This is a genomic window from Nonomuraea sp. SBT364, assembly GCF_001083785.1.
Lineage (GTDB): Bacteria > Actinomycetota > Actinomycetes > Streptosporangiales > Streptosporangiaceae > Nonomuraea.
The window spans coordinates 1-53,276 of record NZ_LAVL01000037.1 but is presented as its reverse complement, the minus strand read 5'-3'; the positions used below and the strand labels follow the sequence as shown (position 1 = coordinate 53,276).

The window sequence follows — 53,276 nt, the reverse complement described above, 5'->3', positions numbered from 1 at the left end:
CGGGCATGCTCTTCCGCAGAGCGGTATGGCCCTCTACGCCATCGAGTTCTTCGGTTTGACCACCAGTCCGGCCGACACCACGCCACCGACCACGCCCGGCACGCCGGTCGCGTCCAACGTGACCGCCGCCAGTGCCACGCTGACCTGGACCGCGTCCACCGACCAGGGCGGCTCCGGCTTGGCCGGCTACGACGTCTACCGGGAGCAGGGCGCCACCGACCCGCAGCTCGGCCAGTCCACCACCACCACGATCACCCTGACCGGGCTGAGTGCCAGCACCCAATACCAGGTGTACGTACGGGCGCGTGACGGCGCGGGCAACCTGTCGGGCAACTCCGCGCCGGCCACCTTCACCACGGCCGCCACCGGAGGCGACACCATGCCGCCGACCGCCCCGGCCGGGCTCACCGCCTCGGGCACCACCACAACCGGCACCAGCCTGACCTGGACGGCCTCCACTGACGACACCGGTGTGACCGGCTATGAGATCCTGCGCGCTCCCGGCGCGATGGGCGGCACGTTCACCCAGGTCGGCACCTCGGCCACGACCTCGTTCACCGACACGGGCCTGTCCCCGGACACCACCTACCGCTACCAGGTCCGGGCGCGGGATGCCGCCGGTAACGCCTCGCCGGTCTCCAACACCGTCCAGATCACCACTCAGGGAGGTACGACCGGTGCCTGCTCGGCCATTCCGACCGTGCAGTCCCAGTGGGGGAACGGGTATGTGATCCAGCCGCTGACCATCACCAACACCAGCACCTCGACGATCACCAGCTGGACCGTCACCTTTACCCTGCCGGCCGGGCACACCCTGACCGGCTCGTGGAACGCCACCATCACCACCAGCGGCCAGAGCGTCACGGTCAGAAGCGTCAGCCACAACGGCACGCTCGCGCCGGGAGCCGGCACCACCAGCTTCGGCTTCCAAGCGAGCAGGCCCAACGGCGACACCGCCCTGCCGTCCGGCTACACCTGCGCCTGACCTCGTGGCGGCCCTGCGTGACGAAGGGCCGGTCGAGGCGAAGGTCGGCGCCCGTACGGCGGACAGCGGCCGGGCGAGCCGAGAGGAGCGGTCGCCCGGTCCGGCTGTGCTGTCGGCGGCGCGGCAGACCGGCGTCCCCAAGGGCTCGCTGAACCGCAAGCACGTCCTGCGGACCGCCATCACGATCGCCGACGCCGAAGCGCTCGGCGCGGTGTCCATGCATCGGCACGCGACGGGCAGGGACGAGGTGGGCCAGGGTTCGGGTCTGTTCCGACCAGGATTCCGCATGGGCGCTTAGTTGTATCGTGCAACAAGATGGTTGTAGGGTCGAACCATGGCGGATGAACGCGAGCTCCAGGAGGCGGTGGCGGGCTTTGTGCGAGCCTTCGGTCTGCACCGGCCCGACCGGACGCCTTGCGGCCAGCCCATCCCGGTGTCGGAGGCCCACGCGCTGGGCGAGCTGGCCAGGGACGGCGCGCTGCGGCAGTGCGATCTGGCGCAGCGGCTCCGCCTGGAAAAGAGCAGCACCAGCCGCCTGGTCACCCAGCTCATCAACCGCGGCTGGGCCGAACGTGCCCAGGCCCCGGACGACGGGCGCGGTGTGCTGGTCCAGCTCACCCCCGCGGGCACCCACGCCGCGGCGCGGCTGGCCGCGGCCAGGGCGGCACGCTTCGCGGCGGTGCTGGACCGGGTCCCCGCCGGCGAACACGCCAACGTGCTGCGCGCCCTTGAGCTCCTCACGGAGGCGATGGATGAAGATTGAGAATCGACGTGTCCTGCTGGTCATCGCCGCGCTCGCGGTCGTCGCCGCCGCTGTCGGCGGCTACGCTCTCATCGGCCGGAACGGGCAACCCGCCCTGGCCGAGCGGCAGGCGGAGATCGCGGACAAGGGCCAGCAGGTGATGCCGTTCGACCTTGAGCGCACCACCCACCGCTTCACCAAGACCGCCACCGGCGGCGTGCAAACCGTCACCGCGGACGACCCGGCCGACGCACAGCAGGTCAAGCTCGTCCGCGAGCACCTCGCCATGGAAGCCGCCAACTTCAGGCAAGGCGACTACGGCGACCCTGCTTCCATCCACGGCACCGAGATGCCGGGCCTGCGCGAACTTGAACAAGGACACAGCCGGATCGACATCCGCGACACGCCGATCACCGCGGGCTCCCAGGTCACCTACACCACCTCCGACCCGCTCCTGATCAAGGCACTGCACGCCTGGTTCGACGCCCAGGTCACCGACCACGGGCGGCACGCCGAACACGGATAACCCAGCTCGGACGCGCCGTTTTCCGCTCAACATCCATGTACCCGAGATACCTAGCCCGGGTAGGGTTCAATCGCGTCGATACGTAACGGGGGTATCGTACGTCGCCGATCATTCGGTCAGCTCGCCGACTCGAAGGAGCGGCTCGGGCCGGCCGCGCAGGTGCTCGGCTACCCGATGCTCCCCCAGGTCGGCAGCATCGCCGCCACGGCACCGCCGTCGCCGGACCCCTACCTGCAACCCATCGTGAAAGGACTCCGATGATCTCGATTCGCCGCGCCACCTCCGCGGACGCCGCCACCGTGCACGCCCTCATCTGCGAGCTGGCCGAACACCAGGACCAGGCATGGGGCATCACCGTAAGCGTCCCTGACCTGCGGCAGATGCTGGCCCGCCCGGAGATCACCTACCTGATCGCCGAACGGGACGGCCAGCCCGTCGGCTACGTCTCCTGGCTGGAGCGGATCAGCTTCTGGTCCGGCGAGAACTATCTCCATCTGGACGACCTCTATGTCGCCGCCACCGAACGCGGCCACGGAGTGGGAGAGCAACTGATGCGCGCGGCGGCCGAGGCCGCCGACGGCAAGGTGATCCGCTGGGAGGTCGCCGAGGCCAACGAGGCGGCGCAGCGGTTCTACACGCGCATCGGCGCCACCCTCCTCTCCAAGAAGATCGGCCGCTGGCAGCCGAGGTAACCCCCCGCGCGGTTCCACTGGGCCAGTGCGATCAACAGGCCAACGGCCCTGGACGACAGCCCGGCCGCTCGCCTTGATCGCGCCGGCCCACATCTACCTGCCCGCCGGCGAAGGGGCCGGTCAGGCGATCCTCGCCGAGCACGGCCCAGCTCTGGGGCCGGGTACGTCCGGCCTCCGAGCCCGGCCGGGGCGCCTTCGGGGTCAGCGTCGGGGAGAGGGCCATGGGATGCGCTTCGACGAGATGGTCGCCCCCATCGAGCGAGCGGCGCCGCCCCAGGACCCGGTCATGTTCACGCGCCGGGAATCGAACCGCCGGAACAAGCGGGTGGACGCTCGACCTCGGCCAAGCGGGGGTCAGCCGGCGACCAGCTCGTAGCCGACCTCTTCCATGACGTCTGCGGCAGACCTGCTGGAACGCGGCGCGGCGCGGGTGCCCCTGGCCCTGATCGGCTGTGCGCCGGACTGCGGTCACGTGGACTTCACCAGCCGCTCCGCCATCCGGTCGATGCCCGCGGAACGCGTCGGCCCGATCCCTGTCTGAGGGCCGAACGGCCTACGCCTCCTGTGCCGCCGGCTCAAGTCCCGCAACGAGGTTGAACGTCCCCGTGAGCTGGTTGAGCGCGACGAGCCCGGGCAGTTCCGCGATGACCCGGTCACTCCAGCCGTGGGTACGCAGTTCCGCAACGTCCTCATCGGTGATCGACGACGGCTCGGCCAGAATGCGGACGGCCATCGCGATCAGGGCTGCCTCGCGGGCGTCGGCCGAGGTACCCTGGCGCGCGAGCGCGATGTCGCTCTCGCTCACCCCCGCCTCACGGGCCCCCTCAGCGTGCGCTTCCAGGCAGTACGCGCAGCCGATCCATTCCTGCACGGCCAGCGAGATCTTCTCGCTCAGCGCCCTGGGCAGCTTCGCCCGTTTCATCGCCCGCGACAGCTCCAGGTAACCCTGCAACAGGGCGGGCGAATGGGCCATGGTGGCGACCATGGGGCCGACACCACCCCTGCGGCTGACTATGTCCTCCAGCAGCTCGCGCGACTTTCCAGGCGCTTCGGCGGGTTCCAGTTCGGCAAGGCGTCGCATGAGGTCCTCCGAGGATCGGTAAATGTACTATACCCCCCTACCGTATAAGAGCCGGCCACCACGACGCCAGAGACAGACGGCCACCGACATGCCCGAGCACCCCAAAGGGGAAGATTTGACCGTTTTATACCGATTTGCTAGGTTAGCGGGCTACGGTAGCGGCCTGCCTCATGCGGTCGTTGTCATCCTTTGCCCGGACCGCGCCTTCGCGCGGCCGCCTAATCCGCCATCACGCGGAGCCGGGGACCCACTCTCTTCTCGGGGTGAATCGGCGCCGAACCCAGCGCCGTAGGGCACTTCCACGCCCGAACCCGTCAGCTAACCCGGTAGGCGGTATGGAAGCTAGGAGCAATCCCTTCATGCGCCTCACCCATCGACTCAGCCATGCCCTGCTCGGACTCGCCGTCACCGCCGGCGGCATGACCGTCGGTGCCGGTACCGCCCAGGCCGCCACCTCGCCCGCCACCGCTTCCCAGACCCAGCATCCCGTCCACGCTCCCACCGTGCTCAGCCCAGCCGCGTACCTGATGGACGCGGAGAGCGGCGAGGTGCACTTCAGCAAGGGAGCCGACTCACGCAGGCCGGTCGCCAGCATCACCAAGGCGATGACCGCCTACACCGTGCTCAAGCAGGCCAAGCCGACCGACACGGTCAAGATCACCGCCGAGGACGTGGAGTACGCCGGCCAGGGCGGGGCATCGGTGGCCGGTCTGCGTGCCGGCGACACCCTCACCGTCGAGGACCTGCTGTACGGGCTGATGCTCCCCTCCGGCGCGGACGCCGCGCACACGCTCGCCCGCGCCTACGGTCCGAGCGTGCCGAAGTTCGTCGCCGAGATGAACGCCACCGCACGTCAGCTCGGCATGAACGACACCCGATACGTCAACGCTGACGGCATGCCGTACCAGGGCGGCGGCTACTCCACCGCCCGTGACCAGGCAGTGCTGGCGAAGGCCGTGCTGAACAACGAGACCCTCAAGAAGGTCACCTCGACCCGCTACCACTCCGTCGAGGCGACGCCGGAGCACGGCTCGTACGCCTGGAAGAACACCAACCGCCTGCTCGCCGACCCCGGAGCCCTCGGCGTGAAGACCGGCTACACCCGGGCCGCGGGCTACACGCTCGCCTTCGGGGCGGAGCGCGACGGCGACCGCCTGGTCGGCGTGATCCTCGGCGCGACCGACTCCGGCTCCCGGTTCGACACCGCGCAGGCCCTGCTGGACTGGGCGGCTGCCCGGTAGCGGGTGAGCCGCGACGGTCCGGGGTCAGGAACGGACGAGCCGAGCAACGGCCTCGGAGGCTTCTTTGACCTTGGCCTCGGCCTCGGGACCACCCTTGCGCGTCGCTTCGGCGACGCAGTGGGCCAGGTGCTCCTCCAGGAGGGACAGGGCGAACGACTGCAGGGCACTGGTGGCCGCCGACACCTGGGTGAGGATGTCGATGCAGTACTTGTCCTCGTCGATCATCCGCTGCAGGCCGCGCACCTGCCCCTCGATCCGGCGCAGCCGTCGCTGATGCCCCTGTTTGCTGTCGCTGTAGCCCGCCACGGGCATCTCCTCCACGCCTGTCCGGGCATCCCGGGAACCGGTCACCAGCCTAGGGGCGCGGCCTTCGACCATCATCGCGGCGGTCCCCTCAGGCAGAGGACGAACGCCGAGCGGCGCCGGGGTTTACACACGGGCTGCGAAAATGCGTCCACGGCGTCTTCTTCTTGCCGGACATGGACGCCTCCGTCGCCCGCCTGACCGGCCTGCTCCGGCCCGGTGGGAAGCTGGTCGTCACCGCGTGGGCGCAGGGGGCGGTGGAGGGCTTCGGCCGGCTGCTGGCCGAGGCGGTCGCACGGGTGCGCGAGGCCCCGGCGCCTCCGCCCTCCAGCAAGCAGGCGGCATCCCGGCTCGACTCGGAGGAGCGACTGGCCGCCTGGCTGATCGCCCGCGGGCTGACAGAGGTGAAGGTGACCCGCGCGCCTCTGCGCCTCCCCCTGGACGCCGCGCTCGCCTGGCAGGTGGCGCTGGGCAGCGGCTTTCGCGGCATGCTCGCCGGTCTGGAGGAGCCCGTCGTCGAACGGGTGCGCACGACCCTCGCCCAGCTTCTCGACGAGCGGAAGATGGCCGAGTTGGACGCCACCTCCCTCGTCGGGGCGGGCATGCGCCCATGACCGGCGGGTCGTCGGCGAGGTGACCGCGAGTTACGACTGGTGGGTCCTCGACGAACGACAGCTCACGGCGGAACTAGCCCGGCACGGCCTCGAGCCCGTGCGCACCGGCCCCGCCGAACTCGGCAGGTACCTCGTCGGCAGCGGAGACGCGTGATGCACGAAGTGATCGCCCCCACGCCTGGCTTGTCCTCATCGGGTGCGATTTCACGGTCGCGCTGCGAACAGATGTGACAACCTCTCGCCGAGCTGGTCGTAGGTGCCTTCGGCCGCGACGCGGCCCTCCTCCAGCAACACGATGTGGTCCGCTTGCCGGATGGTGGACAGCCGGTGCGCGATGACCAGCGTGGCCCGGCCCGCGGCGGCTCGCTGGAGCTCCTCGGTGAGGCGGGCCTCGTTGTCGGGATCGAGGTTGGCCACCGCCTCGTCCAGGACGAGCACCGGCGCCCGCGTGGCCAGCGCCCGGGCGACTGCCACTCTGGCGCGCTGGCCGCCGGAGAGGGTGACGCCTCGTTCCCCGACGGGTAGCTCCGGGTCGATGGTGAGCTGGGCGGTACGCAGTGCGCCGGCCACGTCAGCGCCGGGCGCGCCAAGTCGCACGTTCTGGCCGATCGTGCCGGCGAACAGGTGTACGTCCTGTGGCACCACGGTGACGTGCCGGTGCAGCTCGGCGATGTCCGGCAGTGGCACGCCGCCCACCAGGACGCGCCCGTCGTCCGGATCCCAGTGGCGCAGCAGCAGTGACACGCAGGTGGACTTGCCCGCTCCAGAGGCGCCGACCAGGGCGACGGTCCTGCCGTACGGAATGCGGAAGGACACCCCGCGCAGCACTTCGGGCCCGTCCGGGGTGTAGCGGAAACGTACATCCTCGAAGACCACGTCCGGCTGGGCTGCCACCTCGCGGGGCTCTCGCGGCGGGGGCACGTTGGCGGGCGCGGTGACCAGCGTGTGCACCCGGTCGGCGGCGGCGCGCAGTGTGCCGTACTCCTTGAGCAGCAGCGCCACCTGGGCCGCCGGGCCCAGCGAGCTGGCGGCCAGCACCATGGCCACGGGGGCGTCGGCAGGGGTCCGGATGACCGTGACGACCAGGAGCAGGGTCCCTGCCGCGGCCACGGCGAGGAGCAGGTCGGTGAGGGCCGCCTCCAGCCCGCCGCGGGCGGCGTTCGCCGCCTGGGCGCGGGCCAGCCTGCGGGTCTTGCGCGCGAGCAGGTCCCGGCGGCGTCCGAGTGCGCGGAAGGCGGTGAGCTCGCGCATGCCCTGGACGGTGTCGACCACGTCGGCGGTCAGTTCGGCGGTGGCGGCCCGCAGTTCATCACCGTGCCGCCGCGACGCCTTCCGCAGCCACAGCGGCACGGCCAGCACACATGCGGCCAGCGGGAGCGAGACGGTCAGCAACAGGGGGTCGATCATCGCCGCGGCCACGCTCCCGGCCGTCAGCACGGTGCCCGCCGTGATGAGCTGTGCCAGGGTGTGCGCGAACAGCCATTCCAGGGTCTCGATGTCCGACAGCGCGGCCGCCGACAGGTCGCCGCTGCGGCGGCCCAGCAGGCGGGCCGGAGTGATCCTGGCGACCGCGTCGTACACCTGCCCTCTGAGCCTGGCCAGCACCAGGTACGCCAGGTCGTGCGCGACGTAGGTCTCCCACCAGGCGGCCAGCGTGGCCACCACGACCAGCACACCGAGCACGGCGCCGGCCAGGTCGAGGGGCGCGGCGTGGCCGGCGATCGCCCGGCCGGCCAGCCAGGCGCCGGTCACGGCCGCGCCGAGCGCGGCGGCCTGGCCGAGCAGGTTCGCGGCCAGGGTGGAGACGAAGGCCCGGCGGTGCGCGCCGACGGCGCCCGCGAGCCAGCGGATGGACGGGTTCATGCCACGGTCTCCAGGATGGTTCCGTTCTCCAGGGTCACCACGTGGTCGGCCTGCCGGATGGTGTCGGGACGGTGCGCGATCATCAGGCAGGTACGGCCTCGCCGCACCTCGGACAGGGCCTGCTCGGTGCGCGGGTCCACGTGCGAGGTGGCCTCGTCGAGCACCAGGACGGGGGCGTCGGCCAGCAGCGCCCGCGCGATGGCCAGGCGCTGCCGCTGCCCGCCCGAAAGTGTCGCGCCGCGCTCCCCCAGCGGCGTGTCGTAGCCGTCGGGCAGCTCGGTGATGAAGTCGTGGGCGGCGGCCGGGCGGGCGGCGGCGATCAGTTCCTCGTCCGTGGCGTCGGGTCTGGCCAGGCGCAGGTTCTCGGCCACGGTGCCGTGGAAGAGGTAGGTGTCCTGCGCGACGATCGCGACGCCGCCGCGCAGGGCGTCGAGGGTGAGGTCGCGTACGTCGACGCCGCCGATGCTGATCCGCCCCTCGTCGGGGGCGTGGTGGCGCTGCAGGAGAGCTGCCAGCGTGCTCTTGCCCGCGCCCGACGGACCGACCAGGGCCACGGTGCGGCCCGGCTCGACGGTGAAGCTGACGCCGCGGACGGCGGGCCGTTCGGAGCCCGGATAGGCGAAGGTGACGCCCTCGAACGTGATGGCGGGTGGCGCGGGGAAGTCGTGCCGCGTTCCCCGGTCCTCGACGGCAGGGGACGCCGCCAGCAGGACTTCGATGCCGTCGACCGCCGTTATCCCGAGATATCCGGCATGCCAGGCGTCGGAGAGGTTCTTCACGGGGCGGAAGCATTCAACGGCGATCACCAGGACCGCGAACACCTCCCACGCGCTGCCCGAGGTCGTCGCGGCGAGGACGGCCGCGGCGGTGCCCGCCTGCACGAAGAACGCGCTGATCCCGGTCTCGACCAGGGAGATCCTGAGCTGACGCATCGTGGTCAGGTAAAGGTCGTGGGCCCGCCCGGCCAGTCGCGTCCCCAGGGCGCCGACCGCGCCGAAGGCCCGCAGCGTCGCCATGCCCTGCATCGCCTCCAGGTAGTCCGAGGCCAGCGCGGCGAACGCGGCCCACCGGCCACGTCCCCGCCGCAGCAGGGTCGCGTCCCAGAACCTGGGGATGATCAGGACACCGGCTACGGCGGCGGCCAGGACGGCGGCTGCTGCCGCGTTGACCGTGAACAGCCAGCCGACCAGCGCCACCGGCACGCAGAAGGTGACCACGACCTGCGGAAGGTAGCGGCTGAAGTACGGGTCGAGCCCTTCCACGCCATCCACCAGTGTGGTCTGCACATTCCCCGTGCGGGTGCCGGACAGGTGGGCGGGGCCCAGTCGGCCCAGGTGGACGATCAGCCGGTCGCGCAACCTGGCTTTGATCAGCCCGCCCGCCCACACGGTCACCGCCTCCCTGGCCCACAGGAGCGCCGCCCGCACTGCGATCAGCGCGAAGACCCAGGCCAGCAGGTGTACCGCGGCCGGGGCGTCACCGCGTATCAGGGCCGCCAGAGCCGCGGTGAGCAGGACCGCCTGGGTCACATACGCGGCGCTGACCAGCAGGCCAAGGGCCACGCAGGCCACGATCGGCCCCCTCACGCTGCCGGCCAGTTGCAGCAGCCGGCGATGAACGATCACGCGCTGTCCTTCCGAATCCCTGACGCACGATGTGCTGACTTGATGCGAAGCGAGGGTAAATGATAACTATTTTCATCGTCTAGATTCGACAATGATTTTCACTACTGGAGGCTCCATGCGCCGCGGCGCTTTCTCCATCGGCGGCCGCCGCGCCCGGCCTGCGCTGCGCCGATGCCTCGTCGCCCTGATCCCGCTCGTCCTGGTGGCGTCCTGTGGTCAGAGCGCCCCCCAAGCCGGTACCACGGCCACGGCACCTCCACCGGCCGCCACCACGACCGCCGCCCCGGTCTCCCCGGTCAGCGCGGCCCTGACCGTCACCGACCCTCACGGCAGGACGTTCATGCTGAAGAAGAAGCCCGAGCGCGTGGTCTGCCTGACCGGGCTGTGCGACGACGCCCTCGTCGAGCTGGGCCTGACCCCGGTGGCCACGACCACGCCCGGCCTGCTCTCCCGCTCCGACTACCTGGGCGCGAAGGGCGCCGACATCCCGGTCATCCCCGGCAGTTTCGGCGGCGAGGACGTCGCCAAGATCGCCGAGGCGAAGCCCGACCTGGTGATCGGCCTCGCCGGGGTGCACGACCAGCTCAGGACCGCCGTGGAGAAGTTCGCGCCGCTGTGGGTGGTCCAGGTGAAGTCGTACGACGACTCCATCGGCTACCTGCGCGCGCTCGCCCAGCTCACCGACCGCGGGCAACAGCAGGCCGAGGCCGAGAGCCGGTTCCGCGCCAAGCTCGCCGACGGGGCGGCCCGGTCCAGGGCGGCGGGGCTGGACAGGACGCCGGTCCTGGCGATGTACGGAGGCACCTCCGTGGGCGTCAACACCACCGAGGACGTACTGGGCCACTTCATGTCGCAGTTCTTCGCCTACCCCTGGCCCAGCAAGGGCGGCGGCTTCGAGACCGCGCAGGCTTACAGCATCGAGGAGATCCTGGCCAAGGCCCCTCACATCATCTTCATCCAGTCCTTCGGCACCAAGGTCAGCGACCACTACAAGGACAACCCGGTGTGGAAGCGCGTTCCCGCCGTATCGGCCGGAAAGGTGTTCGAGGTGCCGACCGAGCTGTGGGCGTCCGGCCGGGGCACCAGGGCGTTCGGCATCATCCTCGACGAGGCGCTCGCCAAGGCCCCGGGGTGAGCGCTGCGCTCGGCGGGCGTCCGGCGATCACCGCCGGACGCCCGCTCGCGCCCTGGGCGGCCGGGCTCTGCCTCACCGTCGTGGCACTGGCCGGCCTCTGTCTCGGCACGCCGTTCGTGGCTCCGCAGGACCTCCTCGGGATGTCACCGGAGTCGATCGCGCACCTCGTGGTCTGGGAGCTGCGCGTGCCCCGCGTGCTGATCGGCCTGGCCGGCGGGGCGGCGATCGGCACGGCCGGGCTCCTGCTGCAGGAGTCGCTCAGGAATCCGCTGGCCGTGCCCGAGATGCTCGGAGTCTCCACCGGGGCCGCACTGGCGGTGAGCGTGTGCGTGATCTGGACGCTGCCCGTGCCGCCCTCGCTGTACCCGCTGGCGGGCCTGCTCGGCGCCGCGCTCGGCGGGCTCGTCACGATCGCCGCCACCCGGTCGGGCCGCAGCGCCGGGGGCGTCCTGCTGATCGGCGCCGCCGTCTCGACCGGCATCCAGGCGCTGCTGCTGGCGGTGATGGCCACCGCCGACCGCCTTCAGTACGACATGCTCTTCCGCTATCTCGTCGGCAGCCTGTCCGGCCTGATGTGGGAGCAGGCCTCGGAGACGCTGCCGTGGTTCGCCGTCGCGCTTCCCCTCGTCGTGCTCTGCGTTCCCGCGCTCGGCCTGCTGCGCCTCGGTGACGACGCGGCCGCCTCGCTCGGCAGCCGGGTGAACCTCGCCCGCCTCGGGGTGCTCGGGGTGTCCACGCTGCTGATCGGCGCCGTGACGGGCCCGTGCGGCCCGATCGCGTGGGTGGGTTTCCTGGCGCCGGTGCTGGCCAGGCGGTTGCGCCCGGACGCGGGAGCCCGGGGCTGGCTTCCATGGTCGGCCGCGCTCGGGGCGCTGGTCACCTTGACGGCCGACCTGGCCGCCCGGCTGGCCTTCGATCCGGTGGAGACGCCTCTCGGGGCGTGGACGGCGCCGGCCGGCGTGCTGGCGGGGGCCGCCCTGCTGCGCAGGCGGGCGGCCTCATGACGTCCACGACGAGCCCGGCGCGGGCTGTCGCGGCGGTGACCCTGCTCCTGGCGGTCGCGGCCGCACACCTGCTCGTCTCCGGCCAGCCGCTCGGCGCGATCACCGGGCTGCTCGACGGCGCCGCGGACGGCCAGGCAGAGAAGATCGTGTGGGAGCTGGGCGTGCCGAGGCTGCTCACCGCCCTGCTCACCGGCGCCGCCCTGGGCGTCGCCGGGTACGTGCTGCAGGCCACCCTGCGCAACTCGCTGGCCGCGCCCGAGTTCTCCGGCGTGAACCCCGGCGCGGTGCTCGGCATCCTCGGCGGGCTCACCCTCGGCCTGTTCCCCGCCGACTCCGCGGCGGGGGCACTGCTCGCCGCCCTCGCCGGGGGCGCGCTGGGCGGCGGGCTCACCTGGCTGCTGTCGGCCGGCCGTGACCCGGCCGGCCTGGTGGTGCACGGCCTGCTCGGCAGCGCGCTGCTGGCCGGGCTGACCACGATGCTGCTGGCCTACCAGCCGAGCAGGTTCGGCAACGCGCTGCGCTGGCTGATCGGCTCAGTGGAGGGACGGGTGTGGGAGCACCTGGCCTTCGCCTCCTGGTGGATAGCCGGCGGCATCGCCGTGGCGTGGGCCTGCTCGGGCATGCTGGCCGTCCTGTCGCCCAGCGACGACCATGCCGCCTCGCTCGGCCTGCACCCTGGCCTCGGCCGGGCCATCGCGCTGACCCTGGCGATCGCGCTGACCGCCGGCGCGGCCAGCCTGGCGGGGGCGATCGCCTTCGTCGGCCTGGCCGCTCCGCACGTCGCCCGCAGACTGGGCGGCCGCGTCCGCACCGTCGCCGTCGTCGGCGCCATCGCGCTCGCGGGCGCCGACAGCCTCGCCCAGCTCGCCGGGCAGCTCCTCGACGGCACGCACCGGCTCGGCATCCCGACGGGCGTGATCACCGCGCTGGCCGGCGCCGCCGTCCTCATCCGACTGGGAAGGTCACAATGAGCGTCAAGGTCGAGGACCTGCACTTCTCGTACGCCACCCGGCCCGTCCTGACCGGCATCGACCTCACCGTCGAACCCGGCGAGTTCCTGGCCTTGGTCGGCGTCAACGGCTGCGGCAAGAGCACGCTGCTACGCCTGATCGCCGGCCTGCTCGAACCGTCGTCCGGCAAGATCCTGCTCAGCGGGGCGGACCTGAAGTCGCTGTCGCGCCGGCAGGTGGCGCAGCGGCTGGCGGTCCTGCACCAGAGCCTGCCGCCTGTCCCCGCGCTGACCGTACGCCAGCTCGTCCGCCAGGGCCGATATCCCCATCAGGGGCCGTTCGGCCTGCTGCGGGAGTCGGACTCCATGGACGAGGCGCTGGAGCTGGCCGGAGTCGCCCATCTCGCCGACCGCGTCCTCGACACGCTGTCCGGCGGCGAGCGCCAGCGCGTCCGGCTGGCGCTCGCCGTGGCCCAGAACACCGGCATCCTGCTCCTGGACGAGCCGACCGCGCACCTGGACATCCGCCATCAGCTGGAGGTCCTCGACCTGGTGCGCACCCTGCGCGAGATCCGCGGCCTCACCGTCGTGACCGTCCTGCACGAGCTGGACCACGCGGCCCGCTTCGCCGAACGCATCGTCGCCCTCCATGAGGGACGGGTCTGGGCTGACGGCGAGCCGAAGCACGTGATCACGCCGGAACTCCTGGCTGACGTGTTCGGCGTGGCCGGACGGGTGGTGACGGACGAACTGCACGGGTCGCCCCGCTGCCTGCTCGACGCCGCCCTGTAGCCGCCGCTCGTGAACTCACTGACCACCGGGCCCGCGCTGGTTGTCCCTTGCGCTGCGCAGCGGCCCGGTGGTCGGACGTCCTCTATGCGACCGTGATCAACCCTCGCTGGTAGGCGCGGATGAGACGGCGGGGCACGAGCAGGTCGCGCCCGTTCACGGTGATCGGGACGAGTTCGGGGACGGCGGCCTTCCACTGGCTGCGGCGGTGCCGGGTGTTGCTGCGCGAGGTCCTGCGCTTGGGTACGGCCACGGTCACCAGCTCGCCTTCGTGATGCCGGGCAACTCGCCGCGGTGGGCCATCTCCCGGAAACGCACCCGGGACAGCCCGAACTTCGTCAAATGACCGCGCGGGCGGCCGTCGACGGAGTCGCGGTTGCGCACCCGGGTGGCGCTGGCGTCGCGCGGCCGGCGGGCCAGCTCGCGCACGGCATCGGCCCGTTCCTGCGGCGTGCCGGTGCGGATGACCTCCTTCAGCTCGGCGCGGCGTACGGCATGGCGTGCCACGACGGCCTTGCGCCGCTCGTTGGCAGCGATCTTGCTCTTCTTGGCCATCAGACCTTCCCTCCCCGGGCACGGATCCGCGCGACCGCCGCCTCGACGCCGATCTTGTCGATGGTCCTGATCGCGCGGGCGCTGACGGTGAGCCGGACGAAACGGTCCTCGCCGGGCAGCCAGTAGCGGCGCTGCTGGATGTTGGGGTCCCAGCGGCGGCGGGTGCGCCGGTGGGAGTGGGAGACGTTGTTGCCGAAGACCGGCTTGACGCCGGTGAGCTGGCAGTGCGCGGACATCAGGTCCTTCCGTAACGTTGGTTGAACCGCTCGACGCGGCCCGCGGTGTCCAGGACGCGGTTGCGGCCGGTGTAGAGCGGGTGACTCGCCGAGGAGACGCCCACCACCGGGTACGTCCCGCCGGCCGTCCACTCGGCGGGGTCGCGGAAGACGACCGGCCGGTAGCCGGGGTGGATGCCCTTCTTCATCGCTCCTCCCTGAACAGCACGTGCCGACGGATGGTCGGGTCGTACTTGCGCAGCGTGAGCCGGTCCGGCGTGTTCCGACGGTTCTTCCTGGTCACGTAGGTGTAGCCGGTGCCGGCCGTGGACTTGAGCTTGATCACGGGACGCACCTCATTCCTGGCCAAGCGATTCCTTCCTTCTTGCGGAGCTGTGCCATGATAACGACAACGGTTTTCATTTCTACACCTGGAGGCTGAGTGGCCACCCCCGTCGTCCTCGTCGCGGGCCTGCACGGCACGGCCCGCACCGCCACCGTCGAACGGCTCCTCGCCACGCATCCCGGTTCGCTCGCCATCCACCACGACCTGAGCGAGGTCGCCGACGGGCTGGTCCGGCGCACCGTCCGCGACGTGACCGGCGTGCTGGACACGGTCGACGTACGGCTGGCCCACGGCTGCGTCACCTGCACCGTGCGCGAGGATCTGATCCCCCGGCTCATCCAGCTGGCCCCCGCGTCACCCCTGCTGATCGTGGACCTGTGGGACTCGGTCGAGCCCCGATCGGTGGCCGAGGCCGTCGACTGCGACGAAGCCCACGAGACCTTGCGCCTCACCGCCGTGCTCACCGCGCTGGACCCCGCGGCCCTGCCGGACGACATCACCCGCGGCGAACGCCTGCGCGAGGTCGGCAAGCCCGCCGCCTCCGGCGACCAGCGCTACCTGGCGGAGGTCCTGGCCAGGCAGCTCGAATACCCCACCGCCCTGGTGCTGCACGGCGGCGACGACGAGGATCGGGATCTGTCGCGCGCGGTCCTCTCCCACCTGGCTCCGATCACCCCGATCCACGCCGTCGGCACCCTGCCCTCGGTGACCGGCGCCGCCGTGTGCACCGGCGAGCTGGCCGAACGCGTGGACCCGGCCACCGCCCAGCTGCCCTGCGACGCCGAGACCGACGAGATCGTCACCACCGTCTGGCGCAGCCGCCGCCCGCTGCACCCCGCCCGCCTCTTCGAGGCGGTCGACGACCTCGTCACCGAGTCCGTACGCTCACGCGGCCGCTTCTGGCTGGCCACCCGCCCCAACCAGCTCCTCGCCTGGGACGCCGTCGCCGGCATCGTCTCGGCCGAAGACGCCGGCCCCTGGCTGGCCGCACTCCCCGAAGCCGCCTGGGACCTGGTCTCCCCCGCCCGCCGCCTGACCGCCGCCCTGGACTGGGACAACCAGCACGGCGACCGCGTCCAGCACCTCGTCTTCACCGGCCCCGACCTCGACACCGCCCGCTTCCACGCCCTCCTCGACTCCTGCCTGCTCACCCCGGAGGAAGAAGAAGCCGGCCCGGACGCCTGGTCCCGCTACGACGACCCGTTCGCCCCCATCCTCAACATCAAGGAGACCGCGTGAAGCCCCGCCGCACCCCGCGCAAGAAGACCGACCCGCTGCTGGGCATCGACCGCATCGACTACAAGGACACCGCCCTGCTCCGCAAGTTCATCTCCGACCGGGGCAAGATCCGCAGCCGCCGCGTCACCGGCATCACCGTCCAGCAACAACGCCAGATCGCCAAGGCCGTCAAGAACGCCCGCGAGATGGCCCTGCTCCCCTATTCCTCCCGCGCCAGCTCTTGATCACCGCCGCGGTCGGCGCGGTCGGCGTGATGGAGCCCCTGGGTGAGCAGGCGGCGTACGTACTCGTCGGCGGCGGTGCGGTAGCCGAACGTGCCCTCCCGGCGCCCCTTGACCAGGCCGGCCAGGCGGAGCTTGCCAGGTGCCGGCTGACGGCGGTGGGAGCCGCGTCGGCGAACCGGTCGGGGTGCTCGGCATCACCGAGCGCCTGCGGCCCGACGCCGCCGCCACCGTCGCCGCCATGGGCCCGGCCGGTTCCGACCTCGCCCTGGAGACCGCCGACGCCGTGGTCGTACGGGACGAGCCTGCCGCCGTCCCGGTCTCGGTGGCCCTCTCCCGCCGGGCCGGACGCCTGATCACGCAGAACCTGGTCATCGCCGGGGTGTTCATCACCGGCCTCGTCATCTGGGACCTGACAGGGCGTGACGGCAGGCGCGGACCCCGCGGGGCCCTGCCGGAGGGCACCCCACCCCGCGAACGCGATGCGTCACTACGTGAAAGTACCGATCCAGAATGTGCCTTTTCGGGATCGTCGATGAATGTAATACTGGCGGAAATCAACCGATGAGGGGATGGATGTCCGCACCAATCGGCACAAGATTAACCTACGAAGATGAGTATGTCCGGGTATGGACCCTGGATCTTAACCCCGGCGAGCAGACCCCGGTTCACCAGCACTCCTGCGACTACGTCTACGTCGTGGTGTCGGGCGGTAGCACGGAGACCCACTATTCCGACGGCAGCGTCGAAGCGTGCGACGACCGGCTGGGCGAATCGGTTTATCACGCGGCCGGCCTGCCCCATTCTCTCCGCAACGTCGGCTCCACGGTTTATCGGAACATCATCGTGGAACTCCTCGAAACAGGTCCAGGCAATGGATGAGATCCTGCTTGACTGGTGCGGCAAGGTCCTGGGGCCCTCCTCCCCGGGTTACGCGGTGCTGAGCCGGAGTATCGAGGAGAACCCCAGCCGCATCGGCAACGCCTACCGGGATCTGCTGGCGGGCGAGCAGATCGAACCGCTGTCGCTGCTCAAGCCGGTGGTGCGGATCGAGGACGGTGAGACGCATGGGCTGGTCGAGGTGAAGGACATTCCCTTCGTCTCCATGTGCTCACATCACTTCCTGCCCTTCTTCGGCACGGCGGCAGTTGCGTATCTCCCCGGAAACACGATCATCGGCCTCGGGAAAATCCCCCGGCTGGTCGATTGCCTGGCGCGACGTTTCCAACTGCAGGAAATCCTCACCAAACAGATCGCCGATCTGCTCATGGCGGGGGCGGGCGCGCAAGGGACCTGGGCAAGCCTCACCGCCCAACACCTCTGCATGTCGCACCGCGGCCCCGGTGCCGTCACCTCCTCCACGACCACGTCGTACGGCGTGGGCGTGCTGGCAGGACGCACTTGCTGACGGTGGAGCGGCTCTACCGCGACCTGCTCACCAGCGATGTTCGCATGGTGGTCGCCCTGCCGGATTCGCTCCTCGGCCCCCTGTGCCGCCTCGTCACCGAGAGGGGGGAGATCCGATACGTCCAGACCTGCGATGAGGCGACCGCCGTGGGCATCACGGCCGGGGCCACCCTCGCCGGTGTCAGGACTCTCCTCATCATGGAGAACTCCGGGCTCAGAAGGGCCTGCGAGACCCTTTCCAGATTCCTGTTGTCCCACCGGCTGCATGTAGTGATGCTGATCTCGCATCGCGGCGACTTCGGCGAGCCCAACTGGTGGGGAATCGCGCACAGCGAAACCATGGATGACCATCTGAGAACGCTGAGGATCAGGTCGAAGCGGGTGTCCGGTGCCGACCAGTTCGCCGGCGCACTCGATGACGCCTATGCGATGCTCGGCACCGGCCAGTGCTCCGTGGCGCTTGTCGCCGATCGTGCCCTCCTGGCGGGAGCACAACGGTGAACACCGAAGAGTTGGTGGCGAGCGTTCTGCGGGACGCCCCTCAGCAGTCTGTCATCGTCTGCGCCCCCGGCCGCACCAGTGAGGTCGTTTACCGCGCGCGGCCCGAATGTACGCTGTTCATCGACAGCATGGGCGACGTCATCCCGCTCGCGTTGGGCATCGCGCTCGCGGCGCCGGCTGTTCGGGTCCACGGCTTCGAAACCGATGGCGGGCTGCTGATGAATCTCTCCGTGCTCCCGGTTCTGGCGGCCCAACTGCCGGAGAATCTCAGCGTCGTCATCGTGGACAACGGCATCTACGAGTCATCCGGCGGGCTGCCCAGCCGTACGAGCCCGATCGACTGGGATCGACTGCTCGGCGCCTTCGGCATTCCCCCGGCAGCTCTCAGGGTTGCCGGCGTCACCAACGACGACCCGCTGCCCGCCGCCACCAAGCCGTTGGACGGCGCGCATTCTTCCTATCTGGTCGAGGCGCTGCTGTCCGCCTACCAGGGCAGGGAGCCGCGACTGCCGGCTCGGAAGGTCTAGGAGGCCGTATGCGGTTGACCGCGCTCGAAGTGGACGGTTGCTACACCTACGACAGTGAGGGGCCCGCACGGGTGGTGGTCTGCTCGACCGGGCCCTCACGAACGCTGCTGACCGATCCGACCCTGGTGGGCCCGGCCTACATCGACCTCGTCGCACAAGCCGCGGCCGAGTCCGTGTCGAAGGCGGCGGAGGTGGACCGGAGGCTGGAGACGGCGCTCGCGGGCGATGGCCACGACGTGCTGGTGATCCTCCGCGGCGGACTGACTTTCGCCCTGGACAGGGCTCTTGCCCGGCGTGGCGCCACCCCCACAGTGAGCTTCATCGGCACCGACCGGGGGCCCGAGGGGGAGACCGGCCTGTGTTACCTCCGGCCGGAAGCTCTCGGCGGGCTGATGGCCTTCGGCGACATCGTCGCGACCGGAAAAACCGTCAGCCTGGCTCTCCGGACGATCCGTGAATGGGGTCGACCCCGGCATCTGCTGATCGTGACCATGGCGGCGGCATCCGGGGTGGCGGCCATCCAGCGGGCCCTGGCCGAATCGCATCCGGAGACAGCCGCGACGATCGTCGTCCTGGAAGCGGTGTTCCAGTTGCCGGGCACCGGCCTTCCCGGCCTGCCCCAGCACCATTTCGACTTCCTGCGCACCGGCTATGCGCCCACTTTGGAATTCGAGCGGGCACGACTGAGTAAACTGGACTCTCTTTTCGAGAAATGCGCAATATATGATGGCGGCATGCGGGCGTTCAGTCCCTCTGCCCACCTTGCGCTCAGGCGCACCTGGTGGGCCGGGCTCGCCGAGGACAAGCTGGTCACCCTCGAGCAATTGGCCGCGCATGTCGGCGGCTTGGGAGACTATCTCCTACCGTATGAGGAGTGGCGGGTGCGAGCACCTGTCGAGGCGGACGAGGGAGGGCTGCGGGAAATGCATCGCCTGGGACGCGCAGCCGCCGAGTTCGCCCGCGAGACATCTCTTGATCAGTACGTCACGGGACTGGAGCCGAGTTGAGCCGTACGATCGACAAGGTTGCCTGGGTTCATCTGCGCGAGGGGCGGATCCTCAGCACTCTATCGAAAGGTCGGAGCCGATACTATATTCCGGGCGGGAAGCGCGAGCCCGGCGAGACCGATCTGGAGACTCTTGACCGTGAAATCCGCGAGGAACTCACGGTCGACATCATCAAGCCCTCCGTGTCCTTCCTAGGAGTGTTCGAGGCTCAGGCGGACGCCCATCCGGACGGCGTACAGGTCATTATGCGCTGCTACGAGGCTGAATATTCAGGCGAAATTAAGCCTGCCACCGAGATCGCCAAGGTAGTCTGGCTCGGGTACGAAGACCGCCATCTGTCATCTCCTGTGGACCAGATCATCTTCGAGTGGCTGCACGCTCACGGCCGTCTTTAGGAGCCACCGTGTCAGTGCTGGTGAGCGGCAATATCGCCGTCGATATGGTCGTCGCCATCGACGAGACGCTTGCGAGCTACAGAGGAGTCGAACGCGACTCCGCGGACATGGCCTTCCTCGCTCCGGAGATCCACACGAGTTACGGAGGCTGCGCTGCCAACATCAGTTACGGACTGGCTCTGCTGGGATATGAAGCCTCCCCCGTGGCCGTCGTCGGCTCCGATTTCCCGCCGTATCGGGAACATCTCCTGAAGCTGGGGATCGACCTGAAGCACGTCCGAGTGGACGAGTCCGTCCTGAGCGCTCGATGCGTGATTCTGTCGGACCCTGCCGGAGCCCAGATCACGGCGTTCCATCCCGGGGCAGCGGCCCAGCAGGCCCAACTGAGCGAAGCCGCGACACGTGGAGCCGAGTTGGCCGTCGTAGCGCCGACCTTCCGCCAGGCCATGATCGACCATGTACGGGCGTTGACGGCCGCGGACATACCGACGCTGCTCATACCGGGGCAGGTCGTCACCGAGTTCAGCGGTGAAGACCTGCGCGAACTGATCGCACTGGCGTCCTACCTCGTTGTCAACGAAGAGGAACGCCGCGTGCTGCAACAACGAACGGGATACACCACCACCGAGGTCGCCGATCGGTTGCAGATCTACGTCACGACGAACGGCGCCGCCGGTTCGGTGGTCCATGCCGGAGGCCGGGCTCATCCGGTCGCGGCAGTATCGGTCCCGGGCGGCATGGTCGATCCGACCGGCTGCGGCGACGCCTACACCGCCGGACTGGTGAGCGAGATTCTCGAAGGGAAGCGCTGGTCGGCCATGGGTCAACTCGGCTCCTTCCTCGCCGCGCTCAACGGCGCGGTACGCGGCACGCAGACCTACTCATTCAGCCGCGAGCACTATTACGCCTCTTCCGGTATCGGTTGTCCCCGCCAGCCCTCGATTCAGTAGCCCCCGGACTTCGCGATCTTACGGAGCGAACCCATATCGTTGATCGTGTAGCTCCTGCGTCCTGTGGACAACAGCCCCCGTTCGCGGAACTGCACCAATTCGCGGGCCACGGCGTCGCGTGACGACCAGATGAAGGCGGCGATCTCCTCCTGGGAGAGAACCTGAACAGTGACAGAGCCGTCGGCGTTCTTGGTGCCGTGACGAACCGCCAGTTCCAGCAGCAGACGGGCGAGAGCCTGCCGTACGCCTATGCGCCCGAATTCGCGTGCGTTGCGGTTGGACTGACGCAGGCGGTAGGCCAGCACCTTGTAAAGGGCCAGCCAGGCGTTGGGGTAGTGACCCAGGAAGGAGATGAATCTGGACGGGGGGAGCACCAGCGCGTCGACCGAGTTGTTGAGGAGGGATCTGACGGACGCGGAACGCCCGGAGTCCTCCAGCATGACCTCCATCTCACCGATGATGTCGCCCGGCCCTCTGAGGGCGAGGACCACCTCGCGGCCCTCGGAGTCCTGGCAGGTGACCTTCACCCAGCCACTCATGACGATGAGGACGTGATTGGACGGCTCTTCCTCGTGCAGCAAAGTGGTGTCGGCGGCGAAAGTTCTCTTCCTGCCGAGGTCGAGGAGTGCCTGACGCTCGGCGTCATCGAGATAATCCCAGAAGCCGATCCACCAGCCTGGGATCTCTGCCTCGTCATTCACTCCAGGTCCTTACATCAGCGCCGAAAGCGTAGCGATGATCAGCCACAGCGAGACGCCGGCCTCGCTGATCTTGCGCCACAACTGAGTCCTCGTTCGTATGCTCCTGCCTCTTCCCAGCTTGGCGTAGGCCCACAGCAGCGTCACGACGACAAGTGGCACGCAGAAGAGCGCGGCCAGAATGAGCACCAGCCACAGCGGGATCCCGGGGCCTTCGATCGGCGACACGAGTATGGGGATGATTATAGAAGCAGCCTGTATGGCGGTGTTGGCGAGAGAGAAAACTTCGCCGTCCGACTTCGATGCCTGGTCCCTCTTCTGGGCGATGCGGCGCTTCTTGGGGAGATTTCTCATAACTCAAGGACACAACAGCCGTCGGCGCAGGCGGAGTGCAACCGTCGCGATCCCTGTCTGTGATCAGACGCGCATGAAATGTGTCATCTGCCGCACATCTTCTGTTCATCCTGGTCAATTGGGGCGGATGAGGATCTCCACTTCAGGATAACTCCGGTCGCCGCCGTCGCCACGGGGTCATGATGGCAGGATTCAGCGATCCGCGCGACGGCGCGTCGGTCCGCATCCGACGGTTCCGGTGCTCTTCGACCTCGGCGGCCGGGCGTGCGTGGTCGAAGACGGCTGCGGCTGTCACATCGCCGGAGAGTCAGGCGAGGTCGACGACTTCGTGCATGCGGAGCCGGCGGTTGAACCCGCCGGCGATCCGGGCGACGACGGTGCGCGGCAGCAGGCGGGCGGGCCAGGTCAGCGCCCGGTTGAAAGCCCGGCCGGGGTAGGACACCGGGCGTCGTCCGGCGTAGTCGTCCAGTGTGCGCGCCGCGACGGTGGCCGGCGCGTCGGCGACGCGGGGGTCGATCGTGGCCGAGGTGCCGTCGAAGAAGCCGGTCGCGATCGCGCCGGGGTGCGCGGCCATGACATGGACGCCGGTGCCGCGCAGTTCCTCCGCCAGCGCCTCGGTGAAGGAGAGCACGAAGGCCTTGGTCGCGGCATAGCTGGCCTGGTAGGGCATGGGCTGGAAGGCCGCGGTGGACGAGACGTTGATGATGCCGCCGGAGCCGCGGGCGACCAACTCGGCCCCGATCGCGTGGGTCAGCGCGACCAGGCCGACGACGTTGAGCCCGACGGAGCGCAGTTGCGGTTCGAGCGGGCGGCCGAGGAACGGGCCCGCGCTGCCCGCCCCGGCGTTGTTGAGCAGCAGGTCGACGGTCAGGCCGCGGGCGTGCAGCTCCCGCATGACTCGCTCCGGACCGCCGGGGGCGGCGAGGTCGGCGGTGATGATCTCGGCGTCCGGCCCGCCGTGCCGCTCCCGGATCTCGGCGGCGAGCTCCCGCAGGCTCTCGTCCGAGCGGGCCAGCAGGATCACGCGCGCTCCCCGGCGTGCCAGTTCCCGTGCGTACGCCCGTCCCAGCCCCCTGGACGCGCCTGTGACGAGCGCGGTGACGCCACGGTAGTCGTCGGCCACGGAATCCTCCATTGGTTCGAGTCTCGAAGCAATGACGTTAACACAATACTTCGAGCCTCGAAACGTCGGTAGGATGGCGACATGACCACGCCCGAGCTCGCCACGGTGCTGGCCGCGACGCACGACATCTGGATGCGGACCAACGACCTGCTCGGGCAGGCGCTGGCCGGGCACCACCTGACACCGGCGACGTTCCACGCGCTGTGGGCCATCGACCCGGACGAGTCGCCTCCCTCGATGAAGGTGATGGCCGGGCGCCTCTACTGCAACGCCCCCAACCTGACCTTCATCACCAACCAGCTGGCCGAACGGGGCCTGGTGGAGCGCGCGGTGGACCCGGCCGACCGCCGCTCCCGCGTCCTGGTCCTGACCGCCAAGGGCCGCGAGGTCCGCGACGAACTGGTCCGGACGGCGCTGGAGAAGACCCCGCTGGCGGCGCTGGACCGCGACGAACTGCGGCAGCTCATGGTCCTGCTCGACCGCGCCGTCAGCTCGGGCTGACGGGCCGTACGGGCATGGGGGATTGCCAGGTCATGATCGCGCCACCATGATCGGGGCAAGCCGACACCTCATGGAGGAACACCATGCTGACCGTGATCGGCGCGGGTTTCCCGCGCACCGGTACGAGTTCGATGAAGGCGGCACTGGAAAGGCTGGGGTTCGGGCCCTGCCACCACATGTTCGACGTCGGGTCCGACTCCGACCGCGCCCGGCGGTGGGCGCCTCTGGCCGACGGTGACGTGGTTCCGGAATGGGAGCACGTGCTCGAAGGGTTTCGTTCCGCCGTGGACTGGCCGGCCTCGTTCTTCTGGCGCGAGCTGGCGGCCGCGTACCCGGAGGCCAAGGTGGTCCTCACGGTACGCGATCCGAACGCCTGGTTCGCGAGCATGCGGACGCTCATCAACAACGGCCCGGCGCGGTTACAGAGCGAGAAGCTGGCGCCGGAGATGACGGGTCTCGTGGAGAACATGATGACCACCCGCCCGCTGCTCGAACGCATGATCCGGGAGGGGCTGGGCAGCGACCGGCCCTTCGGCGAGGTCCCCGACGAGAAGGAGACCATCGCGGCGTTCGAGCGGCACACGGCCACGGTGAAGGAGAGCCTGCCGCCCGAGCGGCTGCTGGTGTTCGACGTGCGGGAAGGGTGGGAGCCGCTCTGCCGGTTCCTGGGCGTGGACGTCCCCGCCGGGGAGCCGTTCCCGCACCTGAACGACAGCAAGGTGATGCAGGAGTCGATCGAAAGGCTGATGAAGGGGGAGAAGGTCGGGCTTCCGTTTCACCCCGCGGACTGAGGATCAGCCAGTCATGAGCCGGTCGCCGGGCGCCGAGGCGATTGTCTGAGAGGCGGTCGACCCGGGCGCAGTATGAGCACGCCCGCGGGTCCGCGCCGAGCGCGGGGATGCCAGGACCTCCCCGATCCGCCGGCCCGAACGCAACGCGGGCGTGCTCGCGGTCTTCGGCGCGGGCATCTTCGGTGGTTCTTCCCGTACGTGGGGGCATGCTGTCGTGTTACTTTTTATACATGTATAGAAACTCCTGGGCCGTAGCGGTGCTCGCGTTCGCGGTGGCCGTGGGAACTCTGCAGATGACCGTCGTCGTGCCACTGCTGCCGGGCCTCGAACGGCAACTCCACGCCCCGTCCATCACCGTCTCCTGGACGCTCACCGCCGGATTGCTGTCCGGCGCGATCTCGATACCGCTGCTGTCGCGGCTCGGCGACATGTACGGCCGGCGCACGATGTCCCTGGTCGCCCTGGGACTGCTCGTCGCCGGTTCGGCGCTCAGCGCGGTGGCGGGCACGCTGCCGCTGCTCATCGCCGGCCGAGTGCTGCAGGGCACGGCCGCGCCGCTGCTCCCGCTGGCCATGGGCCTGGTCAGGCAGATGGTGCCCGGTCATCGGCTGCCGAGCGCGATCGGGGTGCTCAGCGCCACCATCGGCGTCGGGAGCGGCGGCGGCATGATCCTCGCCGGGCTGCTGGGCGGGGACCACCGGGCGGTGTTCTGGGCGCTGGCCGGGCTGGCCGCGATGAGCTTCGTCCTGGTGGCGACCGTTGTGCGGGAGGCGCCCACGCGCGCATCAGGACGGCCGGACCTGATCGGGGCGGCGCTGATCGCGGTGTGGCTCGTCTGCCTGCTGCTGGCCATCAGCAAGGGCGCGGCCTGGGGCTGGACCTCGCCGCCGACGCTGGGCCTGGTCGGCATGGCGGTGGCGGTGGCCGCCCTGTGGGTCGCGACCGCGCGCCGTACCGCGTCGCCGCTGATCGAGATCCCCATGCTGTTGCATCGGGGGACGGTGGGGGCGACCGTGGCATCGTTCCTGCTGGGGTTCGCCCTGTTCGCCGCCATCACGACCGTGTCGGCAGTCGCCCAGGGCGCGCTCGGGGCGTCGGTGCTGCAGGTCGGGATCTACCTGCTGCCGACGACGGTGCTGATGCTCGTCGTCTCGGTGCTCGCGGGCCCTCTGATGCGCCGCTTCACCGCGTCCGCGCTCGTGGCGGGCGGCTCTGCGCTGGTGACGGCCGCCGCCCTGTGGCTGGCGGTGTCCAGGTCTTCGGGCGCGGACCTGTACGGGGCGGCGACCCTGCTGGGGCTCGGGGTCGGCCTCGGCTACGCGGCGCTCGGGACGATGGCCGTCGAGCACGTGGAGCCCGCCAAGACCGCGGCGGCCGGCGGGGTGAACGCACTGGTCAGGGTCGTGGGCAGCAGCGTGGCCGGGGCGGTCGGAGCGGCGGTGCTGTCGAGCGGGGGCGCCGGGTGGAGCTTCGGCGTCGCGGCCGGAGCGGCCCTGCTGGCGGCCCTCTTCGCCGCCGCCTATGGAGGGCTCTGGCGGAAGCGCCGCGACGACGCCCACCGGGCGGATGCCCACGCGGCACGCCCGTAGACTCCCGTACGTCCAGCCGCAGGTGGAATGGACGTCTTAGCGCCCAGGAGGGCGTCGCGACGGCTGCGTGACGGCCGCTCAGGTGGTCGGCGTACGGCCGGCCGTCGACGCGACCCAGGCGGTGAGCTCCGGGCGCTTGGCCGTGCGGCCGTCGCCCGAGGAGCGACCGCGCAGGCGGCGGCCGATCCACGGCCCGGCGAACGTGGCCAGCCAGCGCACCTCCGCCGCCGCCGATCGCAGGGCGCCCGGCGCGGGCAGGGGCGGGAACGGCAGCATCCAGGTGTCGTCGCTGCCGGGCAGCCCCAGGCTGTGGGCCATGGCGGCGGCGATGCGGGCGTGGCCGGCCGGGCTGGCGTGCAGGCGGTCGACGCACCACATCCGTGTGTCGGTGACGAACTCCAGCGCGAACGTGTCGACCAGCGTGACCCCGTACCGGGCGGCGGCGTCGCGGATGCGGGCGTTGAGGTCGAGCACCCGGGGCCGGAGCGGGCGGGCCATCGGCGCGATCTTCCCGATGTCGGGGAACGTCACCGTGACCACGTGCGCGCCCGACTCGGTCAGCGCGGCGAACATGGCTTCCAGCTCGCCCACCACCAGCGCGGCGTCGAAGCCGGGGCGGATGATGTCGTTCATCCCGGCCATGACCGTGGCCAGGTCGGGACGCAGCGCCAGCGCGGCCGGCAACTGCTCGGCGCGGATCTGGGCCGCCAGCCGGCCGCGGACGGCGAGGTTGGCGTAGTGCAGCCCGGGGTCGGCGGCGGCCAGCTGCTCGGCGAGGCGGTCGGCCCAGCCGCGGTGGCCGTCGCGGTCGTCGCCGTCGCCGAGGCCCTCGGTCTGGCTGTCCCCGAGCGCGACGTAGCGCGTGTAAGCGGTCATGACATGTCCTTTCCGGCACGGGCCAGGCGCGCGCTGAGCGTCCGCGCGGTTTCCCGGCACCAGTCGCGAGTCTCGCGTTCCAGTCGGCATCCCGCCAGACAGGAAAGGTAGGGGCCCACGTGTTCGCCGTCGCGCAGGAACGCCTCCTCGTCCTGGTCGCCGCGCAGGCTCACCAGGATCTGCTCGAAGACCTCCAGCTTGGCGGCGGCCTCCCGGGCCCGGTCGTGGAGCTGCTCGATCACCGGCTCCGGGTCGAGCAGGTCGACGGCGTGCACCTTGACGGCCAGGTCGTCGCGGATGAGCAGGGGCTTGGCCGGGGTGGCGGCGAAGGCGGCCAGTTCGCCGAGCCCGGCCTCGGTGACCTTGAAGACGCGCTTGTTGGGACGGCCCCGCTGGACCACCTCCCGGCCCGCTACCAGGCCGTCGGCCTCCAGCTTGGTCAGCTCGGCGTAGAGCTGCTGCGGGGCGGCGTACCAGAAGTTGGAGACGCCGATGTCGAAGATCTTGGTGAGCTGGTAGCCGCTGTATTCACCGTTGAGCAGCGCCGCCAGGACCGCGTGTCTGAGTGCCACGGATCACTCGTACTCACGCAATTGAATACTCATGGGCATGACTATAACCCGAGGGCGGCCCGGGAGCGGGCGATCTGGTCGCGCGCGCGGGCCGACCAGACGACCTCGCTGTGCGGGCTGAGCAGGGCCTGACAGGTGGTGAAGTGGGCGAGGGCGGCGCGTTCGTCCCCCTGCCAGCGGCGGAGGTCTCCCAGGGTGTAGACGGTCAGGGCCGCCCCGATGGCGTCGCCGGCGCCCGCGCACATCTCGGCACAGTCGGCGAGCATGCGCTCGGCGCGATGGAAGTGGCCCAGTGCCGCCTCGGCCTCCGCCAGCCGGCGCAGCGCGATCCGCTCGCCGTTGGTCCATCGCAGTTCGCGGCTGAGGTCGAGGCTCGCCCGGTAGTGGCCGACGGCCTCCTCGGTCCGGCCCGTCTCGTAGCAGGCGACACCGAGCGTGCGCAGGAAGCGGGCGCTGTGGACGGCGCTCTCCCCCTCGGTGAAGGTCAGCGCCCGGCGGCAGGTCGTCGCGGCGTCGTCGTGGCGGCCCAGGTAGAGCTGGACCACGGCGACCTCGGTCCACGCGGTCAGCAGGCCGTTCGTGTCGCCGATTGCCCGGAAGTGATCGGCCGCCTTGGTGGCGGCGGTCAGCGCGGCCTCCAGGTCGTCCTCCAGGGTGCCGGCGACGCCGAGCAGGGCGTACGCGGCCGAGTGGCGGTCTCCCCCGCGTTCGCAGCGCGCCAGCAACCGGCGGAACTCTTCGGCGACCGTGTGGGCGCGCCTGCGGTCCGCCTCGGCGTCGGCGCGCACCAGCCGCAGGCGCGTCTCGGCGGAGGCGTCGCCCACCGCCTCGGCCGCCTCGATGGCCGCGTCCAGCATGGCGACGGCGTCGTCGTGGAAGCCGCGTACCACCAGGAACGGCGCCACCGCGTGGGCGAGGTCCGCCGACGCCCGCACCAGGACGGCACGGTCCGCCGGGGCTGAGGTCAGGGCGGCGTGGGCGGTGGCTGTCACCACGGCGACGAGCACGGCGCGCTCGGCCGACAGCCAGGCGGCGTCGGCGGGGGACGGCGGTGTGCGTGCCGGGGTGCCGGGAGGCGGCGGGGCGAAGGCGAGGGGGAGCTCGCGCGCGGCCTCGGTGACCAGGGCGCGCGCCTCGTCGGCGACCCGGCGCAGCGCCGCCGCCCGGCGTCCTTCGCTCTCTTCGGCGGCGAAGAGCTCGGCGGCGAAGCTCCACAGCAGGTCGTGCATGCGATAGCGGGTCTGCGCCGCCGCGTCGACGTCGCTCGCGGTGATCAGGCCGGCGGCGGCGAGCTCCTCCAGGGAGTCGTCGACGTCGCGCACGGTCGTGCCCGCCAGCGCGGCGACGGCCCACGCCGCCACGCTGTCGGCCGCGACCGCGCCGAGCAGCCGGAACGCGCGCCGGGCTGCCGGGGACAGCGTCGCGTAGCTCATCGCGAACGTGGTGCGCACGTCCAGTTGCCCCGCGTGCAGCTCGTTCAGCCGTGCCGAGGTGTCCGCGAGCCGCCTGGCGAACTCGGCCAGCGGCCAGGCGGGACGGGTGACGAGACGCGCCCCGGCGATGCGCAGCGCGAGCGGGAGCCGCCCGCAGGCGCGCAGGATCGCCTCCGCCGACTCGGGGTCGCTGTCCACCCGGTCGGCCCCGGCGACCCCGGCGAGCAGGTCGCGGGCGTCGTCGGGCGGCGGCACGTCCAGGACGAGCGCGACCGTGCCCGGCATCGTGGGCAGCGGCCCCCGGGAGGTGACGACGGCCGCCGACCCGGGCGTACCCGGGATCAGCGCCTGCACCTGGGCCGCGTCGCCCGCGTCGTCGAGCAGCACCAGGACGGCGCGGTCGGCGATCCTGGCCCGGTACATCGCCGCCTGCTCCTCCGTGGAGGCAGGCATGATGCCGGAGTCCACGCCGAGCGCCCGCAGCAGCTCCGCGAGCAGGTCCGACGGGTCGCGGGGGGACGGTGACGCCCCGCCCAGCCGGACGAACAGCTGCCCGCCGGGATACCGCTCCCGCATCAGGTGGGCGACGTGCACGGCAAGCGTGCTCTTGCCGACGCCGGGCGGGCCGGACACCGTGACGATCACCGGAGCGGCAGCGGCCTCGGCCGTGCCGCGCAGCGCCGCGGTCATCGCGCGGGTCTCGGACTCGCGGCCGACGAACCCGGCGATGTCGGCGGGAAGCAGGCAGATTCCCGCCCACGCGGGCTCGGGCAGGATGGCCGCCGGTGCGGGCGGTTCGACGGGGGCGTCGTTCAGGATCGCCGCGTGCGCGTTCCGCAACTCCTGGCCGGGTTCGACGCCCAGCTCGGCGACGAGCACCGAGCGCGCCCGCCGGTACGCCTCCAGCGCCTCGGCGCGGCGGCCGGCCCGGTGCAGCGCCACCATGAGCCGGTGCCACAGGCGTTCGTTGAGCGGGGCGGTCTCCACCAGCGGGGTCAGCTCGCCGACGAGTTCGTCGTGCAGGCCGAGCCGCAGGCGCACGTCGATCCAGCCCAGCCGGGCGCTCTCCCGCCGCTCCTCCAGTTCGGTGATGCGGGCGCTCATCTCGCCGGTCAGCGGCACGTCCTCGGCGGGCCGGCCGCGCCACAGCGGCAGCGCCCGGCCGAACAGGCGGTGGGCCCTGGCCAGTTCGCCACGCGCCGATTCCAGGCGGGCCTGCCGTACGTCCTCGTCGAAGGCGAGCAGGTCGAGCCGGTCGGGACACAGGCGCAGGCGGTAGCCCTGTTCCCGGGTCTCCACGTCGATCGCGGCCTTGCGGAGCACGGAGACGTAGTTCTGCAGGTTGGCCAGGGCGGATCGGGGCGGGTCGTCCCAGACGGAGGCGATCAGCCGGTCGCTGGAGACGACGGTGTTCGGGTGGAGCAGGAAGACGCTGAGCACCGCGCGCGGCTTGCCCACCAGTCGCACCGGTCTTCCCGCTTCGGCGATCCGGACCGGGCCGAGGATCGCGAAGTCCACTTCCGCCTCCCGAGCAATCCCGACGGGGGACCTTTTATAGCGACGATATGGGCATCTTATGGGCGCGAATAGGACCTTGATCGAGGACATCGGAAGGAGGTGGCTCCATGAAGATCGAGGTTCGCAAGGTCGAGGCCGTCAAGGCGACCCAGTTCGTGACCTGAGGCGGCATCGGGGGACGGTCCGGCCGTCCCCCGGTCTTCCCTCAAGAGCCCGACGAGCGTCCGGAGTGGCGATGCGAGTGATGTTGAAGGAATGCGCCTGGGAGTCCCTCGGCGAGGAGCTCATCGTGGTCCACGACCCGCGCGAGGCGTTCACGCTGGCAGACCCGGAGGGCCGGATCGCGGCGCTCCTGGACGAGCTCGCCGGCGGGCCCGCGACGGCGGAGGAGCTGAGCGCCGCGCTGGCCGCGCGGGGGATCGCCGTGACGGCCGAGGACGTCCGGGACGGGCTGGCCGGCCTCGACTCCCTCGGCCTGGTCGAGGACGCCGCCGAACGGTGGCTGGGCGAGCCCGGCGCCGACGAGCGCCATTTCTCCAATCTGACCTTCTTCGGGGCCTTCGCCCGCCTGCACACCTCGCGCGCGGAGTTCGTCCGGCGGCTGCGTGACTCGCACGTCCTCGTGCTCGGCGCCGGCGGAGGCGGCTCCTCGCTCGTGCAGTGCCTGGCCGGGCTCGCCGGCGGCGCGCTGACGCTGGTCGACCGCGACGACATCGCGCCGCGCAACTTCGCCCGCCAGTTCCTGTACCGGCACGCCGACGTCGGCCGGTCGAAGGTGGACCGCGCCGCCGAATGGGTGCGCGAGTACGACCCGGGCATCGAGGTCCGCGCCGTCGACCGGTGGATCTCCGGGCCCGAGGACCTGAAGGACCTGACCGAGGGCGTGCACGTGGTGGCCGGCGGCCTGGACGGCGCGCCGGACGCCAACCTGTGGGTGAACGAGGCGGCGCTGCGCGCGGGCGTCCCCCTGGTCGCCGGCGGGATGACCCGTACGCAGCTCGTCTACTTCTCCGTCGACCCGGGCCGGAGCGCCTGCCTGCGCTGCGACGAGTCGGACCTGCCCGGGGCCGGCGAACGCACCTCGGCGGGGGTGGCCCACCGGCTCACCCGGGGCCTCCAGCTCGCCAACGGGCTCACCGGGCCGATGGCCATGCAGGTCGGGTCGCTGGTCGCGTACGAGGTCATGCGGTATCTGACCGGCATCGAGCCGCCGCGCGCGGCCGGGTGCCGGATCGTCGTCGACCTGCGTGACGGGCTCGTCCCCAGCCGGGAGCCGTTCCCCCGCGATCCGGACTGCCCGGCGTGCGCCCTGGCCCGGCGGTGACGGGATGGGCGGCACCGTCGTTCCGCTGCGGCCGCTGACGCTGGTCGAGGAGGGGGACGAGGTCCTGGTCGGCGATCCTGGCACCGGCACGTTCGTGTCCATGCCGGCCGTGGGCGGGGTGATCGTATCGGCGCTGCTGCGCGGCGCGACCGTCGAGGAGGCCGCGGTCGAGGCCGAGGCGTTCGCCGGGGAGCCCGTCGACCTGCCGGCGTTCGTGGCGACGCTCGCCGAGCTCGGCTTCGTGGACGACAGGCCCGGCGAGGAACGCCCGGCCGTGCGGACCGCGCCCATCCAGATGCGGCGCTGGATGGCCGGGGTGAGCCGGCGGGTGGCCCGCCCCTTCTTCGGCCCGGTGGCCTGGAGCGTCTACGGCGCGCTCGCGCTGTTCTGCCTGGCCGTGTTCGTCGCCGCGCCGTCGCTGTTCCCGAGCCCGGCACGGGACGCGTTCCTGCTGGACGACATCGGGCTGAGCGCTCTGCTGCTCATGCCGTTCGTCATGGTGTCGACGGCTCTGCACGAGTGCGGGCACTGGCTGGCCGCGCGGGCGATCGGCGTCACGTCCCGGTTCGGGGTGGATCGGCGGATCATGCTGCTCGTCTTCGAGACCGACCTCACGCAGGTGTGGACGGTGCCGCGCCGGCAGCGGTACGGGCCGCTGCTGGGCGGCATGGCGGTGGACGTGGTGCTGCTCAGCCTGCTGCTGGGCGCCCGACTGCTGATCCACGAAGGGCTGTGGTCGCCGCCCGCGCCGGTGGACGCGACGCTGGCCGTGTGGGTGTTCGTGAAGCTGGCCGGGCTGCTGTGGCAGTGCATGATCTTCCTGCGTACCGATGTGTACGCGGTGCTGGTCAACGCGCTGGGCTGCCGGGATCTGTGGCGGGTCAAGACGCTGCTGCTGCGGCGCGCGTTCGGCCGCCTCACCCGGGAGGAGGCCGCCGAACTCGCCGGGGCCGCCCCGGCCGACCTGCGGGCCGGGCGCTGGTTCCGGTGGGTGTGGCTGGCCGGGTTCGCCGGGGTGCTGGGCTGGTTCGTCGTGTTCGTGGTCCCCGTGGCGGTGACCGTGCTGCTGTGGGCGGCCGGCGGGCTGCTGCTCGGGCCGTTCAGCCTCCGGTTCTGGTACGCCCTGCTGTGCACGGCGCTGCTGCTCGGGCCGCAGGTCCTGGCCGTCTCGCTGGCCGTCAGGGAGCGGCTGGCGGCCAGAGCCGGTACGTCCGGCTGATCGCGACCGCTTCTCCTCCACGGTCGGGAACGGTATGGTCCCGGGCGGCGGTTTCCACAGGACAGGGGGTGCCGGGATGGGGTTCGCGGTGCTGGCCGTGCACGCGCATCCGGACGACGAGGCGATCTGGACCGGCGGGACGCTGGCCAAGTACGCCGCCGAGGGAGCCGCGACGGCCGTTGTGACGTGCACCTGGGCGGCGGGCACGGTGCGCGCCGGCGAACTGGAGCGGTCGCTGGAGATCCTCGGCGCGGGCGAGCCGCGGCTGCTCGGCTACGCCGACGCCGGCAAGGCCGAGTCCGCGCCCGGCGCGCCGCGTTTCGTGGACGTGCCGCTCGACGAGGCCGTCGGCCGGGTGGTGGCGCACATCAGGGAGTTCCGGCCGGACGTGGTGCTCACCTATGACGGGTACGGGTCCTACGGGCATCCTGATCACGTGCACGCCCACCGGGTGACCTTGGCCGCGGTCGAGGCGGCCGGCTACGACCAGCTCTTCCCGGAGGCGGGTGAGCCGTGGCGGCCGCGCGGGCTCTACCTGGCGACCGTCCCGAGGTCCGTGGTGGCGGCGCAGTGGGAGGCGGTGTTCGGCACGCCGCCGGAGCCCGGCCAGGTGCTCCCGGGCGTCCCGGACGAGGACGTCTCCACGCGGCTCGACGTGGGCCGGTGGGCCGGGCGGAAGTGGGCGGCCATGCACGCGCACGAGTCGGAGGTCGGGCGGGGCGCGTCGATGACGCTGCTCACCTCGCTCCCCGAGCAGGCCCGCGCCCAGATGCTGGCGAACGAGTGGTACCGCCTGGCGAGCGGGCAGCCCGGCGCCCTGTCATAGCGACGCCATCACCCGCCGCATGTCGGCGACCGCCCTTACGGTGCCCCGTACCGTGCCCGTGACCTTGGAGCGCCCTTCCCGCCTCAGGTAGCCGACCTCGACCTCGGACAGGCGCCAGCCCGCCGCGGCGGCCCGCAGCACCGTCTCCAGCGGATAGCCGAACCGGCGGTCGGTGACGCCCAGGCCCAGCAGGGCGGGGGGGGGGGCGGCGCGCATCGGGCCGAGGTCGCGCAGCGGGAAGCCGGTGCGCCGGCGCAGGATCGCGGCCAGGGCGACGTTGCCGAGCCGGGCGTGCCACGGCCAGGCCCCGCCTTCCCGGGGGACGCGGCGGCCCAGCACCAGATGGTCGCGCCCGGCCTCCAGCGCGGAGACGACCGAGGGCAGCTGGCGCGGGTCGAGGGAGGCGTCGGCGTCCATGAAGCAGACGATCTCGGCGGTCGCGGCCAGCAGCCCGGCGTGGCATGCTGCGCCGAACCCGCGCCGGGGCTCGCTCACCACCCGGGCGCCGAGGGAGCGGGCGATCGAGGCGGACCGGTCGGTGGAGCCGTTGTCGACCACGACAGGCGTGTAGCCGGCGGGCATGCGGCCGAGCACCCAGGGCAGCGCGGCCTCCTCGTCCAGGCAGGGCAGGACGACGTCGACGGTCATGACCACGCGAACTCCTTCATCCCGGCGGCGAACCCGATCTCGGGGTGGAAGCCCAGCTCGGCCCGGGCGCGGTCGGGGGCGGCGACGATGTGCCGGACGTCGCCGAGCCGGTGCTCGCCCGTGACGACCGGCGGCGGGCCGCCGCGTTCGGCGGCCAGCGCCGCCGCCATCTCGCCGACCGTGCGCGGGCTGCCGCTGGCGATGTTGTAGGGGGTCAGCGTGCCGGGCCTGGGCGGGGCGAGCGCGGCGAGCAGGTTGGCGCGGGCGACGTCGCGTACGTGGACGAAGTCCCGCATCTGGCGGCCGTCCTCGAACACCCTGGGCGGCCGGCCCGCCTCCAGTTCGGAACGGAAGATCGCGGCGACGCCCGCGTACGGGGTGTCGCGCGGCATCCCCGGCCCGTAGACGTTGTGGTAGCGCAACGCCAGCACGCTGCCGCCGGTCTCCCTGGCCCAGTTCGCCGACAGGTGCTCCTGGGCGAGCTTGCTGGTGGCGTAGGCGTTGCGCGGGTCGGGCGGCGCGTCCTCGCCGACGGCCGCGCGGCGCAGGGGCGCGCCGCACACCGGGCAGGGCGGCTCGAACGCACCGCGCGCCAGGTCGGCGGGCACCCGGGGGCCCGGTCTGACGCGGCCGTGGCCGGCGCAGTCGTAGGCGCCCTCGCCGTACACGACCATCGACGACGCCAGCACCAGCCGCCGCGGCCCGTGCCGCGCCATGGCGGCGAGCAGCACCGCCGTGCCGTATGCGTTGACGGAGACGTAGTCGGGCAGGTCGGCGACGTCCACGCCGAGTCCGACCTTGGCCGCCTGGTGCACCACGAGGTCGATCCCGGGCAGCAGCCGGTCGAGGGCCGCCGGGTCGCGCACGTCGGCGCCGGTGCGCAGGTCGAGCCCGCGCACCTGGTGCCCCGCCTCCTCGAACGCCGCCACCACCTGAGCGCCGATGAACCCGGCCGAGCCGGTGACCAACACCTTCACCGGGCCGACGCTAACCGGCGCCCGCGACGGGCTGAAGGGCGTGCGCGATGACGTTCGCAGGCCGTAAGGAATCGGCGGGGGCGCGTGGGCCACCCTTCCAAGGGTGCGTGTCATGGTGATTCCCGCGGCGCTGGTCACGGTACTCGTCGCGGTGCTGGTCAGGGCGATGCTCGGGCCGCCCGCGACGCTGGCCTGGCAGCTGGTGGCGTGGGCGCTGTTCGCGGCGGCGGTGTGGGCGGCGCGGCGGGTGCCGGGGCGGCCGCTGACGGCGCTGGTGGTGGCCGGGGGGATCGCGGTGACCGCCACCGGGCTCGCGGCTCCGCCCAGCACGAGCTCCGATTCCTACCGCTACGCGTGGGACGGGCGGGTGCAGGCGGCGGGCATCTCGCCGTACGACCACGCGCCCGCCGATCCGGCGCTGGCGCCGCTGCGGGACGCGTGGCTGTTCCCCGGCGGCCATACCCGGATCAACCGGCCGACGGTGCACACGATCTATCCGCCGGTGGCGCAGGTGTACTTCCTGGCCGTCCACCGGGTCTCGCCGGAGGGGTCCAGGCACAAGGTGCTGCAGCTCGGCGGGGCCGTGCTCGCGGTGCTGACGCTGCTCCTGCTGTGCCGGTTCGCGGGGGCGCGCCGGGCGGCGTACTGGGCGTGGTGCCCGGCCGTGCCCGTCGAGGCGGTGAACAACGCGCACGTCGACATGCTGGGCGTGCTGCTGGTGGTGCTCGCGTTCTGCGTGGTGAGGGGGCGGGGCGCGCTGCTCGGGGCGGCGGTCGCGGCCAAGCTGCTGCCCGCGGTCACGCTGCCCGGCGCACTGTCCGGGGTGCTGCGCGACGGGGTGGACGTGCGGCGGGTCCTGCGGATCGTGGTGCCCGCCGGGCTGGTCGCCGGCCTGGCGTACCTGCCGTACGTGCTCGCCTCCCGGGGGTCCGTGGTGGGCTATCTGTTCGGATACGTGGCGGAGGAAGGGTACGAGACGCCCGCGGCGCGGGACAGGTACGCGCTGCTGAAGCTGGTCCTGCCGGACGCGTGGGCGCCCTTCGCGGCGATCGCCGCGCTCGCCCTGGTCGTGCTGTACGTGCTCCGCCACGGGGACGAGCGGCGGCCGTGGAGCGGCGCCCTCGTGGTGACCGGGGCGCTGTTCCTGCTGTTCACCCCCGGCTACTCCTGGTACGCGCTGCTGCTGGTGGCACTGGTCGCGCTGGACGGGCGGTGGGAGTGGCTCGGCGTGGCGGCGGCCGGGGCGGTCGCGTATCTCGCCGGTCCGGCCACGCTCGCGTACGGGGTGGCGGCCCTGGCGGCCGGGGCCGGGTGGCTGGCTCGCCGGTCGTCCGCATCTCGTAAGGATTGGGAGCGCCCGGCGACCGTACCGTCGTCCCATGGCGCAGATCGTGATCATCGCTAAGGAGCCGGTGGCGGGGCGGGTGAAGACCCGGCTGACGCCGCCGTTCAGCCCCGGCCAGGCGGCGGCGCTCGCCGAGGCGGCGCTGGCCGACAGCCTGCGGGCGGTGGCCGCCACACCCGCCGCGCAGCGGGTGCTCGCCCTCGACGGGCTGCCCGGGCGGTGGCTGCCCGCCGGGTTCGTGGTGATCCCGCAGCGTGGCGCCGGGCTGGACGAGCGGCTGGCGGCGGCCTTCTCCGACGCCTACCGGCTGCTGCCGGAGCCGGTGGTGCTGATCGGCATGGACACGCCGCAGGTGACGCCGGAGCTGCTCGGCGTGGCCGCCGGGGCGCTGGACGACGACGACGCGGTGTTCGGCCCGGCCGCCGACGGCGGGTTCTGGCTGCTCGGGCTCCGGGCGCCCGATCCGGCGCTGCTGCTGGGGGTGCCGATGTCGCATCCGGAGACCGGCAAGGTCCAGCTCGACCGGCTGGAGCGGGCCGGGCTGGCCGTGCGCGTCCTGCCCGAGCTGGTCGACGTCGACACGGCCGCCGACGCCGCCGCCGTGGCCGGGCTGGCGCCCGGGTCGCTGTTCGCCGCCGCGCTGCGGGAGGCCGCCCGGTGATGGGGCAGATCTACGCCGACGCGCTCGGCGGGGCGAGCGCCGAGATCGAGTACGTGGACGGCACCCGCGTCGTGCTGGAGGCCGCCCGCTGGTTCGAGCCGATCGACGGCGACGAGGCGATCCTGGCCCGGTGCGCGGAGCCGACGCTCGACATCGGCTCCGGGCCGGGCCGGCTGACCGCGGCGCTGGCCCGGCGCGGCGTGCACGCGCTGGGCATCGACATCACGCCGCACGCGGTCGCGCTGACCCGCCGGGCGGGCGGGTTCGCGCTGCTGCGGGACGTGTTCGACGAGGTGCCCGGCAGCGGCCGGTGGGCGACGGCGCTGCTGGCCGACGGCAACATCGGCATCGGCGGCGACCCCGGCGCGCTGCTGCGCCGGGTCAGGCAGCTCGTCCGGCCGGGCGGCACGGTCGTTGCCGAGGTCGAGCCGCCCGGCGTCAGGAGCCGGGTGGACCGGGTCCGGTTGCGCCGGGGCGCGGCGGTCGGCGAGTGGTTCGGCTGGGCGGTGGTGTCGGCGGCGGACATCGAGCGGGTGGCGCTCTCCAGCGGGTTCACCAGTGCCGGCTGCGGTCCGGAGCGGGGCCGCTGGCTGGCCGTGCTGCGAGCCGCAGGGTGACGGTCTCCGACGCGCCGCCCCGGGTGGCGAGCCGGCCGAAGGTGAGCACGGCCCGCGCCCCCGTGGTGGCTCGGACCAGCAGCGGATCGGCGCGGAGCACCCGGGAGACCGGCCGGTCCCAGTTCACGGTCAGCTCGTCGAGGTCGCGCCGGGGGTCCGACACGCTCACGGTGGCGGTGCCGTCGTCCCGCTCCCTGACCAGGACGGCGCAGGGCGCGGAGGCGGTGAGCGGCCCGGCCGTGCCCGCCGTCCAGAAGTTGACCGCGGTGAGCCCCAGCGACGGCACGCGCACGCCCTGCACGCGGGCGGTGTTGGCGAGCAGCCGCGCCCACCCGCGATCGGCCGCCCGTTCGCGGGTGGCGGCCTCGGAGGCGTTCGGCAGCAGCGTGTAGGCGTACCCGGCGCCGAAGGGGTTGAGCCCGTGGTCGAGCCAGAGGACGACGTGCCCGCCGGCCCGCCGGGTGCGCACGCCGGACACCACGTAGCCGCCGTGGCCGTCCAGGTGCGCCCAGCCGTCGCCGGTGGTGAGCCGCGCGCCGCTGCGCCGGTTGTCCACGACGGTCTCCACCACCGCCCCGTCGAAGCAGGTGATCCCCGCCCCCAGGCAGAGCACGGCGTCGTCCAGGAAGAACCACGACTTGAACGCGTCGAGCGTGCTCTCCAGCCCGCGCAGATGCTGCCCGACGGTGGCGTACGTGCCGTCGGTGGCGCCGCCGACCCACCGCACCGGCGGGCACGGCTCGCCCCACGCCCCGCCCCCGGCCTCGGGCAGCCGCCGGGCCGAGACCGTCGTGCCCGGCAGCCGGTAGGGGTCGACGTCTCGCCAGAACGTGCCCGCGTACTGGTCCCGGTGCCCCTCGCCCCACCAGTGGAGCATCCCGGAGCCGGTGTGCCAGCCGCGTACGTTCTCGCCGTTGCCGTGCTCGTAGTGCGCGATCCGGTGCGACGCCATGCTGAGGGCCGCGCACCAGCCGGGCCTGCGGTGCACGGCGCGGGCGCTCATCGGCAGCAGCCGGTGCCCGACCGGCTCCGCCGCCGCCGCGACCGCGCCGTCGTCCACCACGCGGCCGATCCGGGCGTCGTCCAGCAGGTACGGATTGCGTACCGCCCAGCCCTTGACCATGGCCTGCCAGCGGGACCGTTCGCCCGGACCGGCCGACTCGGCCAGCAGCAGGATCGCCGAGGCGAGCCGCAGCCCGCGGGCGTGGCCGCCGTCCGGGCCCCGGGTGACGCCGCGCCCGCCGACCAGCGCCATGCACACGCCGTCGTGCACGAACGGCGCGAACGACCGCTCCACGCTGTCGAACACGATCCGCCTGCCCGGGTCGGTGATCTCCCAGGGCGAGCCGCGCAGCACCGCGAGCAGCGTCGCCAGCCCCTCTAGCATGACCGTCCCGTACCCGCCCTGGTAGGGGACGGTGGTGTGCTGGATGAACGAGCCGTCGCGGTAGAGCCCGTCGCCTTCGCTCACGTACCGGAAGACGGGGGAGAGCGCCCGGGTGGCGAGCCGGGCCTTGGCGGGGTCGGCGGTGAGGATCGCGCGCAGGAGCGTCACCGTGCACAGGTCCACGCGGTTGGCGCCGGTGCTGGTGCCGCTGTAGTCGGCGAGGCGGCTTTCCGGGACGAAGTGGTCCACGGCCTCGGCCAGCCCGTCGTCCCGCGCGCCGATGAGGAGCGCGGCGTCGAGCAGCTTGGCCGGGGCGCCGATCTCCCAGTCCCACCAGTTGCCCACGGGGTCGGCGCCCGCCGTGTAGACGTGGCGGCGGTAGTGGTCGAGGCCGGTAGCGACGGCGGCGGCCACGCCGGCGTCGCCGGTGAGTGCGTGCGCGCGGGCCATGGCCAGGAGGCGGGCCGGGGTCGCCTTGAGCGAGGGATAGGGCAGGCCGGGCCAGAGGTGCCCGGCGGCGGGGGCCATCGTGCGGGCGTGCCCGGCGGCCGCGCCGGGGGTCCGGCCGTCCAGGGTCACCTCGCGCCAGTGGCGGCGCAGCGGCTCGAAGGGGTCGCCCGGGGGGATCAGCGCTCCGGCGGCGGCGAGCTGGAGGAACGACCGTCTGGATAATTCCGGCACGATCACATTGTCGGACTGATCGCCGCCTGATCGGGTAGCCGCGGTGCATGCGGGACGAGATGGGCCTGGGGGTGCGGCTGACGATCGCCTCCGCCACCGTGGCGGCGCTCATGGTGCCGTTCATGCTGCTGCTCGTCGTGGCCAGGATGCCGCTCAACGAGCTGGACGCGGGCGTGGCGCGGCGGCTGCACGCGTACGCGCAGGCCAATCCGGACGTCACCAACGCGCTCATCGTGTGGACCGACGCGTTCGGGCCGCTGTCGTGGCGGGTGGCGGTCGTGCTGCTGGCGATCTGGCTGGTGCGGCGGGGGGCGCGGCGGATGGCGCTCTGGGCTGTCACGACGATGGCCGTCGGCGGCCTGCTCGGCGCCCTGATGAAGATCATCGTGGATCGGGCGCGGCCGGACCTGCCCGATCCCGTGGCCCTGGCCGAGGGCGACTCCTTCCCCTCCGGGCACGCGCTCAACGTGACGCTCGGCGCGGGGGTGATCGTGCTGACCGCGCTGCCGCTGCTGCGGCCCCGGGCCCGGGCGGCGGCCTGGGCGATCGCCTGGTTCCTGGTGGTGACGGTGGCGTGCACGCGGGTGGCGCTGGGCGTGCACTACGTCAGCGACGTCGTCGCGGGCGTGATGCTGGGCGTGGCCGTGATCGCCGCCACCGTGGCGGGGTTCGAGAGGTGGCGGCGCGCCGGCTCGCCCCCGCCGCCGGCGGACCGCCTGGACGCGGATCAGTCCTCGGCACGCCGCTCGTAGCGCGCGCGGGCCAGCTCGTAAGCCTTGCTCAGCAGTTCACGGAGCGTCTCTTCGGTGCGCGGGCCCGGGTTCACCACGGCCAGCCAGCCCTGGGCGCCGTAGACGGGGTGCGCGATCACGGTGTCCACGGTGCTGGGATCGGTGGTCGCGGGCTCGCGGGGGGCGTGACCGGTCCACCGGACGAACGCGTCCTTCCCGGCGGCCACGTTCACGCGGAAGGCGTCCGGCCGGTCCAGGCGCGACGCCTCGTCGTCCGGGTAGTTCTTGGTCACGACGGTCGCGAACGGCTGCGTCGTCGTCGGGACGACGCCGTCGGGCGAGTAGTAGAAGAACGTGTCGCCCCAGGCGAGCTCCGGCGTGCCGTCCCCGGGCCCCGGCCTGAGGGTCAGGACGCCGTCCAGGTCCGCCACGAACTCGATGATCTCCTCTTTCTTCATGTGTTCCAGCGTTGCATTAAAGTCCTTGTGGAGACTTCAGGGCCGGTGTCGAGGGGATTCAGGGTGGCAGGTCTCCATTGGCGCACTGTCGACGTGGCGCGCCGGGCAGGCTGCTCCGTCCAGCAGGTGCGCAACCTGGAGCGTGACGGCGTGCTTCCACCGGCGGCGCGCACCGCCAGCGGCTACCGGGTCTACGGGGAGATCCACCTCCAGTCGGCGCTGGCCTACCGGGCACTCGCGGCCGGGGTGGGCCCCGTCGAGGCCAAGAAGATCGTCCGGGCCGCCCACCGGTTCCCGGCCACGGGGGTGCTCGCGCTGCTCGACGCGGCGCACGCCCGGCTCGACGCCGAACGCCGGGAGCTGCGGCAGGCCCAGGAGGCCGCCCGGAAGATCTCCGCCGAGCCGATCGAAGGCGTGCGCCCGTCCGATTCGATGACCGTCTCCGAGCTCGCCGCCGCTCTCGGCGTGCGCCCGTCGACGCTGCGCCACTGGGACGCGGAGGGGCTCGTCGTCCCAGGCCGCGCCCCGGCGCGCGGGGCGCGGCGCTACACGCCGGCCCAGGTGCGGGACGCCCGGATCGTGCACCAGCTCCGGCTGGCCGGCTACCGCATCGCCCCGCTCCGGGCCCTCATGCCGGAACTCCGCAGGGCCCGGCGCTGGGACGACGTCGCCACGGCGCTGGCCGCCAGGGAGGCCGGCATCGAGGCCCGCTCCAGGGCGCTGCTCGGCGCCGCCGCCGCGCTCAGCGCCCTCCTCGACGCCCACATGTCCGGACGGTGATCGGGGAAGCACAGACAGTGTGCAGACTTTCCTGCCCTTTCCCGACTTCACCCGCACGGCCCGGGTGCTCGACCCGCTGCGCCTGGGCAAGCAGCGCGTCGAGGCGCTGCAGATCCTGCGCGCGCTGACCGTCCCCGGCTACGGCTGGCGGCACCACCCGGCGGTCAAGATGTGGGCCGGCTACGAGGAGGCCCTGGTCCGCTACGGCCTGGAGGTGTGCGGGCACTGGTGCTCCACCGGCCGGGCCGACACCTGCGCCGCCACGATGACGCACGAGCTGGCCGACACCTGCGGCACCGGCGACGTGCGGTCCCAGCCCGAGCTGGCGCTGGCCGGGGAGCTGCCGCCGTGGCTCGGCGACCCGGCCCTGCACCTCAGCCACCGCTCGGCCCTGCTGCGCAAGGACCCGGCCTTCTACCGGCCGTTCTTCGGCGCCGACCCGGACGACCTGGGCTACGTGTGGCCGCCCTCCGACCGGCCGCCCGCCTGCCTGTGACTCACACGACCTCGAAGTTGGCCATCATGGCCATGTCCTCGTGCTCCAGGTTGTGGCAGTGAAAGACGTACCGGCCCTTGTAGCCCGTGAACCGGGTGACGATCTCCACGGTCTGGGCGTCGCGCAGTTCGACGGTGTCCTTCCACTCCGGCGGTCCCGCCGGGCGCTTCCCGTTCACCGACAGCACCTGGAAGTGCGCCAGATGCAGGTGGACGGGGTGGGCGACGTCGCTCGACAGCCGCCAGACCTCGGTGTCGCCCAGCTTCGGCCTGGCGTCCATCCGCTTCGGATCGAACGGCTTGCCGTTGATCAGCCAGCCGGTGCCGCCGTGCATGCTGCCGCTGCTGAACTCGAAGTCACGGGTGACGGCGGCCTTGGCCGGGTCCAGCCGCTCGATCGTGGACAGCTTGGCGGGCACCGCCGAGTCGTCGCGGGCGTCCCGGTCCACGACGAACCTCATCACCCTGGCCTGCGGCCCCTCCCCCGCGAGATTGCGCAGCTCGACCTGGTCCCCGACCTTGTGCGCGGCGAAGTCGACGATCACGTCCACCCGTTCGGCGGGCGCCAGCCGCACCTGCCGGACCGTGACGGGCCCGGTCAGCAGCCCGCCGTCGCTGCCGATCCGCACGATCGGGCCGCCCGTGGACAGCTCGTACGTGCGCGCGTTCGAGGCGTTGAGCAGTCGCAGCCGGTAGCGGGCTCGGGCCACCCGGAGCTCCGGCCAGGGCGCGCCGTTGACCAGGATGACGTCGCCGAGCACACCGCCCATGTACGGCTCCAGGGCGCCCGGCCTGTCCCCGTGACCCGGGTAGGGCATCTGGCCGTCCTCGGAGAAGGACCTGTCGCAGATCATCAACGGCAGGTCGCGCTCCCCGGCGGGCAGCGGCAACGCCTCCTCCTCGGCGTCGCGCACCAGGAAGAACCCGGCGAGGCCGCGCCACACCTGCGGGCCCGTGTAGTCCATGCGGTGGTCGTGGTACCAGAGCGTGGCGGCCCGCTGGTCGAGCGGGAAGTCGTAGTCGCGCCGCCCGGCCGGTCGCACCAGGTCCGTGGGGTAGCCGTCGGACTCCGGCGGGGTGTGCCCGCCGTGCAGGTGCATGACGGTCGGCACGTCGAGCTCGTTGGCCAGGCGCACCACGGTCCTGCGGCCGCTGCGCGCCTCGATGGTGGGGCCGGGGAAGCTGCCGCCGTACCCCCAGACGCGGGTCTTCAGGCCGGGCAGGATCTCCACGTCGGCGGCGCGCGGCGCCAGGTCGTAGTAGTCGACGCCGCCGGTCGTGCGGGACGGCTTGGCGATCTCCGGCACCGGCAGCGGCACCGCGTACGGCTTGGGCAGCGGCGCGGTGCTCGCCAGGAGCTGGGGCTGCGGCGTGCCTTCGAACAGCGAGCAGCCGGGCAGTCCGGCCGCCGCGACGGCGCCGAGCCCGAACAGCCGCAGCGCCCGCCGTCTCGACAGCGTCATGCCGCCACCGGGTCACGGCGCGGCAGCACCCGGCCGAGCTGCATGATCGTGCCACCGAACAGGAGCACACCGAGCGGCAGGTGCAGCACCTTGAGCCCCATGCCGCCCAGGGCCGCCGCCACCCCGCTGAACACCAGCAGGCCGACCGCCGGGCCGACGAACGCGGCCGGCCCGCCGCCGGGACGCCACACCAGGATCGCCGCCACCAGGTGCGCCAGCCCGACGACCAGCAGCACGACGCCGGACAGCACATGCATCTGCCGTCCGCCGGGCGACGACAGCAGCAACCCCGCCGTCACCGACTGGGCCAGCATGGCGAGCACGTGCAGAACCACTACGGCACGCAGGACAGGGAGGAATCTCATGGCGTTTCCTTTCAACGGCTGCGCCACATCGTGGCGGCCGGGAGGGGTCGCGGTCGTCCTGCAAGGGATGGCTTTCCGTGCTACGGCGAGCGGAGAAGCGCGGTGGGGGCCACTACCGCACAGGGAGTAGCCGTACCTCAGACCTGGGTCCGATGACGGCCGCGCCGACGCGTTCTAGGCTGCTCGAATGAGGTTCGAGCAGGGCAGGCGGCCGGGCGCCGCCGACGTGACGCTCGCGGCGGTCGTCGCCGCCGTCCTGCTGATCGTCGTGTTCGCCGCGCCCGGCACGCGGCCGCTCGACTACGTGGCCGTCCTGGTCGGCTCGCTCGCCCTGGTCGCCTGGCGGTGGGCGCCGGTGCCGTCCCTGCTCGTCGCCGCCTCGGCCATGCTGCTCTACGCGACGCAGGCCCTGCCCACGCCGCCGACCGCGTTCCCCGTGCTGATCTGCTCGTTCGCCGCCATCCGCACCGGGCACCGGCTGGTGGCGATCGCCGTGAGCGTGGTGTTCCTGATCGGGTCGCTGGCCGCCGGGCTGGCCACCGACGCCACCAGGACCTCGCAGGAGATCGTGCAGGACACCTTCCTGCTGGTCGGCTGGTTCGTCGCGGCGGGCGTGGCCGCGACCGTGAGCAAGCACCGCCAGGCCTACCTGGAGCAGGCCGAGCAGCGGGCGGCTCAGGCCGAGCGCACCCGCGAGGAGGCGGCCCGCCGCCGCGCGGGCGAGGAGCGGCTGCGCATCGCCAGGGAGCTGCACGACTCGCTCACCCACAGCATCTCGGTCATCAAGGTCCAGGCCGGGGTGGCCATCCACCTGGCGCGCAAGCGCGGCGACGAGGTGCCGGCCGCGCTGCTGGCCATCCAGGAGGCCGGCGGCGACGCCATCCGCGAGCTGCGGGCCACGCTGGAGGTGCTGCGCGACTCCGCCGACGAGCCGGCCGGGAGCGGCCTCGACCTGCTCGGCGACCTGGTCGACCGGGCCCGCTCCACGGGCCTGGCCGCCACCGTCACGCTCACCGGGGAGCGGCGCGAGCTGCCGCCCGACGTCGACCGGGCCGCCTACCGGATCGTCCAGGAGGCGCTGACCAACGTGACCAGGCATGCCGGCCGGGCCTCCGCGCTGGTCCGGGTCGACTACCGGCCCGACGCGCTGGTCGTCCAGGTCGACGACGACGGGCGCGCCGACCCCGGCAGGCCGCCGGTCCCCGGCACCGGGCTGCTCGGCATGCGCGAGCGCGTCACCGCGCTCGGCGGCAGCCTGCGCGCCGCGCCCCGCGCCGAGGGCGGGTTCACCGTACGGGCCGAGCTGCCGTTCGCGGGCGCGCTGGAGCGGGCGTCATGATCCGCGTCCTCATCGTCGACGACCAGGCGCTCATCCGGGGCGGCTTCCGCGCCCTGCTGGAGGCCGAGGATGACATCGAGGTCGTCGCCGAGGCCGCCGACGGCGCGCAGGCCGTCGCCATGGCCCTGGCGCACCGGCCCGACGTGGCGCTGGTCGACGTGCAGATGCCGGTGATGGACGGCATCGAGGCCACTCGCCGCATCGCCGCCGACGAGCGGCTGACCGGCGTGCACGTGGTGATCCTCACCAACTACGGCCTGGACGAGTACGTCTACAACGCGCTGCGGGCCGGGGCCGCGGGGTTCCTGGTCAAGGACACCGAGCCCGACGACCTGCTGCAGGGCGTCCGGGTGGCGGCCAGGGGCGACGCGCTGCTGTCGCCGTCGATCACCCGCCGCCTGATCGGCGCCTACATGGCGCGGCGGCCCGAGCCGGAGCCCGTCGGCCTCGACACGCTGACCAACCGGGAGCGCGAGGTGACGGCGCTGGTGGCGCGCGGCCTGTCCAACGACGAGATCGCCGCCCAGATGGTGATCAGCCCGATGACCGCCAAGACTCACGTCAGCCGCGCCATGACCAAGCTGCGGGCCAGGGACCGGGCCCAGCTCGTCGTCTTCGCCTACGAGTCGGGGCTGGTGACCCCACGTCCTACGGTCAAATGATCGGAAATCACGCATTCAACTGATGCTTGGCCCGTGCCGATGATGCCATGGTGTGCCCATGGCCATCATCTCGCGCGGCTTCCGAGGCCGCCGCACCGAGGACCGCGACCGGCTGCCGCCCGGCCAGTACGAGGAGCGCGGCTTCCCCGTGCTGTCGGCCGGGCCGACGCCGCGCGTGCCGCTGGACCGGTGGGAGTTCGCCATCGACACCGAGGCCGAGCGGACGCACCGCTGGACCTGGGACGAGCTGATGGCGCTGCCCGCCGAGACGCCGACGGTCGACATCCACTGCGTCACCAAGTGGAGCAAGTTCGACACCACGTGGGAGGGCGTCTCGCTGGACGTGCTGTTCGAGGACGTGGAGACGACCGCCGACTACGCGCTGGTCCACTCCTACGGCGGCTACACCACGAACCTGCCGCTGGAGGACCTGCTCGACGGCAAGGCGTGGATCGTGCACCGCTTCGACGGCGAGGAACTGGAGCCCCGGCACGGCGGGCCGGCACGGCTCCTGGTGCCACACCTGTACTTCTGGAAGTCGGCCAAATGGGTGCGCGGCATCCGGCTGATGACCGAGGAGTGGCCGGGCTTCTGGGAGACGGCCGGCTATCACGACTACGGCGACCCGTGGCGCGAGCAGCGCTACCAGGGCGACTAGGTGCGCCGCCTGGTCTGGCGGGAGGCCCAGCTGCTGGCGTCCCGCGCCGAGACGGCCACCGCGCGCACGCTGGTGTTCGAGGTGCCTGGCTGGCCCGGGCACCTGGCCGGCCAGCACGTCGACGTGCGCCTGACGGCCGACGACGGCTACACCGCGCAGCGCAGCTACTCGCTGGCCGGGCCCGCCGACGGTGACCGGATCGAGCTGACCGTCGAGACGGTGACCGACGGCGAGGTCTCGCCGTACCTGACGGAGGTCATGGAGGCCGGCGACCAGGTCGAGATCCGGGGGCCGGTCGGCGGCTGGTTCGTGTGGCGGCCCCACGATGCCGCGCCGGTGCTGCTGGTGGCGGGCGGGTCGGGGATCGTGCCGCTGATGGCGATGATCCGGGCCCGGCGCGAGGCCGGCAGCCGGACGCCGTTCAGGCTGGTCTACTCGCTGCGCGACCCCGCGCGCCGCTACTACGCGGACGAGCTGCGCCGGCCCGACCCCGGCCTCGACGTCAGCTACCTCTACACCCGGGCCACGCCCGACGGCTGGCGGCGCGCCGCCGGCCGCGTCATGCTCGACGACCTGGCCGAAGGCGGCTGGCCCGCCGGCTTCGAGCCCGACTGTTACGTCTGCGGCCCGACCGGCTTCGTGGAGGCCGCGGCCGACCTGCTGCTCGCCCTCGGGCACGCGCCAGAAAAGATCCGGACCGAACGCTTCGGCCCCAGCGGAGGCTGACCATGAGCATCGAACACCTCGACGGCAACGCCCTGGCGGGACCGCTCGGCGAGATCTTCGCCGTCGACGTCACCGCCGCCACCGGCCGCTGCGCGAGCTGCGGACTGGCCGGCCCCGTCGCCTCACTACGGGTGTACGGGCCGGAACCGGGCCTCGTGGCACGCTGTCCCGGCTGCGAGGAGGTCGTCCTGCGCCTGGTGCGCGGGCCCGGCGCGGCCTGGCTCGACCTGCGCGGCACGATCTCGCTCCGGGTGCCGCTGCCGGACTGACCCCGGCTGAACTGCGCCGATCCCCCATGCCTCGCGGCCCCGCTGAACTACACTCGCTCCGGCCGGAACCCGTTACGAGCCCAGGGCGCCTGCCCGCGGCCCCGAACGTCTGGAGTCACGTGAGCAGCGGGCTTGTCGACGCACCGCCGACCCCGTCGAGCGCCCCGCCACGGCGGCGGCGCTGGCTACGCCGGCTGGTCGTGGCCGCGACGACGGCCGTCCTGCTCGTGGCCGGCGCGGCGGTCGCCGTCGTCGTGCGGCTGACCGGCAACGTGGCGCACACCGACGTGGCCGGTGACCTCGGCGCCACGCGCCCGCCCAAGGTCGCCACCAGCGCGCTGAACGTGCTGGTCGTCGGCTCCGACCAGCGTGACGGCCGCAACGCCCGCTACGGCCACCGCATCACCGGCGAGCGCACCGACACGATCATGCTCGCCCACCTGTCGTCCGGCCGGGACGACGCGATGGTGATCAGCTTCCCGCGCGACTCGATGGTCCAGCTGCCCGCGTGCCGCGCCAAGGGCCGGCTGCCCGGCCAGCAACCGCACCTCGGCATGATCAACGAGTCTTTCAACTCGGGCGGCATCGGCTGCACCTGGAAGACGGTCGAAGCGCTCACCGGCATCCACATCGACCACTTCGTCAAGGTGGACTTCAGCGGGTTCAAGGACATGGTCGACGCCGTCGGCGGCGTGGAGGTGTGCCTGCCGGAGCCGGTCGACGACGACAAGGCCATGCTCCACCTGCGCGCCGGGCGGCAGACCCTCGGCGGCGAGCAGGCGCTCGGCTACGTCCGCGCCCGCTACAGCTTCGGCGACGGATCCGACATCGGCCGGATCCAGCGGCAGCAGATGTTCATCGCCTCGATGGCGAAGAAGGTGATGAGCGGCGAGACGCTCACCGACCCGGTCCGGCTGTTCGGCTTCCTCGACGCGGGCACCAAGGCCGTCACCACCGACCCCGGCCTGACGCCCGGCGTGATGAAGGACCTGGCCGAGAGCCTCCGGGGACTCACGGCCGGGCGGATCCGCTTCATCACCACGCCGTGGCACTATTCGGTCAGCCAGCCGGGCCGGGTCGAGTGGGTGCAGCCCCAGGCGAACCAGCTCTTCCACATCGTGGCCAAGGACGCCGAGCCCACCGGCGTCCAGGGTGGCCAAGCCAAGATGCCCAGGTCCAAGGTCGCCGTGGAGCTGCGCAACGGCACCTACCGCAGCGGTCTCGGCGCCCAGGTGGCGGCCGCGCTCGAACAGCGTGGCTACCACATCGTCAAGATCGCCGACACCGTACGGAAGCCGTACCGGAAGTCGATGATCCTCTACGGGCCGAACGGCGAGACGCGGGTGCCGACACTGGCCAAGGACCTGCCGGCGGGCAGGCCGAAGCTGGTGCCGGCGGCCCGGACGGCGCGGCTGGTGGTGATCCTGGGTGACGACTGGCGCGGGCTCAAGGCGCTCGACCCGGCCGACGGCGAGGCGCTCAAGGGGTTCGACGCCACGCACGACACCTGCGCCGGTTGACGCCTACTTCCTCCGCACGCAGGAGATCGTCTCAAGCGCCTCGGCCTTGATCGGGGTGCCGTCGGCCGAGGTCGCGGGCCACGCGGGGAGCGCCGGCACGGACTCCGCGTCGGCGTCGAGCACGTCCACCTGGACCTCGCCCGGCTCGGCCACCTTGATCTCGCCCGGCTCGGCCGCCTTCACGGTGCCTGACTCGGTCGCCCGGAACTCGCTCGCCTTGACCGCGCCCGATTCGGCGTGCTCGGCGGGGAGCGCCGGAATGGCCTTGATCATTTCGAGGTCGAGCTTCTTGCCGTCAGCGGTGGTGCAGGTCACGCGCTGCGGAGCGTCGTCGGCGGCCAGGGCGGAGCCACCCAGCCCCGCCAGCGCCAGCACCGCGACCGCGCCGAGCACCGCGAAACGTCGCTTGATCATGTACTTCTCCTTCGTGGATCGGGTCGGACGATCACAGGCTGCCGGGCCGTACCTGAAGCGACCCTGAACGCGCCCTAAATGATCTTCAGGTTGGCTTTAGGCCGGATACGGCACGCTTGCCGATGTGCGGGTGCTACTGGTGGAGGACGAGCAGCGGCTGGCCGAGCTGGTCAGGAGCGGCCTGGCCGGCGAGGGGTTCGCGGTCGACGTGGCCCACGACGGGCGCGATGGGCTGTGGCTGGCCACGGAGAACGACTACGACGTGATCGTGCTGGACGTGATGCTGCCCCGGCTGAACGGCTACGCGCTCTGCTCACGGCTGCGCGAGGCCGGCGACTGGACTCCGATCATGATGCTCACCGCCAAGGACGGCATCTACGACGAGGCCGAGGCGCTCGACAACGGCGCCGACGACTACCTGTCCAAGCCGTTCTCGTACGTGGTGCTGCTGGCCAGGCTGCGCGCTCTGGTGCGGCGCGGCGGCCGGGAGCGGCCCGTGTCGCTCACCGTGGGCGACCTGGTCGTCGACCCCGCCGGGCTGCGCTGCCGCCGGGGCGGGGCGGAGATCGCGCTGACGCCCAAGGAGTTCGCGGTGCTGCACGGGCTGGCCAGGCGGGCCGGCGAGGTGGTCTCCAAGAGCGAACTGCTGGCCCAGGCGTGGGACTTCTCCTACGACGGCGACCCGAACATCGTCGAGGTGTACATCAGCGCGCTGCGCCGCAAGATCGACCAGCCGTTCGGCAGGACCACGCTGGTCACGGTGCGCGGCGCCGGCTATCGGCTGGAGGCGGAGTGAACGCGTCGTCCGTACGGATGCGCGCCACGGCGGCGGCGACCCTGATCGTCGCCCTGGCGCTGGGCACCGCCGCGATCGCGCTGGTGGTGGTGCTGCGCGGCAGCCTGGAGGGCAGCGCGGGCATCGAGGCGGCCAGGAAGGCGGCCGCCGTCGCCCCCGGGCTGGCCGTCCAGGCGGTGCCCGCCCTCCCGGCGGAGCAGGTCACGATGACCGACCCCGACGTCCGGATCGGCGGCGTCGACGTCCTCGCCACGTGGGCGCCGGCGGACGACTACGCCGTCGCCCAGCTGCGGGTGGCGACGCCCGTCGGCGCCACCACCGTGTGGGGCCGGGCCTCACTGGCCGGGGCCGAGCAGGCGCTGGCGACGCTCAACGGGGTGCTGCTGCCCGGCCTGCCCGCGCTGCTGACCGTGGTGGCCGGGATGACCTGGTTCGCGGTGGGCAGGGTGCTGCGGCCGGTGGCCGCGATCAGGGCCAAACTCGCCCACATCACCGCCCGCGACCTGCACGAACGCGTCCCGGTGCCGCGCTCGCGTGACGAGGTCGCGGCGCTGGCCACGACCGTGAACGGGACCCTCGACCGGCTGGAGACGTCCGTCGAGACGCACAAGCGGTTCGTCGCCGACGCGGCGCACGAGCTGCGCAGCCCGATCGCCACCCTGCGCGCCCGGCTGGAGCTGGCCGAGCCGAGCGAGCTGACCGCCGAGGCGCTGGCCGACGTCGAACGCATCCAGACGCTGGCCGCCGACCTGCTGCTGCTCGCCCGGCTCGACGCCGGTGAGCCGCCGCCCGCGGCCGACGTCGACCTCGGCCAGGTGGCCATGGAGGAGGCGCTGCGCGCCCGGCGACGGCCGGACGTCGAGCTCGACCTGGAGATCGAACCCGACGTGGTGGTCCGCGGCTCGCGTGGCCACCTCGCCCGGCTGGTCACCAACCTCACCGACAACGCCGTCCGGCACGCCGCCTCCCGCGTCCTGGTACGGGTCGGCACCGACGGCGACCGGGCCGTGCTCCAGGTGCGCGACGACGGCCCCGGCATCCCGGCCGGGCAGCGTGAGGCGGTGTTCGACCGGTTCACCCGGCTGGACGAGGCGCGGGCCAGGGACGCGGGTGGCGCCGGGCTGGGCCTGGCCATCGCCCGCGACATCGCCACCCTGCACGGCGGCACCCTGACGGCCGGGGACGACGGCCTGCTCGCCCGGTTCCCGATTCAGGGCGTCGCGCCCGCGTCCGCCTCCCTCACAGTGCCCGGCACCCTCACAGCGTCTGGTCGAGCTGCAGGAAAGCCCGCTGGATGAGCTCCTGGGTGACCTGCTCGTCGTAGGGGAACCTGCGGACGAGGTCGCGCAGCCCCTCCACGTGAGCCTGCCTGGCCAGCTCCGCCACCGCCGTCAGCTCCGCGTGCTGCGCCACCACGAAGTCCCGGTCCACGACCGCGCCGTGGCCCGGCACGTACACCAGCTCGCGGGTCTCCTCCAGCATGCGCGCCGTCGTGCCGGGCCAGTCGAGCGGGTAGGAGTCGCCGAACGCCGGCGGCGCGCCCTCCTCGACCAGGTCACCGGCGAACACCACACCCGCGTCGGGCACGTGCGCGACGATGTCATTCGAACTGTGCCCAAGCCCGAAATGCCGTAGATGGACGGTCCGGCCGCCGATGTCCAGCGTGGCGGTCGTGCTGAACGTGTGGTCCGGCGCCACGATCTCCACCTCCTCGACCTCGGCACGCCGCTCCTCGGGGACGAACCCGGCGACCTTGGCGCGCTGCTCCCGGCCGTCGCGCTCGATCTCCTCGGCGCACCTGACGTGCCCCCAGATCTCGGCGGGCTGGAAGAGGGCGTTGCCGAAATAGTGGTCGAAGTGCGCATGGGTGTTGACGACTGTCCACGGGCTGGTGGTGATCCGCCTGATGGCCGCGATCAGGTCCGCCGCCTCGCGGTGCGACATGCGGGTGTCGAGCACCATGCAGTGCCCGTCGCCGACGACCAACCCCACGTTCAGGTCGTACGACGCGTGCCGCCTGACATAGACCCGGTCGCCGACCTCTGTCCACTCCTCATGTGCCGTCATGGGCACCGACCTTACTTAGGATCAGGACATGGCATTCGATATCCAGATCGTCATCGACACCCAGGACCCGCACCCGCTGGCCGACTGGTGGGCGGAGGCGCTCGGCTGGCAGGTGGAGCGGCAGGACGAGGCGTTCATCCGGAGCCTGATCGAGAAGGGGCACGCGTCCGAGGACGACACCGCCTTCCACCGCGGCAACCTGGTGTGGAAGGAGGGCGCCGCCATCCGCCACCCCGGCGGGCTGGAGCGCGCTCCGCGCGTGCTGTTCCAGCTCGTGCCCGAGGCCAAGACGGTCAAGAACCGGGTGCATCTGGACGTCCGGGTGGGTGCCGACAACATCGACGCCGAGGTCGAGCGGCTGGTCGCCAAGGGCGCCACCGTGCTCCACAAGGGGCGGCAGGGCCCCACCTGGTGGGTGACGATCGCCGACCCGGAGGGCAACGAACTCTGCCTGGCCTGACCACCCCAGCCCGCCCACCCC

At 72.2% G+C, this 53,276-nt stretch carries 67 protein-coding genes and 1 riboswitch (1 of these 68 running past the window's edge); of the genes, 44 read left to right on the top strand and 23 right to left on the bottom strand.

Annotated features, from left to right (window positions below; genetic code table 11):
* From ADY59_RS52615 to ADY59_RS50100, 6 genes are all read left to right on the top strand, one after another.
* Positions 1-985: the 3' portion of an extracellular catalytic domain type 1 short-chain-length polyhydroxyalkanoate depolymerase gene (locus ADY59_RS52615; protein ID WP_082310214.1), read on the top strand. 869 nt of this gene lie to the left of the window's left edge; the window shows 985 of its 1,854 coding nt (coding positions 870-1,854); its start codon lies beyond the left edge, outside the window; its stop codon occupies positions 983-985.
* 4 nt (positions 986-989) lie between these two features.
* Entirely contained in the window at positions 990-1,283 is a 294-nt protein-coding gene (locus ADY59_RS18910; RefSeq protein WP_049563863.1) for a hypothetical protein, read from the top strand.
* 36 nt (positions 1,284-1,319) lie between these two features.
* A complete protein-coding gene (locus ADY59_RS18905; protein ID WP_049563861.1) occupies positions 1,320-1,748 on the top strand; it encodes a MarR family winged helix-turn-helix transcriptional regulator in 429 nt (142 codons plus the stop codon).
* Positions 1,738-2,253 (top strand): hypothetical protein, encoded by a 516-nt coding sequence (locus ADY59_RS18900; protein ID WP_063780705.1) that lies wholly within the window; start codon positions 1,738-1,740, stop codon positions 2,251-2,253. The genes ADY59_RS18905 and ADY59_RS18900 overlap by 11 nt, the downstream gene beginning before the upstream one ends.
* A 257-nt stretch (positions 2,254-2,510) precedes the next feature.
* Positions 2,511-2,945 (top strand): GNAT family N-acetyltransferase, encoded by a 435-nt coding sequence (locus ADY59_RS18895; RefSeq protein ID WP_049563860.1) that lies wholly within the window; start codon positions 2,511-2,513, stop codon positions 2,943-2,945.
* 388 nt (positions 2,946-3,333) lie between these two features.
* On the top strand, positions 3,334-3,486 hold the full coding sequence (locus tag ADY59_RS50100) for a hypothetical protein (RefSeq protein WP_156325587.1): 153 nt from the start codon (positions 3,334-3,336) through the stop codon (positions 3,484-3,486).
* 12 nt (positions 3,487-3,498) lie between these two features.
* On the opposite strand, the gene ADY59_RS18890 is transcribed toward ADY59_RS50100, so the two are convergent.
* A complete protein-coding gene (locus ADY59_RS18890) occupies positions 3,499-4,026 on the bottom strand; it encodes a carboxymuconolactone decarboxylase family protein (RefSeq protein ID WP_049563858.1) in 528 nt (175 codons plus the stop codon).
* Between the two features lie 205 nt (positions 4,027-4,231).
* Positions 4,232-4,374, top strand: a riboswitch (cyclic di-AMP (ydaO/yuaA leader).
* 11 nt (positions 4,375-4,385) lie between these two features.
* Between ADY59_RS18890 and ADY59_RS18885 the strand changes: the two genes are divergently transcribed.
* On the top strand, positions 4,386-5,267 hold the full coding sequence (locus ADY59_RS18885) for a D-alanyl-D-alanine carboxypeptidase family protein (protein ID WP_231618773.1): 882 nt from the start codon (positions 4,386-4,388) through the stop codon (positions 5,265-5,267).
* A gap of 24 nt (positions 5,268-5,291) precedes the next feature.
* Here the strand turns inward: ADY59_RS18885 and ADY59_RS18880 are convergent, their stop codons facing one another.
* The gene (locus ADY59_RS18880) at positions 5,292-5,579 is read right to left on the bottom strand and encodes a metal-sensitive transcriptional regulator (protein WP_049563902.1); all 288 of its coding nucleotides are present in this window, start codon (positions 5,577-5,579) and stop codon (positions 5,292-5,294) included.
* Between the two features lie 167 nt (positions 5,580-5,746).
* Here ADY59_RS18880 and ADY59_RS18875 point away from each other — a divergent pair, with 167 nt between their 5' ends.
* Both ADY59_RS18875 and ADY59_RS53405 read left to right on the top strand, forming a co-directional pair.
* Positions 5,747-6,184 carry a hypothetical protein gene (locus ADY59_RS18875; RefSeq protein WP_049563854.1) on the top strand — a complete coding sequence of 146 codons (438 nt, stop codon included), beginning with the start codon at positions 5,747-5,749 and terminating at the stop codon, positions 6,182-6,184.
* 19 nt (positions 6,185-6,203) lie between these two features.
* Positions 6,204-6,338, top strand: coding sequence for a hypothetical protein (locus ADY59_RS53405; protein WP_269433617.1), 135 nt, complete (start codon positions 6,204-6,206; stop codon positions 6,336-6,338).
* Positions 6,339-6,388: 50 nt separating this feature from the next.
* Here ADY59_RS53405 and ADY59_RS18870 read toward each other — a convergent pair whose 3' ends face one another.
* Together ADY59_RS18870 and ADY59_RS18865 are read right to left on the bottom strand one after the other, a co-directional pair.
* A complete protein-coding gene (locus ADY59_RS18870) occupies positions 6,389-8,047 on the bottom strand; it encodes an ABC transporter ATP-binding protein (RefSeq protein WP_049563852.1) in 1,659 nt (552 codons plus the stop codon).
* The gene (locus ADY59_RS18865; RefSeq protein ID WP_053174894.1) at positions 8,044-9,672 is read right to left on the bottom strand and encodes an ABC transporter ATP-binding protein/permease; all 1,629 of its coding nucleotides are present in this window, start codon (positions 9,670-9,672) and stop codon (positions 8,044-8,046) included. The genes ADY59_RS18870 and ADY59_RS18865 overlap by 4 nt, the downstream gene beginning before the upstream one ends.
* 115 nt (positions 9,673-9,787) lie before the next feature.
* Here ADY59_RS18865 and ADY59_RS18860 point away from each other — a divergent pair, with 115 nt between their 5' ends.
* The 4 genes from ADY59_RS18860 to ADY59_RS18845 are packed head-to-tail and all read left to right on the top strand — an operon-like array spanning position 9,788 to position 13,552.
* Positions 9,788-10,807: an ABC transporter substrate-binding protein gene (locus ADY59_RS18860; RefSeq protein WP_053174891.1), complete on the top strand. Its 1,020-nt coding sequence runs from the start codon at positions 9,788-9,790 to the stop codon at positions 10,805-10,807.
* A complete protein-coding gene (locus tag ADY59_RS18855; RefSeq protein ID WP_197093729.1) occupies positions 10,804-11,811 on the top strand; it encodes a FecCD family ABC transporter permease in 1,008 nt (335 codons plus the stop codon). Before ADY59_RS18860 ends, ADY59_RS18855 begins: the two co-directional genes overlap by 4 nt.
* Positions 11,808-12,782 carry a FecCD family ABC transporter permease gene (locus tag ADY59_RS18850; protein ID WP_049563897.1) on the top strand — a complete coding sequence of 325 codons (975 nt, stop codon included), beginning with the start codon at positions 11,808-11,810 and terminating at the stop codon, positions 12,780-12,782. The genes ADY59_RS18855 and ADY59_RS18850 overlap by 4 nt, the downstream gene beginning before the upstream one ends.
* Positions 12,779-13,552, top strand: coding sequence for an ABC transporter ATP-binding protein (locus tag ADY59_RS18845; protein ID WP_049563850.1), 774 nt, complete (start codon positions 12,779-12,781; stop codon positions 13,550-13,552). The genes ADY59_RS18850 and ADY59_RS18845 overlap by 4 nt, the downstream gene beginning before the upstream one ends.
* A gap of 82 nt (positions 13,553-13,634) precedes the next feature.
* Here ADY59_RS18845 and rpmF read toward each other — a convergent pair whose 3' ends face one another.
* From rpmF to rpmG, 5 genes are read right to left on the bottom strand one after another with little or no spacing between them, the layout of a single operon-like run.
* Positions 13,635-13,802 (bottom strand): 50S ribosomal protein L32, encoded by a 168-nt coding sequence (gene rpmF / locus ADY59_RS18840; protein WP_049563896.1) that lies wholly within the window; start codon positions 13,800-13,802, stop codon positions 13,635-13,637.
* Between the two features lie 2 nt (positions 13,803-13,804).
* Positions 13,805-14,104, bottom strand: coding sequence for a 30S ribosomal protein S14 (rpsN, locus tag ADY59_RS18835; protein ID WP_049563848.1), 300 nt, complete (start codon positions 14,102-14,104; stop codon positions 13,805-13,807).
* Positions 14,104-14,340, bottom strand: a complete 237-nt coding sequence (gene rpmB, locus ADY59_RS18830) for a 50S ribosomal protein L28 (RefSeq protein WP_049563846.1) — start codon at positions 14,338-14,340, stop codon at positions 14,104-14,106. Before rpmB ends, rpsN begins: the two co-directional genes overlap by 1 nt.
* The gene (rpmE, locus tag ADY59_RS18825; protein ID WP_049563844.1) at positions 14,340-14,528 is read right to left on the bottom strand and encodes a 50S ribosomal protein L31; all 189 of its coding nucleotides are present in this window, start codon (positions 14,526-14,528) and stop codon (positions 14,340-14,342) included. The genes rpmB and rpmE overlap by 1 nt, the downstream gene beginning before the upstream one ends.
* A complete protein-coding gene (gene rpmG, locus ADY59_RS18820; RefSeq protein ID WP_049563842.1) occupies positions 14,525-14,689 on the bottom strand; it encodes a 50S ribosomal protein L33 in 165 nt (54 codons plus the stop codon). The genes rpmE and rpmG overlap by 4 nt, the downstream gene beginning before the upstream one ends.
* A 72-nt stretch (positions 14,690-14,761) precedes the next feature.
* On the opposite strand from rpmG, the gene ADY59_RS18815 reads away from it, so the two are divergent.
* The 10 genes from ADY59_RS18815 to ADY59_RS18775 all read left to right on the top strand — a co-directional run bounded on the left by ADY59_RS18815 (position 14,762) and on the right by ADY59_RS18775 (position 20,912).
* A complete protein-coding gene (locus tag ADY59_RS18815) occupies positions 14,762-15,904 on the top strand; it encodes a CobW family GTP-binding protein (protein ID WP_049563840.1) in 1,143 nt (380 codons plus the stop codon).
* The gene (gene rpsR, locus ADY59_RS18810) at positions 15,901-16,128 is read left to right on the top strand and encodes a 30S ribosomal protein S18 (RefSeq protein ID WP_049563838.1); all 228 of its coding nucleotides are present in this window, start codon (positions 15,901-15,903) and stop codon (positions 16,126-16,128) included. The genes ADY59_RS18815 and rpsR overlap by 4 nt, the downstream gene beginning before the upstream one ends.
* A 184-nt stretch (positions 16,129-16,312) precedes the next feature.
* Entirely contained in the window at positions 16,313-16,693 is a 381-nt protein-coding gene (locus ADY59_RS53710; RefSeq protein WP_197093728.1) for a hypothetical protein, read from the top strand.
* An 8-nt stretch (positions 16,694-16,701) separates the two neighbouring features.
* Positions 16,702-17,007 carry a cupin domain-containing protein gene (locus tag ADY59_RS48800; protein WP_082310211.1) on the top strand — a complete coding sequence of 102 codons (306 nt, stop codon included), beginning with the start codon at positions 16,702-16,704 and terminating at the stop codon, positions 17,005-17,007.
* The gene (folE, locus tag ADY59_RS18800) at positions 17,000-17,533 is read left to right on the top strand and encodes a GTP cyclohydrolase I (RefSeq protein ID WP_049563837.1); all 534 of its coding nucleotides are present in this window, start codon (positions 17,000-17,002) and stop codon (positions 17,531-17,533) included. The genes ADY59_RS48800 and folE overlap by 8 nt, the downstream gene beginning before the upstream one ends.
* On the top strand, positions 17,527-18,033 hold the full coding sequence (locus ADY59_RS18795) for a hypothetical protein (RefSeq protein ID WP_197093727.1): 507 nt from the start codon (positions 17,527-17,529) through the stop codon (positions 18,031-18,033). Before folE ends, ADY59_RS18795 begins: the two co-directional genes overlap by 7 nt.
* The gene (locus ADY59_RS18790) at positions 18,030-18,560 is read left to right on the top strand and encodes a thiamine pyrophosphate-dependent enzyme (protein ID WP_049563835.1); all 531 of its coding nucleotides are present in this window, start codon (positions 18,030-18,032) and stop codon (positions 18,558-18,560) included. Before ADY59_RS18795 ends, ADY59_RS18790 begins: the two co-directional genes overlap by 4 nt.
* Positions 18,561-18,568: 8 nt before the next feature.
* On the top strand, positions 18,569-19,567 hold the full coding sequence (locus tag ADY59_RS18785; RefSeq protein WP_049563832.1) for a phosphoribosyltransferase: 999 nt from the start codon (positions 18,569-18,571) through the stop codon (positions 19,565-19,567).
* Positions 19,564-19,962: an NUDIX hydrolase gene (locus tag ADY59_RS18780; protein WP_049563830.1), complete on the top strand. Its 399-nt coding sequence runs from the start codon at positions 19,564-19,566 to the stop codon at positions 19,960-19,962. Before ADY59_RS18785 ends, ADY59_RS18780 begins: the two co-directional genes overlap by 4 nt.
* Positions 19,963-19,970: 8 nt before the next feature.
* A complete protein-coding gene (locus ADY59_RS18775; protein ID WP_156325586.1) occupies positions 19,971-20,912 on the top strand; it encodes a carbohydrate kinase family protein in 942 nt (313 codons plus the stop codon).
* Here ADY59_RS18775 and ADY59_RS18770 read toward each other — a convergent pair.
* From ADY59_RS18770 to ADY59_RS18760, 3 genes are all read right to left on the bottom strand, one after another.
* Positions 20,906-21,613 (bottom strand): Crp/Fnr family transcriptional regulator, encoded by a 708-nt coding sequence (locus tag ADY59_RS18770; protein ID WP_049563826.1) that lies wholly within the window; start codon positions 21,611-21,613, stop codon positions 20,906-20,908. The genes ADY59_RS18775 and ADY59_RS18770 overlap by 7 nt on opposite strands.
* A gap of 9 nt (positions 21,614-21,622) precedes the next feature.
* Positions 21,623-21,964, bottom strand: a complete 342-nt coding sequence (locus tag ADY59_RS18765; RefSeq protein WP_049563824.1) for a hypothetical protein — start codon at positions 21,962-21,964, stop codon at positions 21,623-21,625.
* Positions 21,965-22,271: 307 nt separating this feature from the next.
* A complete protein-coding gene (locus tag ADY59_RS18760) occupies positions 22,272-23,099 on the bottom strand; it encodes an SDR family NAD(P)-dependent oxidoreductase (RefSeq protein WP_049563823.1) in 828 nt (275 codons plus the stop codon).
* A gap of 69 nt (positions 23,100-23,168) precedes the next feature.
* On the opposite strand from ADY59_RS18760, the gene ADY59_RS18755 reads away from it, so the two are divergent.
* From ADY59_RS18755 to ADY59_RS18745, 3 genes are all read left to right on the top strand, one after another.
* Positions 23,169-23,588, top strand: a complete 420-nt coding sequence (locus tag ADY59_RS18755; protein WP_049563821.1) for a MarR family winged helix-turn-helix transcriptional regulator — start codon at positions 23,169-23,171, stop codon at positions 23,586-23,588.
* Between the two features lie 83 nt (positions 23,589-23,671).
* Positions 23,672-24,379 (top strand): sulfotransferase family protein, encoded by a 708-nt coding sequence (locus tag ADY59_RS18750; protein ID WP_063780704.1) that lies wholly within the window; start codon positions 23,672-23,674, stop codon positions 24,377-24,379.
* 230 nt (positions 24,380-24,609) lie between these two features.
* Positions 24,610-25,968, top strand: a complete 1,359-nt coding sequence (locus ADY59_RS18745) for an MFS transporter (protein WP_049563819.1) — start codon at positions 24,610-24,612, stop codon at positions 25,966-25,968.
* Positions 25,969-26,046: 78 nt separating this feature from the next.
* Here ADY59_RS18745 and ADY59_RS18740 read toward each other — a convergent pair whose 3' ends face one another.
* From ADY59_RS18740 to ADY59_RS18730, 3 genes are read right to left on the bottom strand one after another with little or no spacing between them, the layout of a single operon-like run.
* Positions 26,047-26,844 (bottom strand): SGNH/GDSL hydrolase family protein, encoded by a 798-nt coding sequence (locus ADY59_RS18740; RefSeq protein ID WP_049563818.1) that lies wholly within the window; start codon positions 26,842-26,844, stop codon positions 26,047-26,049.
* On the bottom strand, positions 26,841-27,416 hold the full coding sequence (locus tag ADY59_RS18735) for a PadR family transcriptional regulator (RefSeq protein ID WP_049563817.1): 576 nt from the start codon (positions 27,414-27,416) through the stop codon (positions 26,841-26,843). Before ADY59_RS18735 ends, ADY59_RS18740 begins: the two co-directional genes overlap by 4 nt.
* 41 nt (positions 27,417-27,457) lie before the next feature.
* The gene (locus ADY59_RS18730; RefSeq protein WP_049563815.1) at positions 27,458-30,367 is read right to left on the bottom strand and encodes an AfsR/SARP family transcriptional regulator; all 2,910 of its coding nucleotides are present in this window, start codon (positions 30,365-30,367) and stop codon (positions 27,458-27,460) included.
* 235 nt (positions 30,368-30,602) lie between these two features.
* Here ADY59_RS18730 and ADY59_RS18725 point away from each other — a divergent pair, with 235 nt between their 5' ends.
* The 3 genes from ADY59_RS18725 (at position 30,603) to ADY59_RS18715 (ending at position 33,736) form a co-directional block, all read left to right on the top strand.
* The gene (locus ADY59_RS18725) at positions 30,603-31,691 is read left to right on the top strand and encodes a HesA/MoeB/ThiF family protein (protein WP_049563888.1); all 1,089 of its coding nucleotides are present in this window, start codon (positions 30,603-30,605) and stop codon (positions 31,689-31,691) included.
* A 4-nt stretch (positions 31,692-31,695) separates the two neighbouring features.
* On the top strand, positions 31,696-32,910 hold the full coding sequence (locus ADY59_RS18720; RefSeq protein WP_049563814.1) for a hypothetical protein: 1,215 nt from the start codon (positions 31,696-31,698) through the stop codon (positions 32,908-32,910).
* A gap of 76 nt (positions 32,911-32,986) precedes the next feature.
* Complete coding sequence (locus tag ADY59_RS18715; protein WP_049563812.1) at positions 32,987-33,736, top strand: PIG-L family deacetylase; 750 nt, start codon at positions 32,987-32,989, stop codon at positions 33,734-33,736.
* On the opposite strand, the gene ADY59_RS18710 is transcribed toward ADY59_RS18715, so the two are convergent.
* Together ADY59_RS18710 and ADY59_RS18705 are read right to left on the bottom strand one after the other, a co-directional pair.
* Positions 33,731-34,384, bottom strand: a complete 654-nt coding sequence (locus ADY59_RS18710) for a glycosyltransferase family 2 protein (protein ID WP_049563884.1) — start codon at positions 34,382-34,384, stop codon at positions 33,731-33,733. The genes ADY59_RS18715 and ADY59_RS18710 overlap by 6 nt on opposite strands.
* Positions 34,381-35,361, bottom strand: a complete 981-nt coding sequence (locus ADY59_RS18705) for an NAD-dependent epimerase/dehydratase family protein (RefSeq protein WP_049563811.1) — start codon at positions 35,359-35,361, stop codon at positions 34,381-34,383. The genes ADY59_RS18710 and ADY59_RS18705 overlap by 4 nt, the downstream gene beginning before the upstream one ends.
* Before the next feature lie 112 nt (positions 35,362-35,473).
* Here ADY59_RS18705 and ADY59_RS18700 point away from each other — a divergent pair, with 112 nt between their 5' ends.
* The 3 genes from ADY59_RS18700 to ADY59_RS18690 are packed head-to-tail and all read left to right on the top strand — an operon-like array spanning position 35,474 to position 37,984.
* Entirely contained in the window at positions 35,474-36,766 is a 1,293-nt protein-coding gene (locus ADY59_RS18700) for a glycosyltransferase 87 family protein (protein WP_082310209.1), read from the top strand.
* Entirely contained in the window at positions 36,741-37,367 is a 627-nt protein-coding gene (locus tag ADY59_RS18695; RefSeq protein ID WP_049563809.1) for a TIGR04282 family arsenosugar biosynthesis glycosyltransferase, read from the top strand. Before ADY59_RS18700 ends, ADY59_RS18695 begins: the two co-directional genes overlap by 26 nt.
* Positions 37,367-37,984 (top strand): class I SAM-dependent methyltransferase, encoded by a 618-nt coding sequence (locus ADY59_RS18690; protein WP_063780702.1) that lies wholly within the window; start codon positions 37,367-37,369, stop codon positions 37,982-37,984. The genes ADY59_RS18695 and ADY59_RS18690 overlap by 1 nt, the downstream gene beginning before the upstream one ends.
* Here the strand turns inward: ADY59_RS18690 and ADY59_RS18685 are convergent.
* Positions 37,920-40,052, bottom strand: a complete 2,133-nt coding sequence (locus ADY59_RS18685; RefSeq protein WP_049563882.1) for a polysaccharide lyase 8 family protein — start codon at positions 40,050-40,052, stop codon at positions 37,920-37,922. The two genes, ADY59_RS18690 and ADY59_RS18685, sit on opposite strands and share 65 nt — an antisense overlap.
* Positions 40,053-40,099: 47 nt before the next feature.
* Between ADY59_RS18685 and ADY59_RS18680 the strand changes: the two genes are divergently transcribed.
* Positions 40,100-40,804, top strand: coding sequence for a phosphatase PAP2 family protein (locus tag ADY59_RS18680; RefSeq protein ID WP_049563804.1), 705 nt, complete (start codon positions 40,100-40,102; stop codon positions 40,802-40,804).
* Here ADY59_RS18680 and ADY59_RS18675 read toward each other — a convergent pair.
* Positions 40,780-41,241: a DUF6194 family protein gene (locus tag ADY59_RS18675; protein ID WP_049563802.1), complete on the bottom strand. Its 462-nt coding sequence runs from the start codon at positions 41,239-41,241 to the stop codon at positions 40,780-40,782. The two genes, ADY59_RS18680 and ADY59_RS18675, sit on opposite strands and share 25 nt — an antisense overlap.
* A 63-nt stretch (positions 41,242-41,304) precedes the next feature.
* On the opposite strand from ADY59_RS18675, the gene ADY59_RS18670 reads away from it, so the two are divergent.
* Complete coding sequence (locus ADY59_RS18670) at positions 41,305-42,021, top strand: MerR family transcriptional regulator (RefSeq protein WP_082310208.1); 717 nt, start codon at positions 41,305-41,307, stop codon at positions 42,019-42,021.
* Positions 42,022-42,040: 19 nt separating this feature from the next.
* Positions 42,041-42,517: an MSMEG_6728 family protein gene (locus tag ADY59_RS18665; protein WP_049563799.1), complete on the top strand. Its 477-nt coding sequence runs from the start codon at positions 42,041-42,043 to the stop codon at positions 42,515-42,517.
* Between the two features lies 1 nt (position 42,518).
* Here ADY59_RS18665 and ADY59_RS18660 read toward each other — a convergent pair whose 3' ends face one another.
* A complete protein-coding gene (locus ADY59_RS18660; RefSeq protein WP_156325585.1) occupies positions 42,519-43,979 on the bottom strand; it encodes a multicopper oxidase family protein in 1,461 nt (486 codons plus the stop codon).
* Positions 43,976-44,344 carry a hypothetical protein gene (locus tag ADY59_RS18655; protein ID WP_063780701.1) on the bottom strand — a complete coding sequence of 123 codons (369 nt, stop codon included), beginning with the start codon at positions 44,342-44,344 and terminating at the stop codon, positions 43,976-43,978. Before ADY59_RS18655 ends, ADY59_RS18660 begins: the two co-directional genes overlap by 4 nt.
* Before the next feature lie 187 nt (positions 44,345-44,531).
* Between ADY59_RS18655 and ADY59_RS18650 the strand changes: the two genes are divergently transcribed.
* From ADY59_RS18650 to ADY59_RS18625, 6 genes are all read left to right on the top strand, one after another.
* Positions 44,532-45,683: a sensor histidine kinase gene (locus ADY59_RS18650; RefSeq protein WP_049563797.1), complete on the top strand. Its 1,152-nt coding sequence runs from the start codon at positions 44,532-44,534 to the stop codon at positions 45,681-45,683.
* Positions 45,680-46,345: a response regulator gene (locus tag ADY59_RS18645; protein WP_049563795.1), complete on the top strand. Its 666-nt coding sequence runs from the start codon at positions 45,680-45,682 to the stop codon at positions 46,343-46,345. The genes ADY59_RS18650 and ADY59_RS18645 overlap by 4 nt, the downstream gene beginning before the upstream one ends.
* Positions 46,346-46,403: 58 nt before the next feature.
* Positions 46,404-47,003 carry a sulfite oxidase-like oxidoreductase gene (locus tag ADY59_RS18640; RefSeq protein ID WP_049563793.1) on the top strand — a complete coding sequence of 200 codons (600 nt, stop codon included), beginning with the start codon at positions 46,404-46,406 and terminating at the stop codon, positions 47,001-47,003.
* Positions 47,004-47,729 (top strand): ferredoxin reductase, encoded by a 726-nt coding sequence (locus tag ADY59_RS18635; protein ID WP_049563791.1) that lies wholly within the window; start codon positions 47,004-47,006, stop codon positions 47,727-47,729. It begins immediately after the preceding gene.
* Between the two features lie 2 nt (positions 47,730-47,731).
* On the top strand, positions 47,732-47,998 hold the full coding sequence (locus ADY59_RS18630; protein WP_049563790.1) for a DUF6510 family protein: 267 nt from the start codon (positions 47,732-47,734) through the stop codon (positions 47,996-47,998).
* Between the two features lie 119 nt (positions 47,999-48,117).
* Positions 48,118-49,518, top strand: coding sequence for an LCP family protein (locus ADY59_RS18625; protein ID WP_049563788.1), 1,401 nt, complete (start codon positions 48,118-48,120; stop codon positions 49,516-49,518).
* Between the two features lie 3 nt (positions 49,519-49,521).
* On the opposite strand, the gene ADY59_RS18620 is transcribed toward ADY59_RS18625, so the two are convergent.
* Complete coding sequence (locus ADY59_RS18620; protein WP_049563786.1) at positions 49,522-49,932, bottom strand: hypothetical protein; 411 nt, start codon at positions 49,930-49,932, stop codon at positions 49,522-49,524.
* 124 nt (positions 49,933-50,056) lie between these two features.
* Here ADY59_RS18620 and ADY59_RS18615 point away from each other — a divergent pair, with 124 nt between their 5' ends.
* Together ADY59_RS18615 and ADY59_RS18610 are read left to right on the top strand one after the other, a co-directional pair.
* A complete protein-coding gene (locus ADY59_RS18615; protein WP_049563785.1) occupies positions 50,057-50,728 on the top strand; it encodes a response regulator transcription factor in 672 nt (223 codons plus the stop codon).
* Positions 50,725-52,026, top strand: coding sequence for a sensor histidine kinase (locus ADY59_RS18610; protein WP_063780700.1), 1,302 nt, complete (start codon positions 50,725-50,727; stop codon positions 52,024-52,026). The genes ADY59_RS18615 and ADY59_RS18610 overlap by 4 nt, the downstream gene beginning before the upstream one ends.
* Here ADY59_RS18610 and ADY59_RS18605 read toward each other — a convergent pair.
* Positions 51,986-52,795: an MBL fold metallo-hydrolase gene (locus ADY59_RS18605; protein WP_053174886.1), complete on the bottom strand. Its 810-nt coding sequence runs from the start codon at positions 52,793-52,795 to the stop codon at positions 51,986-51,988. The genes ADY59_RS18610 and ADY59_RS18605 overlap by 41 nt on opposite strands.
* 28 nt (positions 52,796-52,823) lie before the next feature.
* Here ADY59_RS18605 and ADY59_RS18600 point away from each other — a divergent pair, with 28 nt between their 5' ends.
* On the top strand, positions 52,824-53,255 hold the full coding sequence (locus tag ADY59_RS18600; RefSeq protein ID WP_049563784.1) for a VOC family protein: 432 nt from the start codon (positions 52,824-52,826) through the stop codon (positions 53,253-53,255).
* Positions 53,256-53,276 lie beyond the last annotated feature (21 nt).

Coding starts and splice junctions, on each gene's coding strand:
- ADY59_RS18700 (WP_082310209.1), top strand. CDS start 35,474: ATGGTGATTCCCGCGGCGCTGGTCACGGTACTCGTCGCGGTGCTGGTC.
- ADY59_RS18745 (WP_049563819.1), top strand. CDS start 24,610: ATGTATAGAAACTCCTGGGCCGTAGCGGTGCTCGCGTTCGCGGTGGCC.
- ADY59_RS18645 (WP_049563795.1), top strand. CDS start 45,680: ATGATCCGCGTCCTCATCGTCGACGACCAGGCGCTCATCCGGGGCGGC.
- ADY59_RS18675 (WP_049563802.1), bottom strand. CDS start 41,241: ATGAAGAAAGAGGAGATCATCGAGTTCGTGGCGGACCTGGACGGCGTC.
- ADY59_RS18870 (WP_049563852.1), bottom strand. CDS start 8,047: ATGAACCCGTCCATCCGCTGGCTCGCGGGCGCCGTCGGCGCGCACCGC.
- rpmB (WP_049563846.1), bottom strand. CDS start 14,340: ATGTCCGCGCACTGCCAGCTCACCGGCGTCAAGCCGGTCTTCGGCAAC.
- ADY59_RS18905 (WP_049563861.1), top strand. CDS start 1,320: ATGGCGGATGAACGCGAGCTCCAGGAGGCGGTGGCGGGCTTTGTGCGA.
- ADY59_RS18845 (WP_049563850.1), top strand. CDS start 12,779: ATGAGCGTCAAGGTCGAGGACCTGCACTTCTCGTACGCCACCCGGCCC.
- ADY59_RS18890 (WP_049563858.1), bottom strand. CDS start 4,026: ATGCGACGCCTTGCCGAACTGGAACCCGCCGAAGCGCCTGGAAAGTCG.
- ADY59_RS18695 (WP_049563809.1), top strand. CDS start 36,741: ATGGCGCAGATCGTGATCATCGCTAAGGAGCCGGTGGCGGGGCGGGTG.
- ADY59_RS18620 (WP_049563786.1), bottom strand. CDS start 49,932: ATGATCAAGCGACGTTTCGCGGTGCTCGGCGCGGTCGCGGTGCTGGCG.
- ADY59_RS48800 (WP_082310211.1), top strand. CDS start 16,702: ATGTCCGCACCAATCGGCACAAGATTAACCTACGAAGATGAGTATGTC.
- folE (WP_049563837.1), top strand. CDS start 17,000: ATGGATGAGATCCTGCTTGACTGGTGCGGCAAGGTCCTGGGGCCCTCC.
- ADY59_RS50100 (WP_156325587.1), top strand. CDS start 3,334: ATGACGTCTGCGGCAGACCTGCTGGAACGCGGCGCGGCGCGGGTGCCC.
- ADY59_RS18630 (WP_049563790.1), top strand. CDS start 47,732: ATGAGCATCGAACACCTCGACGGCAACGCCCTGGCGGGACCGCTCGGC.
- ADY59_RS18755 (WP_049563821.1), top strand. CDS start 23,169: ATGACCACGCCCGAGCTCGCCACGGTGCTGGCCGCGACGCACGACATC.
- rpsN (WP_049563848.1), bottom strand. CDS start 14,104: ATGGCCAAGAAGAGCAAGATCGCTGCCAACGAGCGGCGCAAGGCCGTC.
- ADY59_RS18725 (WP_049563888.1), top strand. CDS start 30,603: ATGCGAGTGATGTTGAAGGAATGCGCCTGGGAGTCCCTCGGCGAGGAG.
- ADY59_RS18885 (WP_231618773.1), top strand. CDS start 4,386: ATGCGCCTCACCCATCGACTCAGCCATGCCCTGCTCGGACTCGCCGTC.
- ADY59_RS18660 (WP_156325585.1), bottom strand. CDS start 43,979: ATGACGCTGTCGAGACGGCGGGCGCTGCGGCTGTTCGGGCTCGGCGCC.
- ADY59_RS18760 (WP_049563823.1), bottom strand. CDS start 23,099: ATGGAGGATTCCGTGGCCGACGACTACCGTGGCGTCACCGCGCTCGTC.
- ADY59_RS18850 (WP_049563897.1), top strand. CDS start 11,808: ATGACGTCCACGACGAGCCCGGCGCGGGCTGTCGCGGCGGTGACCCTG.
- ADY59_RS18880 (WP_049563902.1), bottom strand. CDS start 5,579: ATGCCCGTGGCGGGCTACAGCGACAGCAAACAGGGGCATCAGCGACGG.
- ADY59_RS18785 (WP_049563832.1), top strand. CDS start 18,569: ATGCGGTTGACCGCGCTCGAAGTGGACGGTTGCTACACCTACGACAGT.
- rpmE (WP_049563844.1), bottom strand. CDS start 14,528: ATGAAGAAGGGCATCCACCCCGGCTACCGGCCGGTCGTCTTCCGCGAC.
- ADY59_RS18655 (WP_063780701.1), bottom strand. CDS start 44,344: ATGAGATTCCTCCCTGTCCTGCGTGCCGTAGTGGTTCTGCACGTGCTC.
- ADY59_RS18680 (WP_049563804.1), top strand. CDS start 40,100: ATGCGGGACGAGATGGGCCTGGGGGTGCGGCTGACGATCGCCTCCGCC.
- ADY59_RS18650 (WP_049563797.1), top strand. CDS start 44,532: ATGAGGTTCGAGCAGGGCAGGCGGCCGGGCGCCGCCGACGTGACGCTC.
- ADY59_RS18900 (WP_063780705.1), top strand. CDS start 1,738: ATGAAGATTGAGAATCGACGTGTCCTGCTGGTCATCGCCGCGCTCGCG.
- ADY59_RS18720 (WP_049563814.1), top strand. CDS start 31,696: ATGGGCGGCACCGTCGTTCCGCTGCGGCCGCTGACGCTGGTCGAGGAG.
- ADY59_RS18860 (WP_053174891.1), top strand. CDS start 9,788: ATGCGCCGCGGCGCTTTCTCCATCGGCGGCCGCCGCGCCCGGCCTGCG.
- ADY59_RS18600 (WP_049563784.1), top strand. CDS start 52,824: ATGGCATTCGATATCCAGATCGTCATCGACACCCAGGACCCGCACCCG.
- ADY59_RS18740 (WP_049563818.1), bottom strand. CDS start 26,844: ATGACCGCTTACACGCGCTACGTCGCGCTCGGGGACAGCCAGACCGAG.
- ADY59_RS18640 (WP_049563793.1), top strand. CDS start 46,404: ATGGCCATCATCTCGCGCGGCTTCCGAGGCCGCCGCACCGAGGACCGC.
- ADY59_RS18875 (WP_049563854.1), top strand. CDS start 5,747: ATGGACGCCTCCGTCGCCCGCCTGACCGGCCTGCTCCGGCCCGGTGGG.
- ADY59_RS18750 (WP_063780704.1), top strand. CDS start 23,672: ATGCTGACCGTGATCGGCGCGGGTTTCCCGCGCACCGGTACGAGTTCG.
- ADY59_RS18715 (WP_049563812.1), top strand. CDS start 32,987: ATGGGGTTCGCGGTGCTGGCCGTGCACGCGCATCCGGACGACGAGGCG.
- ADY59_RS18710 (WP_049563884.1), bottom strand. CDS start 34,384: ATGACCGTCGACGTCGTCCTGCCCTGCCTGGACGAGGAGGCCGCGCTG.
- ADY59_RS18690 (WP_063780702.1), top strand. CDS start 37,367: ATGGGGCAGATCTACGCCGACGCGCTCGGCGGGGCGAGCGCCGAGATC.
- ADY59_RS18895 (WP_049563860.1), top strand. CDS start 2,511: ATGATCTCGATTCGCCGCGCCACCTCCGCGGACGCCGCCACCGTGCAC.
- ADY59_RS18605 (WP_053174886.1), bottom strand. CDS start 52,795: ATGACGGCACATGAGGAGTGGACAGAGGTCGGCGACCGGGTCTATGTC.
- ADY59_RS18765 (WP_049563824.1), bottom strand. CDS start 21,964: ATGAGAAATCTCCCCAAGAAGCGCCGCATCGCCCAGAAGAGGGACCAG.